This window comes from Flavihumibacter rivuli, from assembly GCF_018595685.2.
Taxonomy (GTDB): Bacteria; Bacteroidota; Bacteroidia; order Chitinophagales; family Chitinophagaceae; genus Flavihumibacter; species Flavihumibacter rivuli.
In genome coordinates this window covers 1,416,446-1,474,116 of the sequence record NZ_CP092334.1, presented here as the reverse complement: position 1 = coordinate 1,474,116, position 57,671 = coordinate 1,416,446, and the positions used below count along the sequence as shown (strand labels likewise).

The 57,671-nt window shown below is 48.4% G+C and carries 51 protein-coding genes (2 of these 51 running past the window's edge); 26 read left to right on the top strand and 25 right to left on the bottom strand.

Annotation, left to right across the window (positions count from 1 at the left end; genetic code table 11):
- Both KJS94_RS06505 and ftsY read left to right on the top strand, forming a co-directional pair.
- A protein-coding gene (locus KJS94_RS06505; RefSeq protein WP_214446501.1) for a DUF4295 family protein crosses the window boundary here: on the top strand, nt 1-29 show its end. Its footprint begins 145 nt before the window's first position; the window shows 29 of its 174 coding nt (coding positions 146-174); its start codon lies beyond the left edge, outside the window; it ends in the stop codon at nt 27-29.
- 126 nt (nt 30-155) lie between these two features.
- Nucleotides 156-1,121 (top strand): signal recognition particle-docking protein FtsY, encoded by a 966-nt coding sequence (ftsY, locus tag KJS94_RS06500; RefSeq protein ID WP_214446500.1) that lies wholly within the window; start codon nt 156-158, stop codon nt 1,119-1,121.
- A gap of 76 nt (nt 1,122-1,197) precedes the next feature.
- Here ftsY and KJS94_RS06495 read toward each other — a convergent pair whose 3' ends face one another.
- Nucleotides 1,198-1,683 (bottom strand): hypothetical protein, encoded by a 486-nt coding sequence (locus tag KJS94_RS06495; protein WP_214446499.1) that lies wholly within the window; start codon nt 1,681-1,683, stop codon nt 1,198-1,200.
- A 186-nt stretch (nt 1,684-1,869) separates the two neighbouring features.
- On the opposite strand from KJS94_RS06495, the gene rimO reads away from it, so the two are divergent.
- The 3 genes from rimO (at nt 1,870) to KJS94_RS06480 (ending at nt 6,778) form a co-directional block, all read left to right on the top strand.
- On the top strand, nt 1,870-3,186 hold the full coding sequence (gene rimO, locus KJS94_RS06490; protein ID WP_214446498.1) for a 30S ribosomal protein S12 methylthiotransferase RimO: 1,317 nt from the start codon (nt 1,870-1,872) through the stop codon (nt 3,184-3,186).
- 42 nt (nt 3,187-3,228) lie between these two features.
- On the top strand, nt 3,229-6,153 hold the full coding sequence (locus KJS94_RS06485) for an FAD-binding and (Fe-S)-binding domain-containing protein (protein WP_214446497.1): 2,925 nt from the start codon (nt 3,229-3,231) through the stop codon (nt 6,151-6,153).
- 205 nt (nt 6,154-6,358) lie between these two features.
- Nucleotides 6,359-6,778: a c-type cytochrome gene (locus KJS94_RS06480; RefSeq protein WP_214446496.1), complete on the top strand. Its 420-nt coding sequence runs from the start codon at nt 6,359-6,361 to the stop codon at nt 6,776-6,778.
- Between the two features lie 41 nt (nt 6,779-6,819).
- On the opposite strand, the gene KJS94_RS06475 is transcribed toward KJS94_RS06480, so the two are convergent.
- The 3 genes from KJS94_RS06475 to KJS94_RS06465 all read right to left on the bottom strand — a co-directional run bounded on the left by KJS94_RS06475 (nt 6,820) and on the right by KJS94_RS06465 (nt 10,262).
- The gene (locus tag KJS94_RS06475) at nt 6,820-8,997 is read right to left on the bottom strand and encodes a xanthine dehydrogenase family protein molybdopterin-binding subunit (protein WP_214446495.1); all 2,178 of its coding nucleotides are present in this window, start codon (nt 8,995-8,997) and stop codon (nt 6,820-6,822) included.
- A 13-nt stretch (nt 8,998-9,010) separates the two neighbouring features.
- On the bottom strand, nt 9,011-9,484 hold the full coding sequence (locus tag KJS94_RS06470; protein ID WP_214446494.1) for a (2Fe-2S)-binding protein: 474 nt from the start codon (nt 9,482-9,484) through the stop codon (nt 9,011-9,013).
- 94 nt (nt 9,485-9,578) lie between these two features.
- The gene (locus KJS94_RS06465) at nt 9,579-10,262 is read right to left on the bottom strand and encodes a DNA alkylation repair protein (protein WP_214446493.1); all 684 of its coding nucleotides are present in this window, start codon (nt 10,260-10,262) and stop codon (nt 9,579-9,581) included.
- Between the two features lie 97 nt (nt 10,263-10,359).
- Here KJS94_RS06465 and KJS94_RS06460 point away from each other — a divergent pair, with 97 nt between their 5' ends.
- On the top strand, nt 10,360-11,796 hold the full coding sequence (locus KJS94_RS06460) for a glycoside hydrolase family 140 protein (protein WP_214446492.1): 1,437 nt from the start codon (nt 10,360-10,362) through the stop codon (nt 11,794-11,796).
- Nucleotides 11,797-11,836: 40 nt separating this feature from the next.
- Here the strand turns inward: KJS94_RS06460 and KJS94_RS06455 are convergent, their stop codons facing one another.
- Nucleotides 11,837-13,108, bottom strand: coding sequence for a sterol desaturase family protein (locus tag KJS94_RS06455; protein ID WP_214446491.1), 1,272 nt, complete (start codon nt 13,106-13,108; stop codon nt 11,837-11,839).
- Between the two features lie 259 nt (nt 13,109-13,367).
- Between KJS94_RS06455 and KJS94_RS06450 the strand changes: the two genes are divergently transcribed.
- The gene (locus KJS94_RS06450) at nt 13,368-14,612 is read left to right on the top strand and encodes an NAD(P)/FAD-dependent oxidoreductase (protein ID WP_214446490.1); all 1,245 of its coding nucleotides are present in this window, start codon (nt 13,368-13,370) and stop codon (nt 14,610-14,612) included.
- Between the two features lie 137 nt (nt 14,613-14,749).
- Nucleotides 14,750-16,402 carry a bacillithiol biosynthesis cysteine-adding enzyme BshC gene (gene bshC, locus KJS94_RS06445; protein ID WP_239804314.1) on the top strand — a complete coding sequence of 551 codons (1,653 nt, stop codon included), beginning with the start codon at nt 14,750-14,752 and terminating at the stop codon, nt 16,400-16,402.
- 47 nt (nt 16,403-16,449) lie between these two features.
- On the opposite strand, the gene purE is transcribed toward bshC, so the two are convergent.
- From purE to KJS94_RS06420, 5 genes are all read right to left on the bottom strand, one after another.
- The gene (gene purE / locus KJS94_RS06440; RefSeq protein ID WP_214446489.1) at nt 16,450-16,995 is read right to left on the bottom strand and encodes a 5-(carboxyamino)imidazole ribonucleotide mutase; all 546 of its coding nucleotides are present in this window, start codon (nt 16,993-16,995) and stop codon (nt 16,450-16,452) included.
- Between the two features lie 135 nt (nt 16,996-17,130).
- Nucleotides 17,131-18,450 carry a TolC family protein gene (locus KJS94_RS06435; RefSeq protein WP_214446488.1) on the bottom strand — a complete coding sequence of 440 codons (1,320 nt, stop codon included), beginning with the start codon at nt 18,448-18,450 and terminating at the stop codon, nt 17,131-17,133.
- A gap of 10 nt (nt 18,451-18,460) precedes the next feature.
- Entirely contained in the window at nt 18,461-21,553 is a 3,093-nt protein-coding gene (locus tag KJS94_RS06430; RefSeq protein WP_214446487.1) for an efflux RND transporter permease subunit, read from the bottom strand.
- A gap of 7 nt (nt 21,554-21,560) precedes the next feature.
- Nucleotides 21,561-22,637: an efflux RND transporter periplasmic adaptor subunit gene (locus KJS94_RS06425; protein WP_239804313.1), complete on the bottom strand. Its 1,077-nt coding sequence runs from the start codon at nt 22,635-22,637 to the stop codon at nt 21,561-21,563.
- A 167-nt stretch (nt 22,638-22,804) separates the two neighbouring features.
- Entirely contained in the window at nt 22,805-23,926 is a 1,122-nt protein-coding gene (locus tag KJS94_RS06420; protein WP_214446486.1) for a 5-(carboxyamino)imidazole ribonucleotide synthase, read from the bottom strand.
- Nucleotides 23,927-24,251: 325 nt separating this feature from the next.
- Between KJS94_RS06420 and hppD the strand changes: the two genes are divergently transcribed.
- Nucleotides 24,252-25,382, top strand: a complete 1,131-nt coding sequence (gene hppD / locus KJS94_RS06415) for a 4-hydroxyphenylpyruvate dioxygenase (RefSeq protein ID WP_214446485.1) — start codon at nt 24,252-24,254, stop codon at nt 25,380-25,382.
- A gap of 261 nt (nt 25,383-25,643) precedes the next feature.
- On the top strand, nt 25,644-26,831 hold the full coding sequence (locus tag KJS94_RS06410) for a L,D-transpeptidase family protein (RefSeq protein ID WP_214446484.1): 1,188 nt from the start codon (nt 25,644-25,646) through the stop codon (nt 26,829-26,831).
- Here the strand turns inward: KJS94_RS06410 and KJS94_RS06405 are convergent.
- The gene (locus KJS94_RS06405; RefSeq protein WP_214446483.1) at nt 26,828-28,090 is read right to left on the bottom strand and encodes an aspartate kinase; all 1,263 of its coding nucleotides are present in this window, start codon (nt 28,088-28,090) and stop codon (nt 26,828-26,830) included. The two genes, KJS94_RS06410 and KJS94_RS06405, sit on opposite strands and share 4 nt — an antisense overlap.
- A gap of 165 nt (nt 28,091-28,255) precedes the next feature.
- Here KJS94_RS06405 and fbp point away from each other — a divergent pair, with 165 nt between their 5' ends.
- The 5 genes from fbp (at nt 28,256) to KJS94_RS06380 (ending at nt 31,868) form a co-directional block, all read left to right on the top strand.
- Nucleotides 28,256-29,263, top strand: coding sequence for a class 1 fructose-bisphosphatase (fbp, locus tag KJS94_RS06400; RefSeq protein WP_214446482.1), 1,008 nt, complete (start codon nt 28,256-28,258; stop codon nt 29,261-29,263).
- Nucleotides 29,264-29,310: 47 nt separating this feature from the next.
- Nucleotides 29,311-29,829, top strand: coding sequence for a CAP domain-containing protein (locus KJS94_RS06395; RefSeq protein ID WP_214446481.1), 519 nt, complete (start codon nt 29,311-29,313; stop codon nt 29,827-29,829).
- Between the two features lie 37 nt (nt 29,830-29,866).
- The gene (locus KJS94_RS06390) at nt 29,867-30,631 is read left to right on the top strand and encodes an ABC transporter ATP-binding protein (protein ID WP_214446480.1); all 765 of its coding nucleotides are present in this window, start codon (nt 29,867-29,869) and stop codon (nt 30,629-30,631) included.
- A gap of 116 nt (nt 30,632-30,747) precedes the next feature.
- Nucleotides 30,748-31,272: a YfiT family bacillithiol transferase gene (locus tag KJS94_RS06385; RefSeq protein ID WP_214446479.1), complete on the top strand. Its 525-nt coding sequence runs from the start codon at nt 30,748-30,750 to the stop codon at nt 31,270-31,272.
- Between the two features lie 44 nt (nt 31,273-31,316).
- Complete coding sequence (locus KJS94_RS06380) at nt 31,317-31,868, top strand: NUDIX hydrolase (protein ID WP_214446478.1); 552 nt, start codon at nt 31,317-31,319, stop codon at nt 31,866-31,868.
- 12 nt (nt 31,869-31,880) lie between these two features.
- Here the strand turns inward: KJS94_RS06380 and KJS94_RS06375 are convergent, their stop codons facing one another.
- The 8 genes from KJS94_RS06375 to KJS94_RS06340 all read right to left on the bottom strand — a co-directional run bounded on the left by KJS94_RS06375 (nt 31,881) and on the right by KJS94_RS06340 (nt 40,703).
- The gene (locus tag KJS94_RS06375; protein ID WP_214446477.1) at nt 31,881-33,170 is read right to left on the bottom strand and encodes a bifunctional folylpolyglutamate synthase/dihydrofolate synthase; all 1,290 of its coding nucleotides are present in this window, start codon (nt 33,168-33,170) and stop codon (nt 31,881-31,883) included.
- 109 nt (nt 33,171-33,279) lie between these two features.
- Nucleotides 33,280-34,158, bottom strand: coding sequence for a hypothetical protein (locus tag KJS94_RS06370; RefSeq protein WP_214446476.1), 879 nt, complete (start codon nt 34,156-34,158; stop codon nt 33,280-33,282).
- 117 nt (nt 34,159-34,275) lie between these two features.
- Nucleotides 34,276-35,196 carry a DMT family transporter gene (locus KJS94_RS06365; protein ID WP_214446475.1) on the bottom strand — a complete coding sequence of 307 codons (921 nt, stop codon included), beginning with the start codon at nt 35,194-35,196 and terminating at the stop codon, nt 34,276-34,278.
- A 28-nt stretch (nt 35,197-35,224) separates the two neighbouring features.
- On the bottom strand, nt 35,225-36,520 hold the full coding sequence (locus KJS94_RS06360) for a radical SAM family protein (RefSeq protein ID WP_214446474.1): 1,296 nt from the start codon (nt 36,518-36,520) through the stop codon (nt 35,225-35,227).
- 54 nt (nt 36,521-36,574) lie between these two features.
- Entirely contained in the window at nt 36,575-38,071 is a 1,497-nt protein-coding gene (locus tag KJS94_RS06355) for a Kelch repeat-containing protein (protein WP_214446473.1), read from the bottom strand.
- A gap of 197 nt (nt 38,072-38,268) precedes the next feature.
- On the bottom strand, nt 38,269-38,868 hold the full coding sequence (locus KJS94_RS06350; protein ID WP_214446472.1) for a hypothetical protein: 600 nt from the start codon (nt 38,866-38,868) through the stop codon (nt 38,269-38,271).
- 175 nt (nt 38,869-39,043) lie between these two features.
- The gene (locus tag KJS94_RS06345) at nt 39,044-39,658 is read right to left on the bottom strand and encodes a hypothetical protein (protein ID WP_214446471.1); all 615 of its coding nucleotides are present in this window, start codon (nt 39,656-39,658) and stop codon (nt 39,044-39,046) included.
- A 4-nt stretch (nt 39,659-39,662) separates the two neighbouring features.
- Nucleotides 39,663-40,703 (bottom strand): agmatinase family protein, encoded by a 1,041-nt coding sequence (locus tag KJS94_RS06340; RefSeq protein ID WP_214446470.1) that lies wholly within the window; start codon nt 40,701-40,703, stop codon nt 39,663-39,665.
- 146 nt (nt 40,704-40,849) lie between these two features.
- Here KJS94_RS06340 and KJS94_RS06335 point away from each other — a divergent pair, with 146 nt between their 5' ends.
- The 4 genes from KJS94_RS06335 (at nt 40,850) to KJS94_RS06320 (ending at nt 45,673) form a co-directional block, all read left to right on the top strand.
- Nucleotides 40,850-41,254 carry a cytochrome c maturation protein CcmE domain-containing protein gene (locus KJS94_RS06335; RefSeq protein ID WP_214446469.1) on the top strand — a complete coding sequence of 135 codons (405 nt, stop codon included), beginning with the start codon at nt 40,850-40,852 and terminating at the stop codon, nt 41,252-41,254.
- Nucleotides 41,255-41,265: 11 nt separating this feature from the next.
- Nucleotides 41,266-43,716 carry a cytochrome c biogenesis protein CcsA gene (ccsA, locus tag KJS94_RS06330; protein WP_214446468.1) on the top strand — a complete coding sequence of 817 codons (2,451 nt, stop codon included), beginning with the start codon at nt 41,266-41,268 and terminating at the stop codon, nt 43,714-43,716.
- A 93-nt stretch (nt 43,717-43,809) separates the two neighbouring features.
- Nucleotides 43,810-44,454, top strand: a complete 645-nt coding sequence (locus KJS94_RS06325) for a DUF4294 domain-containing protein (RefSeq protein WP_239804312.1) — start codon at nt 43,810-43,812, stop codon at nt 44,452-44,454.
- Between the two features lie 481 nt (nt 44,455-44,935).
- Nucleotides 44,936-45,673 (top strand): MBL fold metallo-hydrolase, encoded by a 738-nt coding sequence (locus tag KJS94_RS06320; RefSeq protein ID WP_214446467.1) that lies wholly within the window; start codon nt 44,936-44,938, stop codon nt 45,671-45,673.
- Between the two features lie 93 nt (nt 45,674-45,766).
- Here KJS94_RS06320 and rfaE2 read toward each other — a convergent pair whose 3' ends face one another.
- Genes rfaE2 through panC form a run of 4 tightly spaced genes read right to left on the bottom strand, consistent with a single transcriptional unit; the run spans nt 45,767 to nt 48,579 of the window.
- Nucleotides 45,767-46,222 (bottom strand): D-glycero-beta-D-manno-heptose 1-phosphate adenylyltransferase, encoded by a 456-nt coding sequence (rfaE2, locus tag KJS94_RS06315; protein ID WP_239804311.1) that lies wholly within the window; start codon nt 46,220-46,222, stop codon nt 45,767-45,769.
- 35 nt (nt 46,223-46,257) lie between these two features.
- A complete protein-coding gene (locus KJS94_RS06310; protein ID WP_214446465.1) occupies nt 46,258-47,280 on the bottom strand; it encodes a lysylphosphatidylglycerol synthase transmembrane domain-containing protein in 1,023 nt (340 codons plus the stop codon).
- 49 nt (nt 47,281-47,329) lie between these two features.
- Nucleotides 47,330-47,674 (bottom strand): aspartate 1-decarboxylase, encoded by a 345-nt coding sequence (gene panD, locus KJS94_RS06305; protein ID WP_214446464.1) that lies wholly within the window; start codon nt 47,672-47,674, stop codon nt 47,330-47,332.
- Between the two features lie 47 nt (nt 47,675-47,721).
- Nucleotides 47,722-48,579 carry a pantoate--beta-alanine ligase gene (panC, locus tag KJS94_RS06300; protein WP_214446463.1) on the bottom strand — a complete coding sequence of 286 codons (858 nt, stop codon included), beginning with the start codon at nt 48,577-48,579 and terminating at the stop codon, nt 47,722-47,724.
- A gap of 121 nt (nt 48,580-48,700) precedes the next feature.
- Between panC and KJS94_RS06295 the strand changes: the two genes are divergently transcribed.
- The 6 genes from KJS94_RS06295 (at nt 48,701) to KJS94_RS06270 (ending at nt 55,312) form a co-directional block, all read left to right on the top strand.
- Nucleotides 48,701-49,513, top strand: coding sequence for a glycogen/starch synthase (locus KJS94_RS06295; protein WP_214446462.1), 813 nt, complete (start codon nt 48,701-48,703; stop codon nt 49,511-49,513).
- Nucleotides 49,514-49,598: 85 nt separating this feature from the next.
- Nucleotides 49,599-51,023: a DUF4270 family protein gene (locus tag KJS94_RS06290; protein WP_214446461.1), complete on the top strand. Its 1,425-nt coding sequence runs from the start codon at nt 49,599-49,601 to the stop codon at nt 51,021-51,023.
- Nucleotides 51,024-51,094: 71 nt separating this feature from the next.
- Nucleotides 51,095-52,348, top strand: a complete 1,254-nt coding sequence (metK, locus tag KJS94_RS06285; protein WP_214446460.1) for a methionine adenosyltransferase — start codon at nt 51,095-51,097, stop codon at nt 52,346-52,348.
- Nucleotides 52,349-52,453: 105 nt separating this feature from the next.
- Complete coding sequence (gene rlmB / locus KJS94_RS06280) at nt 52,454-53,224, top strand: 23S rRNA (guanosine(2251)-2'-O)-methyltransferase RlmB (protein WP_214446459.1); 771 nt, start codon at nt 52,454-52,456, stop codon at nt 53,222-53,224.
- 235 nt (nt 53,225-53,459) lie between these two features.
- On the top strand, nt 53,460-54,317 hold the full coding sequence (locus KJS94_RS06275) for a hydroxymethylglutaryl-CoA lyase (RefSeq protein WP_214446458.1): 858 nt from the start codon (nt 53,460-53,462) through the stop codon (nt 54,315-54,317).
- An 11-nt stretch (nt 54,318-54,328) separates the two neighbouring features.
- Complete coding sequence (locus tag KJS94_RS06270) at nt 54,329-55,312, top strand: GSCFA domain-containing protein (RefSeq protein WP_214446457.1); 984 nt, start codon at nt 54,329-54,331, stop codon at nt 55,310-55,312.
- 13 nt (nt 55,313-55,325) lie between these two features.
- On the opposite strand, the gene KJS94_RS06265 is transcribed toward KJS94_RS06270, so the two are convergent.
- Both KJS94_RS06265 and KJS94_RS06260 read right to left on the bottom strand, forming a co-directional pair.
- Entirely contained in the window at nt 55,326-56,405 is a 1,080-nt protein-coding gene (locus KJS94_RS06265) for a phosphotransferase enzyme family protein (RefSeq protein WP_214446456.1), read from the bottom strand.
- Nucleotides 56,406-56,848: 443 nt separating this feature from the next.
- Entirely contained in the window at nt 56,849-57,463 is a 615-nt protein-coding gene (locus KJS94_RS06260; protein ID WP_214446455.1) for a MiaE family protein, read from the bottom strand.
- A gap of 54 nt (nt 57,464-57,517) precedes the next feature.
- Between KJS94_RS06260 and KJS94_RS06255 the strand changes: the two genes are divergently transcribed.
- On the top strand, nt 57,518-57,671 hold the start of the coding sequence (locus KJS94_RS06255; RefSeq protein WP_214446454.1) for an aminotransferase class I/II-fold pyridoxal phosphate-dependent enzyme. It continues 956 nt past the right edge of the window; the window shows 154 of its 1,110 coding nt (coding positions 1-154); its start codon is at nt 57,518-57,520; its stop codon lies off the right edge, out of view.

Genomic DNA, 57,671 nt, shown 5'->3' with positions numbered 1-57,671 from the left:
AGATCAAGGATTATTTGTCCGAAAAATAATTGGGTAATGGTAAGTACTCAGTAAGCTGTTCTGTGAATTCCGGAACAGCTTTTTGTATTTTTGGCCATTCGAACGGAGCGGATAGTTTTCCGTCATTGCATAACCTGTTAATCACCGGCTAATACATGGGTTTTTTCGACAAACTTTTTGGAAAGAAAGAAAAGGAATCACTTGACCAGGGTCTGCAAAAGACCAAGGAAAGTTTCCTGACCAAGATCACCAAGGCAGTTGCAGGAAAGAGCACTGTGGACGATGAATTATTGGATGACCTGGAAGAAGCTTTGGTCAGTGCGGATGTGGGTATTGAAACCACCGTACAGATCATTGAACGCATTGAAAAGCGGGTAGCCCGCGATAAATACCTTAGCTCAGGTGAACTGAACCGCCTGTTGCAGGAGGAGATCGAAGGGGTATTGGTGGATGCCCCTGAATCCAATACTTATGCCTTTACCAGCGAATTACCGGCCAAACCCTATGTGATCCTGGTAGTAGGCGTGAATGGTGTGGGTAAGACCACCACCATTGGCAAGCTGGCCTATAATTTCAAGAAGGCTGGTAAGGATGTTTTACTGGGTGCTGCCGATACCTTCAGGGCAGCGGCTGTTGACCAGCTGACCATCTGGAGCGAAAGGGTGGGCGTTCCCATTGTCAAGCAGGATATGGGATCAGACCCTGCAGCTGTTGCTTTTGATACCGTTCAAAGTGGTGTGGCAAGGGGCGCAGATGTGATCATCATCGATACTGCAGGTCGTTTGCACAACAAGGCGCACCTGATGGATGAACTCAGCAAGATCAGGAGGGTGGTTCAGAAGGTTATTCCCAATGCCCCCCATGAAGTGTTATTGGTGTTGGATGGCTCTACCGGCCAGAACGCATTGGAACAAGCGAAACACTTTACAGCGGCAACTGAGGTAAGTGCGCTGGCCATCACCAAGCTTGATGGTACGGCAAAGGGTGGCGTGGTATTGGCCATAGCCAACCAATTCAAGATCCCTGTGAAGTTCATTGGGGTAGGTGAGAAGATGGAAGACCTTTTGGTGTTCGATAAGCACGAATTTGTGGATAGTTTGTTCAGCCTCGAGAGCAAGTGAGGTTGCTTCAGGCAGGAAGATGCATAAAAAATAAAAGCGCCAAAACGGCGCTTTTATTTTTCCTTTCAGTTCAATATTAGAAAGTAAACCTGATGGCAAATCCGCCCCAGGCATCCATATAGGTCCCGTTGGCCAATTCCAGGTAGGGTTGTACGTCAAGGCTCAGGTTGAGCGGTGCTCCCTTGATCTTGTAATCCAAACCTAATACACCATCCAGTCCAAATGAAAAGTCACCATCCTCATAATAATGGTCGTTTCTATTCCAATCCTTGTTGTAAAAACCCATATGTGCACCAGGACCAACATACCATTTCAACCCGGGGGCACCGTTGATATCCCCATGGAATTCATAGAGACCTGTGAAACGGAAACCGTGGTTCCAGAAATAAGCAATTCCTTCCAGGGCTGCGTTGTCTTTGATGAAATGTTTAACTGTAATACCGCCGGGATAGAATTTCACACCAAGTGCAGTACGGTAATCAGATCCCAGGGATTGGGCTTTGGTTTCAAGGGTTAGCGCCACACTCAGGATCAGGGCCAGCGCCATCATCGATCTTTTCATACTATGAAGATTTTGCCTCCATCCCCTAAAAACTGTGCCAAACAGTTGATTTTCAGAATAATTCTTTCAAAATCACTGGGTTACAGGAAGCTTTGGGACAATTCAATATCCCGGGAATGGCGAAGGTGAGGAGGTTTCAGTTTCAGAGGGCAGAATGCCGTACCTTTGCACCCTCATTTTTAGGCCATGAAAGCAAGAACACTAAAGGAAAATAAGGTCAATATCATTACCCTGGGGTGCAGCAAGAATATGGTGGACAGTGAGGTCCTCAGTGGCCAGTTGCAAGCCAATGATATTGCGGTGGTACATGAGAATGCCAAACTCGATCACAATATTGTGGTGGTGAATACCTGTGGTTTTATCGATAAGGCCAAGGAAGAATCCATTAATACCATCCTTGACCAGGTTGCCCTGAAACAAAAAGGCAGGTTGGACAAGGTATATGTTACCGGCTGCCTGAGCCAGCGTTACCGAGATGATTTGGAGAAAGAGATCCCTGAAGTGGACGCATGGTTTGGTACCATGGAATTACCCCTGATCCTGAAGGAACTGCAGGCCGATTATAAAGCAGAGTTGCTGGGCGAAAGAATGCTGGCCACACCGAAGCATTATGCCTACATGAAGATATCGGAAGGCTGCAACCGTACCTGTTCTTTTTGCGCTATCCCCCTGATGCGTGGTGGACACGTGAGCAGGCCCATTGATGACCTGGTTCGTGAAGCAGAAGGACTGGTGCAGAAGGGCGTGAAGGAAGTGATGCTGATTGCCCAGGAGTTGACCTATTATGGACTTGACCTTTATAAGAAGCGCCAGTTGGCTGAACTGATGAACAGGTTGGCCGATGTGAAAGGCCTGGAATGGATCAGGTTGCATTATGCCTATCCTTCCAAATTCCCCCTCGATATCCTGGATGTGATGCGGGAAAGGCCTAATATCTGTAATTACCTCGACATGCCGCTCCAGCATGCTTCCAATAATATGCTGAAGGCCATGAAGCGCCAGATCACCAGGGAGGAAATGGAGGACCTGGTTGCAGCCGCGCGGGAGAAAGTGCCGGGTATTTGCCTGAGAACAACATTGATCGCTGGTTTCCCTGGTGAAACAAGGGATGATGTAGAAGAGCTGAAAGACTTCCTGCAGCGGATGCGCTTCGACAGGGTGGGTATCTTCTCCTATTCGCATGAAGAGAACACTTCTGCCTATGACCTGGAAGACAATATTCCCCAGGCGGAGAAGGAAGCAAGGGCCCAGGAGATCATGGAACTCCAGCAGGAGATCTCTTACGAAAAGAACCAGGAGAAGATCGGCAAGACCTTTAAGGTGATCGTAGATAAGAAAGAAGCAGGCCGTTACCTTGGCCGAACCGAATTCGATAGTGTTGAAGTGGACAACGAAGTCGTGATCAACACTGCAGATAAATTGAAAGTAGGAGAGTTTGTGAACGTTAAGATCACTAAGGCCTATGACTATGACCTGGAAGGCGAAGTGGTCAAAAACAGTTAATTTTACTGCTCACCGGATCATTAGACCATAACGTCCACCAACATGAAGGAACTGTTGCAGCAACTGGCCGATACCCTCGAGGGTGATTTATTTTTTGATACCACCATTAGGACCCTATATGCGACGGATGCCTCTGCATACAGGGAGATGCCACTGGCCGTTGCCATTCCCCGCACAACAGCAGATATTAAGAAGTTAATTGCCTTTGCACTTGAGCATAAAACCTCACTGATCCCCAGGACTGCGGGCACTTCGCTGGCAGGACAGGTGGTAGGGGATGGTATTGTAGTGGATGTGTCCAAGCACTTCACCGGGATACTCGAATTGAATACGGAGGAAAAATGGGTGAGGGTGCAGCCTGGTGTGATCCGTGACGAACTGAATATGTTCCTCAAGCCTCACGGGTTGTATTTCGGGCCTGAGACCTCCACAGCCAATCGCGCTATGATCGGCGGGATGGTGGGTAATAATTCCTGTGGGTCCAACTCTGTCGTGTACAGGAGTACAAGGGAGCACCTGCTCGAAGTGAAAGCTTTATTGAGTGATGGTTCTGAAGCCACCTTCGGAGCCGTTGACCTGGATAGTTTCCATGCCAAATGCGAAGGGGATACCCTCGAAGCCAATATTTACCGTACAGTCAGGAGCCTCCTGGGCAATTACGAAACCCAGGCAGAGATCAGGCGCGAGTTTCCCAAGCCCAGCATAGAAAGAAGGAATACTGGTTATGCAGTTGACCTGTTGATCGAGATGGCGCCATTCACAGCAGGTGGGCCAGATTTCAATTTCTGTTCACTGATCGCCGGTTCCGAAGGAACACTGGCCTTCATAACTGAGATCAAACTGAACGTAGTTCCCCTTCCTCCAAAGGAAGTGGGTTTGCTTTGCGTTCATTTCAATACCATCGACGAATCCCTGCGTGCCAACCTCATTGCGTTGAAGTATGGCCCCAGTGCAAGTGAACTGATCGACCACTATATCCTTGAATGTACCAAGGACAATATTGAACAACGGAAGAACCGCTTCTTTGTACAGGGCGATCCGGGTGCCATCCTGGTGGTGGAGTTTACCCGTGAAAGCAGGGAAGAGATCGAGTCGATCGCCAAAATGGTGGAGGCTGAAATGCGGGAGGAAGGCTTGGGTTATCATTTCCCCTTATTGTTTGGCCCAGATACCAAGAAGATATGGACCCTGAGAAAGGCCGGCCTGGGTTTGCTTGGCAACCTTCCCGGTGATGAAAAGGCCGTACCTGTTATTGAAGATACTGCAGTTGATGTGCGGGACCTGCCTGCCTATATCAGGGATTTCAATGAGATACTGCAGAAGCATGGATTGTACTCCGTACATTATGCCCATGCCGGCTCAGGAGAGTTACACCTCAGGCCCATCATCAACTTGAAGACAGAAGAAGGCAATCGCCTGTTCAGGGTGATAGCGGAAGAGATCGCCACCCTGGTCAAGAAATACCAGGGGTCTTTGAGTGGTGAGCATGGTGATGGCAGGCTGAGGGGTGAATTCATCAGGCAGATGGTGGGAGAGAAGAATTACCAGTTGCTGAAGCAGGTCAAGAATGCCTGGGACCCCCATCATATCTTCAACCCCAACAAGATCGTTGATACGCCGCCCATGAACACCATGTTGCGGTATACCCCTGGCCAGCAAACGCCAGCCTTCAAAACGGTCTTTCGTTTTCATAACCAGGATATCCTCCAGCATGCAGAGCAATGCAATGGATCGGGTGATTGCCGCAAAACACATTTGTCGGGGGGCACCATGTGTCCTTCATATATGGCTACCCGTAATGAAAAGGATACTACCCGTGCAAGGGCCAATATCCTTCGTGAGTTCCTGACACATTCCGACAAACTGAACCGTTTTGACCATAAGGAGATCTATGAAGTGATGGATCTCTGCCTGAGTTGTAAGGGTTGTAAGAGCGAATGCCCGAGTAATGTGGATATGGCCAAACTGAAGGCAGAGTTCCTGCAGCATTATTATGATGCCAATGGCGTTCCCATTAGATCCAGGCTGATCGCGGGTTTCAGCCGTTCGGCAAAATTGGGTGCCATCGCCCCGGGTATGTATAATTTTATGATGACCAACCCGGTGATCAGCAGGATGGTGAAAAAAACCGTTGGCTTTGCCCCGGAAAGGTCCATGCCAACCTTATCGCCCACAACCCTTGAAAAATGGTTTGCCAATTACAGGCGCAAGAATGCTGCACCCGGGAGTGGAAGGAAAGTATACCTGTTCTGCGATGAGTTCACCAACTTCAATGACGCGGAGATCGGCAGCAAAGCAGTGATGCTTTTGGAGAAACTGGGTTATGAGGTGGTGATCCCGAAGCATGAGGAAAGTGGTCGTGCCTGGCTGTCAAAGGGGTTGCTCAGGGATGCGCAGCAGATCGCCAATAAGAATATTGCACTGTTGAAGGATATCATTACAGATGAGTCACCCCTGTTAGGCGTTGAGCCTTCAGCTATCCTGACCTTCAGGGATGAATATGTTGACCTGGCCAGCGATGACCTTCTCGAAGCGGCTAGGCGGCTGGCAAAACGGTCTTTCATGGTAGATGAATTCCTGGCGAAGGAGATGGCTGAAGGGAAGATCAGTAAGGACCTCTTCACCAGGGAGAAGCGTTCCATCCAGTTGCATGGTCATTGCCAGCAGAAGGCCATGTCATCAGTAGCGCCATCGGTAACCCTGCTTTCCTTCCCTGAGAATTACAATGTGACAACCATCCCATCAGGGTGTTGCGGTATGGCCGGATCCTTTGGTTACGAAGCGGAACACTATGACCTGTCGATGAAGATCGGGGAGTTGGTGTTGTTCCCAACTGTACGCAGGCAGCCGGAAGAAGTGATCATTGCAGCGCCCGGAACCAGTTGCCGCCACCAGATCAAGGACGGTACAGGAAAGAAGGCCTTGCACCCGGTAGAGGTGTTGTACGAAGCGCTGGTCAATAAATAATGATTCTTCCTTGAAGGAATAGTTTAATTGAATATGCCTTCCCTTTTAGTCAGGGAGGGCATTTTTTTAATGTAGTTATGCCCAATCCTGGCGGAGCATGAATAGCAAGAACATACTTTTATAGGCGAATAGTCTATAGGGAAAGGGATGGCATGCCCTGGGAATGGTAAGCGATAATTTTGTAACTTACTGTAAAATACCTGACATGAAGATCATCCGGACACTATTTGTTGCTGTATTGGCCATAGCTGTTTGGACAGCACAATCCCAGGCCGATCCCAAGACCCAAAGCATCAAGCGGGGCAAGGAAGTCTATGCCAATAATTGCCAGAGCTGCCACCTTGAGAACGGTGAAGGGGTGGAAGGACTGAATCCGCCACTGGCCAAGTCAGATTACCTGATGAAGAATCCTAAAAAGGCAGTAGATATCATTCTGCGTGGACAGAATGAAGAGATTATGGTGAATGGGAAGAAATATAGTGTGATGATGCCGGAACAGTCCTATTTATCGGATACAGAGATCGCTGATGTAGTCAACTATATCTCCAATTCCTGGGGCAATAAATGGAAATCGGCCATCAAGCCGGAAGAAGTGAAGGAGAGAAGAAAACATACTGTTGAATAAAATTTTAAAACCCCTACCTGGCCAGGTAGGGGTTTTAAAATTTATACCTCATTCAGTTTGAAGGGAAGTTTTCGGATACGCTTCCCTGTTAGGTCGAAGATGGCATTGCAAAGTGCAGGTGCCACACCGGGTAATCCTGGTTCCCCAACACCACCGGGTTTCTCGTCGTTCTCCATGATATGGGTCTCCAAAACGGGCATCTCATTGATCCTGGGCATGCGGTACTGATGGAAGTTGGTCTCCACTGCCTGGCCATCCCTGAAAGTTGTTTCGTGGGTTACAGCTGCGCCAAGTCCCATGACAATAGCACCTTCTACCTGAGCCCTGATGATATCGGGGTTCACATACCAGCCACAATCGATCACGGTGATCACCTTGTCGATCTTTACCCCTCCATCTTCCCTCCTGGAAACCTTTACGGCCTGTGCTGTTAAACTTGCGAAGCAATCAGATACGGCCATACCCCAGCCTTCGTTCTTACCACGCTTATCCCAGCCTGTCTTTTCCTTAAGCGTATTCAGCAGGGTCTTTACCCGCTCTTCCTCCCAGGGCAAGTGTTCCATCCTGAACTGGATGGGGTCCTTGCCAACAGTTTGTGCCAGTTCATCCATAAAGCTTTCGAAAGCGAATACATTGGTAGAGGAATAAACCGACCTCCACCACATTACCGGAATAGGTGAGGTGGTAGGTATATCGGAAAAATGATAATGGGGAATGGTCTCCAGATATTTTTCTACAAGCCCTTCCGTTGTACTGCGGTTGTAATCTGTCTTATCAGGATTGGGAGAGTTCTGGAGGTCCATGTTCTGGCCTGCCAGCTTGATATTGAATCCCCTGATATGCCCACCCTTGTCCAGGCCTGCACTGCAGCCGTAAACGATTCCCGGGCGGAACGGCCCCTGGGTCATATCATCCTCCCTGGTCCATACCACCTGAACAGGCGCCTTTATCACCTTTGAAATGGCAACAGCTTCGTAGGTATAGTCTGTAAATGCCTTACGGCCAAAACCACCACCCAGGAAGGTCATATTCACCCTCACCTTCTCGGCCGGCATATTCAGCCTGGTCGACAGGTCAGACTGGATCCAGTCGGGAGCCTGGATGGGACCCCAAACCTCAACCTTATCATCCTGGAACCAGGCGGTACAGTTGAGCGGTTCCATGGCGCTATGTGATTCGTAGGGAGTTTCGTACACAGCTTCTACTTTCTTGTCTGCCTTCGCAATGGCTGCGGCAGCATTTCCCAGTGCGCGCTGGGCATTGCCTGGTTTGTTCAGGTCCTCCTTCATTCGGTTATACAAGGTCGTTGTATCAAGGTGTTCGAATGCTGAGTTGTCCCATTCTATTTTAAGGAGCTTTCTTGCCTGCATGGCAGCCCAGGTAGATTCTGCCACCACGGCAATGCCTTCACGGGTAAAGGAGAATACAGGCATTTCTACCTTGAATACATCCTTAACCCCTTTCACCGCACGTGCTGCCCTGTCATCAAAGCTTTTCACCTTGCCATGGAACTTGGGGCTGCGTTCTACCGAAGCGAAGAGCATGCCGGGAACCCGCTTGTCAATGCCAAATTCTGCCTTGCCGTTCACCTTAACTGGATTGTCCTGCCTGGCCAAAGCCTTGCCGATAACTTTATATTGCTTACGCTCCTTGAGCTTTACATTGGATGGTGGTGTAAGTTTGGCCGCATCTTCCACCAACTCACCATAGTTCAGTTTCTTTCCACTGGGGCGATGGATGACATGGCCGTCTTCTGCATAGCAATCTGCTGCACTGGCCTGCCATTTTGCTGCTGCAGCGGCAACCAGCATTTCCCTTGCTGTAGCCCCGGTTTTGAGCAGCATCTTGTAGCCATTACGGACAGAGGAACTACCGCCGGTGATCTGGCTGCCATATTTACCCTGGTCGCCGGGTGCGAATTCTATCCTTACCTTATTGAGGTCAACTTCCAGTTCTTCTGCGATCATCTGCGGCACCGCCTGGAAGGCACCCTGTCCCATTTCAGCACGATGGCTGAGCAGGGTCACCAGGCCTTTCTTGTCAATGGAAATCCATGCCGTTAATTCAATACCTTTCTCAAGGGCGCCATCTGCTGTAAGGATGGTGGCGGCATCTTTCGCAACAGCCGGAAAATAAAAACCGATGGTCAGTGATGCACCGGTAAGGCTGCTTAGCCTCAGGAAGTTCCTGCGGGATAACTGTTTGTTAGCTTTTTCCATTGATCCTTATTTTTTATTTGGTGTTTTCCGCCATCATTGCAGCAGCGGTTTTAATGGCTTTCCTGATCCTTGGGTAGGTTCCGCAACGGCAGATATGTCCCTGCATGGCAGCATCAATATCTGCATCGGTTGGATTGGGCTTTTTACTCAATAATGCAGTGGCTGCCATGATCTGCCCGCTCTGGCAATAGCCACATTGCGGCACCTGTTCTGCTATCCATGCCTGTTGCACCGGATGGGAGTTGTCGGAACTCAATCCTTCGATGGTGGTGATGGGCTTGTTGGCCACCGCAGAGACTGGTGTTGAGCAGGAGCGTATAGGGTTACCATTCAGGTGTACCGTGCAAGCTCCACATTGGGCAATACCGCAACCAAACTTTGTCCCGGTCAGTTGCACCAGGTCGCGGATCACCCATAATAATGGCATATTGGGTTCTGCTTCCACCTGGTATTTCTTGCCATTGATGGATAGTTGATAAGAAGGCATAGGCAAATGATTTCTAGACAGGGAATTTACGACAAAAACAGGGTAAATGGGTGGAACTTGATGGCTGGTCGATGTTCTTTGATGAAAGGTTGGATTACTGGCCAAATGCCATGTCGTGCTTCAATGCTTCCCTCTTTGCCAGAGGGGATAGTTCAACTGATTCCAGAAAGGTTTTCACAGTCCCCGGATCTGTCCTGTACAATTGCCGGAGGCTCCAGCCGACAGCCTTCTGGATAAAGAAATCCTTTTTATGCTTAACCTTAAGGATAGTAGTGAACAATGTTTTGGTATCTGTCTTCTCTTTATAGTTAAGTTGATAGAGCAGGGCGATCCTGTTCATCCAGATATCCTCACTTGCTGTCCATTGACGCACCAGTTTCTTACCAGGATGGCTATAAAGGTATTTTCCGATCAACCTGGATGCGATAGTGTCTATCGAATCCCACCACTGGTTTTTTCCAGCCAGGTAAAGGAAGCAATCGAAGAACTGCGTATCCCATTTTTTTCTGTTGGCTTCGAGCAAATCCATGGCGACATAATGGAACTCCCTTTCCGGCATGCCCCAAAGCGACCTGGCCAGTTCAATGACCTGCATTCCTTCCCATTCCCGGGAAGCCTTGATAAATGGTTTGGAAATTTCTTTCCTGGTCGGTTGCTTGATCCCAAGGAAGGGGAAATGATCCTTCATGTAAGCCGCCATTGCCTTTGCCTGCCCGGGATGGGCATGCGACCTCATCTCCTTGTTCAGTTCCGCCAATAGCTTTTTTGTTGCAGGCATGGTATTCCTTGAATGGGCAAATTAACCTTTTTGTATCTTCGGTGACTAGTGGGATTGTTTTAACTTTCCTGCAGAAACCCTGATAAATCCTATACTGATGAAACTAAACCGCTTCTTTCTCTATCTGGCAGTTGCCTTTACTGCCATCAACAGTCACGCACAATCCGGTCGATTATCCAGGATCAGGGTGGGAGCTGATGCCCATAGCCTGGTAAAAGAAAATGGCCAGCCTTTCTTCTGGTTAGGGGATACCGGTTGGGAACTGTTCCACCGCCTCACTTTTGAGGAGATAAAGGAATACATCAAGAACAGGCAGCAGAAAGGTTTTAACGTGATCCAGGCAGTAGTGCTTACGGAGCATGATGGCCTGCGAAAGATGAACCGATATTCAGTTGTTCCTTTCAAGGACCTCGATCCGGATAAACCCAATGAAAGGTATTTTGAACTCATTGATGCTACTGTCCAATACGCAGCAGAGAAGGAAATGTATATGGCCTTATTACCTACCTGGGGGGATAAAGTGACCCCCAATTGGGGACTCGGCCCGGTGGTATTCGACAAGAAGAAGGCCTATACGTACGGAAAATGGTTGGGAACCCGCTATCGCCACCATACCAATATCCTTTGGGTGTTAGGTGGCGACAGGCCCCCGATGAAGGATAATGAAGATTGGCGACCAATCTGGAGGGAAATGGCCAGGGGTATCCAGGAAGGATCGGGATACAATGCGTTCATTACCTACCATACCTGGGGAGGCGAAAAAAGCACTTCCCAGATGATCCATGAAGAAGCCTGGCTGAACATGAATTCCATACAAAGCGGTCATGGTGGCGGTCACGATGTGCCGGTTTGGGATTGGGTTCGCCGCGACTATAAAATGCCTTCTCCCAAGCCAACCATAGACCTGGAGCCTAACTACGAAGACCACCCGGTAAATCCATGGCCAAAATGGGATCCCAAGAATGGTTATTTCGATGATTATGATGTGCGCAAGCAAACCTATCGATCTGTCTTTGCAGGGGCTTGCGGGGTAACCTATGGCCATCATGCGGTTTGGCAATTCTATGATACCCGCCAGGTGCCTATTAACCATGTTGACAGGCCCTACCAGGAGGCCATGGATCGTCCTGGCGCCTTCCAGATGGGTTACCTGAGGAACCTGATCGAAAGCAGGCCTTTTGTGGGCAGGGTGTATGACCCCCTGATGATAGTGGAAGGGCAGGGAAGTGGTGGCAGGTTGATCACCCCCTTCCGTGGACAGGACAATAGCTATGCCATGATCTATATGCCGGTGGGCACCACCATTAAAGTGGATATGCGGTTCATGAAAAATTCCAATGTAATGGCCTGGTGGTACGATCCTAAGTCAGGAATGATGCGCAGTGCAAGGTCTAGTTATCGCAATGATACCATGACCTTCACACCGCCTGTTACCGGGGTCGGACAGGATTGGGTGCTGGTACTGGATGATCCGGATTTCCATTACCCGCCTCCCGGCCGGAAAAAGTTCATGGATTATGATGCAAAGGAGTAAGGTCCAAAAGAATACTCAATTATACGCTACACACCCATGATCATGCTTGCGCCAGGGATGCTTTGTCTTCCCTGGCGTTTTCCTTTACAAACCACAGCACTACGAGGGTAGAACCAATAAAGTACGCTACCAGCATTGGCTTAATGAAAGGAATGAGTGCAGAAGCCCCGAACCAGTCACCTTGTTGCATCAACAGGTAAAGGCCAAAACAATTCTTTAAGGTCTCCCAGACCCAGGCGTATGGACTACGGTCCATCAGTTCAGTATAAGCATATACCATCAGGAAAACATAAGCCCCGTAATAGAACATTAGGGGAGTGCCGATAGTGGCAATATTCCCGAAAAGATAGCTGATGAAAAGCAGGCAGAGGCCGATCTGTATCCAGCTCCAGGCTTGTAAGGCCGGGGAAGCCTTGGGATCGTATTTTTCAAAATGGTAAACATCATTGATCTTGAAAACAGGGTATTTTTCGGCAACATCTGCGGGCCGCCAACCAGTGGGCATCAACCAGATGCGGAACTTATCCTTAATATTCCTGGTGCGCCAGGCATCCCTGATCAATAACCAGAGATGTTGGAAATTGATCTTGATCGGGTTCCAGGTGGCGACTGGACGGGTAATTCCATAAACGGGCGGAACATCCGGAAGCTCTTCCTGGTAGGTGCCGAAGAGTTTATCCCAGAATATAAAGATCTGTGAATAGTTCTTGTCGAGATATTGTGGGTTAATGGCATGGTGTACCCGATGGTGCGATGGGGTTACGATGATCTTTTCCAGGAAACCCATCCTGTTGATGTGCCGGGTATGGTACCAGAATTGTGCGAACAAATGCAAGGGGGCCACAATGGCGATCACTTTTTCCGGCACACCCAATATAGCTGCCGGAACCAGGAAAACGGCAAAGATCTTGACGATCTGGGAAATGCTTTGCCTGAGCGCACAGGCCAGGTTGAACTCCTCACTGCTATGGTGGATGATATGGTTGTTCCAGAACAAATTGTATTCATGCGCGATGCGGTGTGTCCAGTAACCTGCAAAATCAAGTGCCAAGAAAGCAACGAAATAGGTTAGCGGGCCGGATGGCACCTGCATAATGGCCAAATGCTTCACCAGCCATCCATAACTGATGATGGCAATACTCAGGCCAAGTACATCCTTGGTAACATTGGTGATGCCCGAGCTAAGGCTGGAGATCATGTCCATGGTGCGGACAGTGTCGAATCCCTTTCTCCACCCATACCATTTTTCAAGCAGGACCAGTGCCAGGAAGGCTGGCATGGCAATCAACAGAATCTTACCGTAGGTTTCCATATGGCGTGCAACAATTGATGGTTAAATATACATTTTTAACCCACCGGACGGTAAATTGGAAGGGTTCTGAAACTATTCTTTGACCATGATCAAGGCAGTAGCAGGACTAGATGGTCTTGGGTTTTGACAGGTATTCGAATGATTCGATAAAGAATAAAATGGATGCTTCTTTATCCTGTTTCCATTTTGGTTTCCTGCCTGCCTTTTGGGCTAAGCCTTATTGAGTATATTGCGTCCACTCCAAAAATCAAAAGTATTCATGAAAGCGATCGTGATCGGCGGCGGGATTGTAGGCTTAAGTGCAGCCCTCTACCTCAGGCAAAGTGGCTGGGAGGTAGTGGTGGTGGATAAGGATGATATGCAGAACAACTGTAGTTATGGCAATGCCGGTTATGTTAGCCCTTCCCATTTTGTTCCCCTGGCCACACCCGGGATAGTGAAGCAGGGACTGAAATGGATGCTGAATCCAGAAAGCCCATTCTATGTTCAACCCCGTTTAAGCTGGCCTTTGATAGACTGGGGATTCAAGTTCATGAAAGCGGCTACCCCTGAGCGGGTTAAAGCTGCGGCTATCCCTCTCCGTGATTTCGGTTTACTGAGCCAGCAATGTTATGTTGACTGGAAATCACAGGGTATTGAAATGGCCTATGAACACAAAGGGATATTAGAGTATTTCCAGACTGCAGAGAAGGAAGACCATGCCCATCATTTTTGTGAGGATGCAGTGAAACTTGGACTGGAGGCCGAAATATTGACTGCAGGGCAAGTGCAGGCCATGGAACCCCATACCAGGGTCAATGTGAAAGGCGCTTTGTTCTTCAAGTGCGATGCCCATATGTATCCGGCACGGATGATGCACTCCTTGTTGTCAAAGCTAAGGTCCATGGGGGTAGAACTGTTGTCAAATGAAGCGGTAAAAGGTTTTGAACGGCAGGGGAGCAGGATCACCAGGGTGGTAACTGCAAAAGGTGGGCATCATGCAGATATCGTGGTGCTGGCCAGTGGCGCCTGGAGCAGGGAACTTGCCGCCTCATTGAATATTTCGTTACCATTGGTTGGTGGCAGGGGCTATTCGATCACGATGGAAGATACGGCCTACCGACTTAATCATCCAGCTATCCTGATGGAAGGAAGGGTAGCCATAACGCCAATGGACGGAAACAAGATAAGGTTTGGCGGGACCATGGAGATCACTTCCACCAAGGAACCCCCAAGGATCAACCGGGTAAAAGGGATATTGGATGCCGTAAAAAGGTACCTGCCGGAGTTCGATATACCCCTTCCTCCCATCGGCCAGGTTTGGTATGGGTACAGGCCCTGTTCTGCAGATGGGCTTCCCTATGTTGGCAGGAGCAGGAAGGTGGACAACCTTATTATGGCCACTGGTCACGCGATGATTGGCCTTAGCCTTGGTGCCGGTACCGGAAAACTGGTGGCGGAATTGGCCAATGAACAAGCCACATCCATTGACCTTCGGCCATTTGATCCCGAGAGATACAACTAAATCCCTGAACCGGTCTTCATTTTTAGGTTTTTGTAGGGAGGAGGGTTTCATAACTTTAAACCTGAATAATTGTTAAACAGGGTAGGGATAATAGACAGGTTTGGGAATCCCTGTATGTCGATTTAATCCAAGAAATTATGGCACAGGAAACAGCCGCAGCAAATACTAGTACTATGACCGGGGATGCGAAGGACCTTGAAACCCATTGTAGTTGCCTGACCTACGGGCAAACGAATTGTTTCAATACGATTGTGACCGATTATGTTGAAGCGTCTCCTGGCTTACAGGCATTCTATGAACACCCAGTTAACCTGGAAGGTGTTGCGTCGGCTATACATTCCCGTGAGCAGTTCCTGACAGATCGCGCTACCCTGGTAAGGGTATTGGAGGAACAATATACCCAGGTAGTAGCGGATCCTAAAGTTGCTGCCAATATCCGGGCCTTGCTCCTGCCCAATACATTCACTGTTGTAACCGCACATCAGCCTAATATCTTTACAGGGTATCTCTATTTCATTTATAAGGTCCTGCATGCGATTAAGCTGGCTGCTCATTTCAATTCAATATTCCCGGACAAGCAATTTGTCCCTTTGTACTATATGGGAAGCGAGGATGCCGATCTGGATGAACTGGGTAAGGTGTTCCTGAGTGGCGACAAACTGGTTTGGGAAACCAACCAGACCGGTGCTGTTGGCAGGATGGCAACCAAAGGACTGGAGAAACTCATCCACAGGATCGAAGGGGAATTGAGCGTGCAGCCATTTGGCAAGGAGCTGGTTACCCTACTGAAAGAGTCCTACCTGGAAAGTCCTGATATCCAGACGGCAACTTTTAAGCTATTACATAAGCTTTTCGCAAGGTTCGGGCTGGTTGTTTTGATAGCAGACCATCCGGCTTTAAAAGCACAGATGAAGCAGGTGTTCAGGGAAGACTTATTCAACCATACACCATCCAATGTAGTGGCTGGCACCATTGATAAATTAGCAGCCGGCTATAAGGTTCAGGCCAATCCAAGGGAGATCAACCTTTTCTATCTGGAGGATAATATCCGTAACCGGATCGAAAAGACAGAAACAGGTTTTGTAGTGGTAGATACCCCGATCCGGTTCAGTGAGGAAGAAATGATCAATGAATTGGAACAACATCCTGAACGTTTCAGTCCAAACGTGATCCTGAGGGGGCTATTCCAGGAAACCATCCTTCCCAATATTGCCTTTGTTGGCGGTGGGGGAGAACTGGCTTATTGGCTGGAGTTGAAAGACCTTTTTCTGCATTATGGGGTGCCTTACCCCTTGCAGGTCCTGCGAAATTCCTTCCTGGTGGTGGAACAGAAGTGGGTGGAGAAGATAACTAAGCTGGGCTTTGACCTGAAGGACTTCTTCCGTAATGAACAATCCCTGCTGGATGAAATGGTCAAGAGGGACAGTGCGGCGCAGGTCCACCTAACCAATGAAATAAGGGATACCAGGGCCTTCTATGATCATCTCCGTAAGGTCGCCGGAACCATTGATGCCACGCTTAATGCACATGTTGGTGCCATGGAATCGAAAATGGTTAAGCAGTTGGAAGGGTTGGAAAAGAAATTGCTCCGGGCAGAGAAAAGGAAGTTCACTGACCAATCTAGGCAGATCCTGACCATCAGGCAGGCGCTTTTCCCCAATGGCAACCTCCAGGAAAGGGTGGAGAATTTCATGCCCTATTATGCAAAATATGGCAATGCTTTCATCGATGCGGTTTACCAGCATTCCTTCTCACTGGAGCAGGAGTTCCAGGTGATGGTTATTGGGTAACCGTGATACAGCGAAAAGCAATACTATTCCTTTAACGGAAATTGACCTTAATCGAATTGGTTAGGCTGGCCTCCTATTTTCAGTTTGTCCACTTTTGCCAGGACTTCCTGTTCCAGTTTTTGTTTGTAATTGGCCACTGCATCACCAATGCTGCTATCGAATGCCCCGATTATGGAAGCAGCCAGGATGCCAGCATTTTTTGCAGCATTCAGGGCAACGGTGGCAACCGGGATTCCATTAGGCATTTGCAAGATGGAAAGCACAGAATCCCAGCCGTCTATGGAATTGGAGGACTTGACCGGAACGCCGATCACCGGTAATGGGGTCAGGGACGCCACCATGCCCGGCAAGTGGGCAGCCCCTCCGGCTCCGGCAATGATCACCTTCAGTCCCCTTTGCCTGGCCTTTGTAGCATATTCCACCATCCTTAGGGGCGTGCGGTGTGCAGAAACTACTGTGAGTTCATAGGCGATCCCGAATTCCTTCAGCATATCTGCTGCAGCCTGCATAATGGGAAGGTCTGAATCTGACCCCATAATGATCCCTACCAATGCCTGTCCGGAAGTTGCAGTATTGCCTGTTGCTGTACTCATGTAGTTTGCTTTTAAACTGGGAGATAGAATCCTGCAAAAAAACAGAATTTTTATGAATCCGTCCTTCTACATAAAAAACAAAGCACCGGTCGTGGACCGGTGCTGTCATGATGTGTGTGATATAGTGAATGAGTGTTATCGTACAATTTCTCCCTTCAGGCGCATGAGTTCAATTTCTGCCAGCTTGGAATTATAGCGTGCGGCGATCAGCCTGTTGGTTGCTTCGGCAAGGCTGAATTGGGCTTCCCGCAATTCAATGAAGGTAGACACACCTTGCTTGAACCTTTCCAGCGCGATCATTACGTTTTCCTGGGCCAGTTTTACATTCTCTTCTTCCAGCACCAGGTTGCGTTTCTGCAATTCATAATCCTTGAATGCATTGTTTACCTGCGTATTGATCTGGGTGCGTTGGTTGTCCAGTAATATTTGCTGGAACCTGATATCAAGTTCTGCCTGTTCCTGGAGGCGCTTGGCATTAAAGAAGTTCAGGATCGGTACGTTCAGGCTGAATCCGTAGTTGAAACCTAGGTTGCGGTTGAACAGGGGGGTGAAGTTGTTGATCACCGTATTGTTCACCAGTCTGTTGAAGTTATAGGCAGAGTTGAAATTGAGTACCGGCCACCTGTCGCCTTTACGCTCTTTGAGGGTAAGTTTGGCAATATCAATATTCTTGCGCGTAATGAGCAGGGTAGGGTTGGTCAGTTCAAGCTTATTCCTTACCTCATCAAGGGTAAGGTCCTGGTTGATGGGAATAGTATCCATCACCTCATAGGTGGCTTCCTTTTCAACACCCATCAACTGGTTAAGCTGTTCTTTCAATTGCGCGATCAGGGTATTTTGCTGGTATTGTGCAGCAATAAAGGCATTCAGGTCAACCTTCGCCTGCAACAGCTCTGGTTTGGCCCCTAATCCCACTGAAAGTTTTTTATCTGCAAGTTTTACCCTTTCCTCACTGATGCTCTTCTGTTCAACGATGGCCTTGAGTTGCTGTTTTTGGCGCACGATGCCATAATAGTTGGCAACTACCAGGGCAACAGTGTTGATCACCTGTTCCTTAACCCCCAGTCCACCTAAACGTTCCAATTCTGCCAGTTTATCCCTGGTGGCAAACATCCTCAAACCATCGAACAGGGTCCAGTTGAGGTTGATGGATGCCTGGATATTGTTGGACTTCAATCCTGATGTGTCACGCTTGGTTCCATTGGCGAGTTCCTGCTTCTGGGCGTTCACATTCCATACCTTGGTAACAGTGGCATTCAACCTGGGAAGGAATCCCGCATAGGCATAGCTGTTATCCAAAGCAAATGAAGCTGAGTCGTTCCTGCTCAGGCGGATATTATAGTTATTCTGTAAAGCTGTTCCAATGGCTTGTTCCAGGGTCAGCAGTTCCTGGGCTTTTGACACCTGTGCCAGGCTGACCAGGCTAATGATAATAATTCCTCTGATGGTTCTCATATTGATTGGTTTAAGCGGATACTGGTACTGTTACAGCTTCGTCCAGTTCGCTTTTGGCTTTCTTGCTTGTTGACAAATAAGAATACATGGCCGGGATGATGTAAAGGGTGAGCACCAATGAGAACATGATACCACCCACGATCACGATACCCAGCGGTATACGGCTGGTGGAAGCAGCACCCAGTGAAAGCGCCAATGGCAGGGCGCCCAGTGACATGGCCAGGCTGGTCATCAGGATAGGGCGCAGGCGCATCACAGCGGCATCAATGGCGGATGCTGATTTACCCATTCCTTCCATCCGTTTATGGTTGGCAAATTCCACGATCAGGATACCGTTCTTCGTTACCAGGCCGATAAGCATGATCATACCGATCTGTGAGAAGATATTAAGGGTTTGGTCGAAGGCCCAGAGCGACAGGATGGCGCCGGCAAGGGCCAGGGGCACCGTGATCATGATAATGAGCGGATCAATAAAGCTCTCGAACTGGGCTGCCAGGATCAGGAAGATAAGTCCTAATGCCAACAGGAAGGCAAAGCTGGTATTGCTGGAACTTTCCGCGAAGTCGCGGGAGTTTCCGGACAATGAAGTGGTAAAGGTATCATCCAGTAATTTGTCCGCGATCTTTTCCATCTCCTTGATACCATCGCCAATGGTCTTGCCCGGTGCAAGTCCTGCGGAAATGGTCGCTGACTTATATCGGTTAAAGTGGTAGATGGTAGGCGGGGTGGTTTCTTCTGTAAAAGTCACCAGGTTGTCCAGTGAAATGATCTCGCCGCGGTTGCTGCGAACATATACTGATTTGAGGTCAGTAGGTTCGTCGCGATCGCTCCTGGCCAACTGTCCAATTACCTGGTACTGCTTTCCATCCTTGGTAAAATAACCCAGCCTTCTGTTACTCAATGCCAGTTGGAGGGTAGAGGAGACATCTTCAATGCTCACGCCCAATTGGCTGGCCTTAAGACGGTCAACATTCACCCTTAATTCTGGCTTGTTGAACTTCAGGTCTGCATCAACCCCCTGGAAAACTGGATTCTTATTGGCCTCCTCCAGGAACTTGGGCAATACTTCACGGAGTTTATCAAAGTTTACGTTCTGGATGACGAATTGCACCGGTAAACCACCCCTTCGGTTAACCGAAATGGTCTGCTCCTGGATGGCGAATGCCCTTCCTTCATTGAACTTCGGCAGGTTCCGGTTCACCATGTCAACGATCTCCTGCTGGCTGCGTTGCCTCTCTTCGGGGTCAACCAACAACATACGCAGGAATCCCGTATTTACAGAACCCGAACCGGTGAAGCCAGGGGCTGTAACGGTGATCATTACTTTTTTCTCCGGAGTGGAATCCATTACCATCTTCCCGAGCCTGTCGATATAAGCATCCATGTAATCGAAGGATGTTCCTTCCGGAGCGGTGATCGAAAGCCTGAACTGGCTCCTGTCTTCCAGTGGCGCCAATTCGGATTGCAGCTGCCGCCCTATGAAAAAGATCACGGCAAAACACACTGCGATCAATACGAGGGCGATCCAACGTACACGCATAAACGCAGTTAACGAACTGCGGTAGCCGTTCTCCAAAGCACGGAAGAAGGGTTCGGTCTTATTGTAGAACCAGGAGTGTTTGTGCACCTTCCTGGTCAGCTTTACGTTCAGTACCGGGGTGAGGGTAAGGGATACAAAGGCCGAGATCAGTACCGCACCGGCCACAACAATTCCGAATTCACGGAAAAGGCGGCCTACGAAGCCTTGCAGGAACACAATGGGTAGGAATACCACCGCAAGGGTGATAGAGGTGGCGATTACCGCGAAGTAGATCTCTTTGGAGCCTTCCTTGGCAGCCTGCCACTTACCCATGCCCTGCTCCATTTTCTTGAAGATATTCTCTGTCACAACGATACCGTCATCCACCACCAGGCCCGTGGCCAAAACGATCGCCAGCAGGGTCAGTACGTTGATCGTAAAGCCGAACAGGTACATGATGAAGAAGGCGCCAATCAGGGAAACCGGGATATCTATTAATGGGCGGATCGCAATGATCCAGTCGCGGAAGAAGAGGTAAATGATCAGTACCACCAGGATGAAGGAAATGATCAATGTTTCTTCTACCTCGGTAATAGAACGCTTGATGAACTTGGTTTGGTCGAGTGCAATATCCAGGGAGATATCATCAGGTACTTCTTTCTTGATCTGCTCATAGCGCTTGTAAAACTCATCGCTGATGGCCACATAGTTGGAGCCGGGCTGCGGAATGATGGCCAGGGCGATCATCGGGATGCCACTTTCCTTGAGTATGGATTCTTCGTTCTCGGGTCCTAATACCGCCTCGCCCACATCCTTGAGCCTGATATCGGCTCCATTCACTGTTTTTACAATGATATTATTGAAGTCTTCCTCTGTATTCAGCAAACCGAAGGTCCGGACGGAGAGTTCGGTTGCATTACCGGAGATCTTTCCGGAGGGTAATTCCACATTCTGGGCCCGAAGGGCTGCCTGCACATCTGCAGGGGTAAGGCCATAGGCAGAGAGCTTGGCGGGATCGAACCATATGCGCATGGCATATTTCTTTTCCCCCCATATCTGGATGCTACTTACACCGGGGATGGTCTGCAAGCGTTCAAGCAGGTTATTGGTAGCATACTCCGTCATCTCCAACTGGTTGCGGGTATTGCTCTGAACGGTCATCGACAGGATAAAGTCCGAACTGGCATCTGCCTTGGATACCACCGGAGGGGCGTCCAGGTCAGAAGGCAGTGAACGAACAGCCTGCGATACCTTATCACGTACATCATTGGCAGCGGCTTCCAGGTCGATATTCAGGTCGAATTCAACTGTGATGCTGCTGTTTCCCTGGCTGCTCAGGGAACTGATATTCTTTACACCCGCAATACCATTGATCGATTTCTCCAACACCTCGGTGATCTGCGATTCAATGATATCGGCATTGGCACCGGGATAGGAGGTCCTTACGTTGACGATCGGGGGATCGATGGCAGGGTAATCGCGGACGCCCAGGAACTTGTAGCCGATCACACCGAACACTATGATGATAATGTTCATTACAATGGCTAATACCGGGCGCCTTAAACTCAGTTCAGATATGTTCATCTTCTGCTTAGTTCAGTTTGGTGATTTGCAATTTTGACTCGGGCTTAATGGAGAGCAGGCCGGTGGTCACAATAGTGTCGCCGGCGTTCAGGCCCGATGTGATCTGGACAAAGGTTGAATCCCGGATGCCAGTGGTAACGGTTTCAAATTGGGCAATGCCCCCACGGTATACTATTACCTTCTTGAACCTGGCCTGTGGAATCACTGCCTGGGTCGGGATCAGCAGGGCATTATTGTCCTGGCCGAAATCAACTTCCACTTTAGCAAATGCCCCCGGAATGAGTTGGGGGGACCTTCCTTGCACCACGGCCCTTACCTTAAGGCTCCTGGTTTCTTCCGTTACCGCTTCTTCCGTAGCGATCACTTTAGCGGACATCCTGTTCTTCAATCCTTCAAGGGTAAAGGAAACATTCTTTCCCGCAGCCATCTTGCTGCTGTACTTTTCCGGCACAGTGAATTCCAGTTTCAACTGGTCTTCCTGGCGGATATTGGTGATGAGCGTAGCAGGGGTAACATAGGCTCCCATGCTGATATTGCGAAGGCCAAGGCGACCGTTGAAGGGTGCCCTGATCTCTGTTTTTGCGATGGAAGTCTTGATCAATTCCATATCGGCCTTGATATTATTGACCTGCAATACGCTCAGGTCATACTCCTGTTTACTGATACCATCGATCTTAAGGAGTTCAGCCTGACGCTGGGCAGTCTTTTCATAGATCTCCAATTGCACTTTCAGCTTTTGTAATTGGGCCTGGAGGTCACCATCATACAGTTTTACCAAAAGGGCACCTTTTGCAACAGACTGGCCTTCCCTGATATTGATCTGCGTTACCCTGCCGGACACTTCCGGCCTGAGTTCAGTAGCTTCAAATGCGATGATGCTTCCTGGGACCTCTAATTTTTCACTAACGGTGCGGGGTTGTACCAGGAAACCTTCAACCCTGATGGGCATATTATTGCCTTTACCTGGGCCTCCAGCTCCTGAAGGCGGGGCAATCTTCTTTTCTTCTTTCGACTTGCAGGATACCAGGCCAATGGTCCCACAGAGCATAAATAAAAATGTACGGGTTATAATAGTTGATCGCATGTGAATGCTGCTTGTTTAAGGTTGGAACAATGGTAAAATTAACAGATTTAAACCAGCTATGTTTTTCAGGATTATGGTAAAAACCTATGAATATGCGGAAACGCCTGATTAACTAGATGAATGGCTAACCTGGCGTATGAATGGAGGGGATCGGTGATGAAAATCAATTATGCAATAACCTTCAGGGTCCTCTTTACCAGATGGGCTTTGCGGACCAGGTCATGACGGTCTTTTCCAATAATGGTCACATGTCCCATTTTTCTACCCGGTTTGGTTTGTTTTTTACCATACAAGTGGACATAAGTGTCTTCCATGGCCAATACTTCATCGAGTCCCTGGTATACCACCTCGCCACTAAAATCTTTTTCGCCGATCAGGTTGACCAGTGAGGATGGAAGGATGGCTGCAGTATTGCCGAGTGGATAGCCCAGCAAAAGCCTCCAAAGCATGTCGTATTGAGAGGAATAATGTGCTTCAATGGTATGGTGGCCGCTGTTGTGAACCCTGGGTGCCGTTTCATTCACCAATACTTCCCCTTTCTTGTCGATGAATAATTCTACCGCAAACAGACCGGGTGAATTCAGGGCCTTGGCCAGGGTACGGGCAATGGCTTCGATCCGCCATAGGGTCTTTTCCTGCAAATCAGCAGGGGCGATCTGGTAATCGAGCAGGTTGAGGTAGGGGTCGAACACCATCTCTACAGGAGGGTAGAGCGCTGTTTCGCCTTTATCATTTACGGCAACGATCACTGCCACTTCCTTGTCAATATCCACTTTTTTCTCCAATACGGAAGGCGCATCGAAGGCCAGCGCCAATTCGTCTGGCCCATGAAGCAATTGAACACCTTTACCATCATAACCACCTTCGCCCAGTTTCTGGGCTGCCGGCAGGAACTGAAGATAGGACTCGATCTCTTGTTTGTTCTGTACGATGGCAAAATCCGCTGTCGGGATATTGTTCTCTTTGTAAAAAGCTTTCTGCCTGATCTTATTTTTAATGATGCGCAGTGATGCCGGGCTGGGGATCACTTTTACACCTTCCGCCTCCAGCTTTTCGAGGGCATCAACATTCACTGCTTCGATTTCAATGGTAATGGCATCAAGGCCCTTGCCGAACTGGTATACGGCATCGAAGTCCTTGATATCCCCCTTCACAAAATGATGGCACAAATGTGCAGCCGAGCATTCCGGGTCGTTTTCCATGATCCATGTCTCAACCGGGTAATTTGCTGCTTCCTGTAATAACATGCGGCCCAACTGCCCGCCACCTAAGATGCCAACTTTTTTCATGCACTGGGATTGAGCGGCAAAAATAGGCAGGGAAAAGGAAATTGACAGCCGTAAATCCCAACCGGGCATTCTACCGCCCCTTCCTAATTCCACCAATCCTGCTATCTTTGTGGCATGGTTCCCGATTATCCCCATAAACTTTTTGCAGACAGGCGTCTTAACTACGCCCTGCTGATGGAATCACTCGCCATGGATGCGGGACATTAATGCATTCTTTCCCGGGTCCCCCAGGTCCCGATCCTCCCATTTTTATTGTAATTGTTAAGACCCTATAGACAACCGTCATGGGGATTTGCAACATATTTTAACCATTCATTTTTTGACCATGTCAACGATCATTGCCAACGAACTGAAAAAGCATGCTGCCACAGATTTCCTTCCACTAGAAGGAACCGATTATGTGGAGTTCTATGTAGGCAACGCCAAGCAGGCCGCCCATTTCTATAAAACAGCATTTGGATTCCAGAGCCTGGCCTATGCGGGCCCCGAAACCGGGGTAAAGGACCGTGCCAGCTATGCTGTACGGCAGAACAAACTGACCTTTGTGTTCACTACCCCTTTGAGGGCGAATAACCCGATAGCAGACCATATCTACAAACATGGTGACGGGGTGAAGGTTTTGGCCCTTAGGGTGGATGATGCTAGGAAGGCCTGGCAGGAAACCACTTCCCGTGGAGGGCATTCCTATATGGAACCTACCAGGTACTCCGATAACCATGGAGAGCTGGTGATGAGCGGGATCCATACCTATGGTGATACCGTTCACCTGTTCATTGAAAGGAAGAACTATACCGGGGCCTTCCTTCCCGGTTACCAGCCATGGGTGAGCCATTATAACCCTACCCCAACCGGATTGCTGTATGTAGACCATTGTGTGGGTAATGTAGGATGGAACCAGATGAACAAATGGGTCGACTTCTACCAGGAAGTGATGGGATTCAGGAATATCCTGAGCTTCGATGACAAGGATATCTCTACCGAATACTCCGCCCTGATGAGCAAGGTGATGAGTAACGGTAATGGTTATGTGAAGTTCCCGATCAATGAGCCAGCCGAAGGAAAGAAGAAGAGCCAGGTGGAAGAATACCTCGAATTCTATGATGGGGAAGGTTGCCAGCACGTGGCACTGGCTACCAATAATATTGTTGAAACCGTTACAGCACTTCGCGACAGGGGAGTGGAATTCCTGAAAGTTCCCACCACCTACTATGACGACCTGTTGGACAGGGTAGGAAAGATCGATGAGGATATTGAACCGCTGAAGGAACTGGGAATCCTGGTGGACCGTGATGAGGAAGGATACCTGCTGCAGATCTTCACCAAGCCGGTTGAAGACAGGCCAACCCTTTTCTTCGAGATCATCCAGCGTAAGGGAGCCAAGAGTTTTGGAAAGGGAAATTTCAAAGCCTTGTTTGAAGCTATAGAAAGGGAACAGGAAGTTCGCGGTAACTTGTAATGGATAGTTCCTTATTACCAAAAGGCTTTCCTGTTTTGTAAGGTAGTTGGTGGAAGATGGGCATTAATAGCCGGTTCCACCAACTTTTTTTAGGAGGGTAAGGCTTACTTGCTTCATTTTCAATCAGCATTTTTGTTAAATCGGGATTAACAGCCAACCATGGGGACAATTCTTTCTTCTTACCAAAGCTTTGTATTATTTTTATAGTGAACTAACCCATGATCGTGCTGCGTTACCAGTAGCTGCGGTACCTGAGAAACTATGAAGAAGAGTATTCTTTTAGCATGCCTCCTCGTAACGGTTTTGACCTACGGCCAGAACGCGTACAAGCCTAATTTTATCGATTACCAAAAGAGCTTCCCCAGGACCAGCGAAGCCTTGCGCAAGAAAGAAGATACGCTAATGAAGCAATTCATAGCGAAAGGCTTGGAATGGCCAGCAAGGTATCTCTACATCCGTTCATTCAAATATGATAGCCAACTGGAAGTATGGGTAAAGAATGAAAGGAATGCCCCATACAAACTTTTCAAAACCTATAAGGTCTGTGCGATGGCGGGTACCCTTGGTCCCAAGCGCATGCAGGGCGATTACCAGGTTCCGGAAGGATTCTACTATATCAATGAATTCAACCCGAAGAGTACCTATCATTTATCATTGGGGTTGAACTATCCCAATGCATCCGATCGTTACCTGAGTGATTTGGAGCAGCCGGGTGGGGATATTTACATCCACGGCAGTTGTGTGACCACGGGCTGTATCCCCATTACTGATGTCCAGATTGAGGAGTTATACGTGCTGGCGGCTTATGCCAAGGCACAAGGGCAGGATTTTATCCCTGTACATATCTTCCCCGTTAATTTCAACAACCAGCGCAGTGTAGATTACCTGTCCAAATACCTTCGTGATTTTGCGGACTATGGCCCCCTGGCCAAACGATTGAAAGAAGTATTCTATTACTTCGAACAGAACAAGCAGTTACCAGTGATCATGGTGAATACCAAGGGGAATTATGTTGTGGATGAGGACGTGGCCAAGGCAGTTCCCAACAAGGTGGAAAAACTGGTTGCCCCTGCAGAACCTGTTGTAAAAAAGGAAAGGGTAAAAGTTCCTTTCAATGAAAATGAGATACCCACAACAGTTACCAGGTTGCCTGAATTCCCCGGAGGCAGTAATGCTTTCAAAACCTACCTGAATGGGCTGAATAAGGATTTGTCCTGTTACCTCAGCGAAGACCAGCATACCGCCTACGTATTGGTAGAGTTCATCGTGGACAAAGCGGGTAATATCATTAACCCGCGTATCCTGAAAGGGGGTAATGACCGCCTGAACGAACACCTGCTGGATGCGTTGGAAACAATGCCCAAGTGGAATCCTGCCGTAAAGCAGCAGCAGGCTGTTCCAATGAAACTCAAGCAAACCATCCTTATTGAATCAAGGCCTGCGGCTTAACGCAGCAATACTTGTACGGTGTCCGGTGTCTGTTGTTGCAGTACCAGGGTGCGGCCTGCCGTCATCTTTTGTAACAAGTCAGGGGTATAATGCCTGATGGTCAAAAGGCTCAAGCCTTTCTCCACATTTACATCAAGGAATCCCGATGCAGACAGGGCCAGTTGTTCGATCTTATCTGCCTTATCATCCAGTGCACAAAGGAAACTGATGGCGCCATTCTGGGTGAGGTTTGGCTTGATATTCAGGTTCTCAAACAGGTGGTAAAGTTGCCCAACAGCCTTTTCGCCCACAAAAGAGAAATCCCTTGAGCTGAGTTCCAATAAAGCCTGTTGTTCCTTTACTACGATGATGGGGGGAAGGCCCTTGATGGGGTTGTTATGGATGGTGGTTCCAGGCAGGGAGGGTTCCAGGAAACATTTTACCAGCAGGGGAATGCCCTTGTTCTGCAGGGGCTTGATGGTCTTGGGGTGGATCACCTGGGCACCGTAATAGGCCATTTCGATCACTTCGCTGTAGTTGAGTTCCGGCATCAGGGTGGCTTCCGGGAATTTCTTGGGGTCTGCGCTCATTACCCCTTCCACATCTTTCCAGATGGTCTGGCTTTCAGCATCCAGCATATTGGCGAAGACCGCAGCAGTATAATCACTTCCTTCCCGTCCAAGGGTAGTGCTTTCATTTTCATCAGTGGCACCAATGAAGCCCTGGGTGATCACCCTGTTGGTGGAAGAGAATAATGGCTTTACCTGTTCATTCACTTGCTTCCGGGTAAAATCCCAGTCAATATTGGCATCCCTGAAAGTCTCATCCGTTCGGAAGATATCCCTAACATCGATCCATTTGTTCGCAACACCGGATTCATTCAGGTAGGCGCTTACAATGGTGGTGGATAGCAATTCACCGATACAAACGATCTGGTCGTAGTAATAGTCATAGTCCCGAACTGGCTCATCGTGGAGCAGCCATTCCACTTCGGTAAAGAAGTTGACCAGTTCCTGTTCGCAGGCAAGGTAGTGCTGAACCAATAGGTATTTGGCAGTGGTCAGGTGTTGCTGCTTTACCTGTTCGAATAACTGCAGTGATTCCTCTTTCTTTCCCGCAAAAAAAGCTTCGGCAACTTTTTCCAGGGCATTGGTGGTCTTGCCCATGGCCGAGATCACGATCAGCATTTTTTCACCTTCATACAACCGGAGGATATTGGCTACCTGCTGGATCCTTTCTATGCTATTAACGCTGGCGCCGCCGAACTTGAATACTTTCATGCGAAGAATTTGGAGCTGTAAAATTGGGGATTTTTGCGATTGAACCTTATTGTTGGACGGCCTGAATTTTGAATTTCCCCGTTTTAACGTGTCCGGACTACACAATCATTATGAGCTCCGTAGTTTTCCTTCTACATTTGCCGCACTCCATAAAACGATCGCAATATGAGTTTAATCAACAGAAAAGTCCTTACCCTGGATGAATTCACGATCCAGCAGTTGCGCATGTTTCCCCATGCCACCGGTGAATTGAGTAGCCTGCTAAGGGATATTGGCCTGGCCTCCAAACGAATCAATGTAGAAGTTAACAAGGCCGGGTTGGTTGATATCCTGGGTGATGCGGGTAGTGTGAATGTGCAGGGGGAAGAAGTTAAGAAGCTGGATGTGTTTGCCAACAACCAGATGGTAGGGGTGCTCCGTCATGGTATCAGTTGTGCCGGTATTGGCAGTGAGGAACTGGATGATATAGTGATCTTCGATGATGAGGTAAGTAACCAATCCAAGTATGTGGTCATGTTCGACCCGTTGGATGGTAGCGGAAATATTGACGTGAATGTGTCGATCGGTACGATCTTCAGCGTGTACAGGAGGGTATCTGAACTCGGGAAGCCTTGTACCAGGGAGGATTTCCTGCAGCCCGGGCATCGCCAGGTGGCAGCAGGATACGTGATTTATGGCAGCAGTACCATGCTGGTGTATGCCACCAGGAGGGGAGTTAACGGCTTCACCCTTGACCCTTCCATTGGTGAGTTCTGCCTGAGCCATCCCGATATCAAATGTCCCGAGTTCGGCAAGATCTATTCGGTGAACCATGGCAATTTCTTCCAGTATGATGAAGGGGTGAGGAAGTATATCAATAATTGCCAGCAAAAAACAAAGGATAACTGTGGACCCTATACGCAGCGCTATATTGGTTCAATGGTAAGCGATGTGCATCGTAACCTGATCAAAGGGGGCATTTTCATGTATCCCGGCACTATTGATAAGCCCAAGGGTAAATTGAGGTTGTTATATGAATGCAACCCGTTTGCCTTTATTGTTGAAGTAGCCGGAGGTAAGGCCACCAATGGCCAGCAAAGGATCCTGGACATCCAGCCGCATGACCTGCACCAGCGTACCCCGCTCTTTATTGGCAGCAAGGGTATGATGGAAGAACTGGAATCCTGCCTCTGATAACTTTTATGGTATAGATATTGCAAGGCCATAGGGAATATAACCCTATGGCTTTTTTTATGGTCCGTAAATATTGCATCCTTATTCTTTCCCTGTTCATTTTCCTGGCGGCATGTACCACCAAACCGGCAGCCAAATCTGGTTCCAGCCCGGTTAAAAAGTCATCTGGCTCTTCCATTGCCTATTCGACGCTGGAGACAGATATCCTGGAGGAAGTTAACCGATACCGCAGGTCAAAAGGCAAACCAACCCTGAGGTCCAATAGTGTGATGGATACTGAAGCTGCGGTACATAGCCAACGGATGGCCAGCGGCAAGACCCCTTTTGGCCACAATGGTTTTGACGGCAGGATCGCCAGGGTAGAGAAGCGGATCGGTTACCTGAAACAATCCGCCGAAAATGTGGCGTATGGAAAATTTTCCGCCAGGCAGGTGGTGCAGGAATGGCTGCAGAGCCCCGGCCATAAGCGCAATATTGAAGGCAATTTCAACCTCGCAGGGATTGGGGTTTCAAGGAATGGCAAGGGGATCATTTACTATACCATGATCTTTTCATTGAAACCATGACCCTGCTGTTGGCCATGATTCAGTAACTTGCCTGCCTATGGAATCCAGGACCATCATTTCAGTTACTGACCTGCGAAAGCAGTACGGCAATTTTGAAGCAGTAAAAGGCATCAGCTTCGATGTGAAGGAGGGTGAGATCTTCGGGCTATTGGGACCCAATGGAGCCGGCAAGTCCACCACCCTTGAAATCATCGAAACCCTGCGTACAAAATCCGGCGGAAAGGTAGTGGTGGATGGACATGACCTTGACAAGTCACCTGAGGCCATTAAAAAGATCATTGGCGTACAGCTCCAGGCTGCAGGCTATTATCCCGGACTGAACCTTACAGAATTGATAGAACTCTTTGCCGGGCTCTACAACCGGGAGGTAAAGCCAATGGATCTATTGGCAAAAGTTAACCTGCAGGACAAGGCAAAGGCAAAGTATAAGGACCTGAGTGGCGGTCAGAAACAACGTTTTTCCATTGCCACTACCCTGATCAACCACCCCAGGATCATTTTCCTTGATGAGCCTACTACCGGCCTGGACCCGCAAGCCAGAAGGAATTTGTGGGAACTGATCGCCGATATCAGGAAGCAGGGGACAACGGTCATCATCACCACCCATTATATGGACGAGGCAGAGTTCCTGTGCGACCGTGTGGCCATCATTGATTCCGGAAGGATCATAGCAGTGGATTCCCCTGCTAAGTTGATCGATGACCTGATCGCTACCGGTTTTGAGCGGAAGACTGCAGTGAAGAAGGCCAACCTGGAAGATGTATTCATTGAAATGACCGGTCATGAGCTAAGGGAAGGATAGGATAGTATAGGATAGGGCCAGTCGCAATCATTGGTGGCCTGGTGCTGATTGATGAAATAAAATCCTTTCATTTGGATGACAGAAACTATTAATAAATCATTCATTTAACCAATAATATGGATCCCCGTTATCCCATCGGAAAGTACGAGCCACAGCCATTTTCAGCTACCCTCCTGGAAGAGCGCCTGATCGATATCAAGTTCCTGCCCCAATTGCTGGAGAATGCCATCCTTAACCTTGATGAAGCACAACTCAATACTCCCTATAGGGAAGGGGGCTGGACACTCAAACAAGTAGTGCACCATGTTGCCGATAGCCATATGAACGCCTATACCAGGTTTAAATTGGGGCTTACAGAGGATAACCCGACCATCAAGCCCTATGATGAGGAGGCCTGGGCTGAATTGCCTGATGTGGAGGTCGTTCCCATCAATGTGTCCCTTACCCTGCTGCATGCTATGCACAACCGCCTTTACCATACCCTGAAAGCCCTTACCGAAGAACAATGGCTGGAAAGGACGATCTACCATCCTGCCAGTAAGCTTACTATCACCTTGTGGGACTTGTTGGGTATGTATGTATGGCATGGCAAACACCATGTGGCCCATATCACCACCCTCAGGGAAAACAGGAACTGGTAAAACGGCCTGCTAACGATAATCCATAAACGAAATTGTTACCATCCATGCATTGGAAGACCCTGGAATCAACCTATATCAGCGACCATATCTATTTTACTGCGAGAAGGGACAAGTGTCAGAGGGAAGACGGGGCCATTATCGATCCCTACTTCGTGGTAGAACTGCCGACATCGGCTACCGCCCTGGCTTTGACCGAGGACAATAAGGTATTGATGGTAAAGCAGTACCGCCACCCGATCGGGGAGGTGATACTGGAAACCCCGGGTGGGTTTATTGATCCGGGGGAGGATTTTGCCACTGGTATGAAGCGTGAACTATTGGAAGAGACCGGGTATTCCTTCCAGGAGATTGAATACCTGGGAAGGGTAGCAGCCAATCCTGGCGTCCTGAATAACTATACTGAACTCTACCTGGCAAAAGGAGGGGTGAAGGCACAGGAACAGGCGCTGGATCACAATGAAGAGATCGAGATCGTGGCCATTTCGATCCAGGAGTTAAAGGAAATGCTCGTGAATAACGAGATCAAGCAATCCCTTCATGCCAATTGTGTGTTCTATGCCTTATTGAAAATGGGTATGCTGGAGTGGAGAAGCTGATCTTCGCTTAAGCTATACCGTTGCTTCCCCTACTACGAATACACTTCCACAAACCAAAATCATGTCCTCGCCGGAAGCTGCTTCCCTTGCGGCCTTCACTGCATCCATGACCTTTGGGTAGGCCTGTCCTTCGAGACCGGCCAAACGGGCTTTCTCCTGTAGGTCACTGGCGGGTAAAGCCCTCGGAATGGAAGCCTGGGTGAAATAATAATGTGCCCTTTTGGGTAGCAGTGACAATACTTTATCAATCTCCTTATCCTTCACCATCCCGATTACGATATGCAACCGGGTATAGGTACAAAGTTCCAACTGGTTAAGGATAGCACGGACGCCATCTTCATTATGGCCTACATCAAGAACCATGGTGGGATGATGCCCCACCACTTCCCAACGACCATGTAAACCGGTTATCTTCCTTGCTGAAGCCAGTCCCTGGTGAATGGCTTTTTCCGGGATGTTCCAGCCTTTTTCCTGCAGTATATGGATGGCCTGTAATACCCCGCGGATATTCCTGGCCTGGTAGGCTCCGGGCAGGTCCAGCTGGTAGGTCTGGGCATCCTGGTGATGGCCCGACCTTACCTGTACGAAAAGTTTATGGTCACGATATTCCCAATTAAGGAGCTGTTGTGTTTCCTGGGCCAGGTAAAGGGGGGCTTCCCGATCATGAGCCGCTTTTTTGAAAACAGGCAGGGTTTCCGGCAGGACCTCGCTGATCACAACGGGGATGCCTTTCTTAATGATCCCGGCCTTTTCGAAGGCGATCTGGTCCAGGGTATTACCCAATAGGTTCATATGGTCCCAGCCAATGTTAGTGACCAGCGAAAGCTCAGGATTAATGATATTGGTGCTGTCGAGCCTTCCGCCCAGTCCGGTCTCAATAACGGCTATATCTACCCGATTTTCTGCAAACCAGGAAAAGGCCATGGCGACGGTGATCTCGAAGAAGGAAGGCTGGATGCTGGCAATAAGGGGTTTTACTTTTTCGGTGAATGCCACTACAAAAGATTCCTCCACCATTCTCCCATTTATCTTGATTCGTTCCCGGAAATCCTGCAGGTGAGGAGAAGTGTATAAACCGGTTGAATACCCGGCAGACTGTAGTACCGCTGCCAGCATATGGCTGCTGGAACCCTTGCCATTGGTCCCGGCAATATGGATGGACTTGAACTGTTGGTGCGGATTGCCCAATGCCTCACAAAGGGCAATGGTATTGTGCAGGTCTTTCTTGATGGCCAATGCCCCCTGCTTGCTGAACATGGGCAGTTGGCTATAGAGATAATCGATCGTCTCCTGGTAGGTCATTGGACAAAGCTACAAAAGGAGGTCATAAGATTTTCCTTTGTATAATACCCAGGAAGAAATCAAAGGTTGAATCATTGATTGCTGAAGTGATGGATGACAAGAAAGGCGGCTAGTTTTTCAACCTGAAGTTGAAGAGGATGGTGCCGATCTGTTCTTCGCCTGTAGCATTGAACTTTACCTGCATTGCCTTCCGGATGGCAATGGCTTTCATATTGGAGTTGGAAGTGGTAGATCCCCTGGGTTGGTATACAGCAGAGATCACTTTGCCATTTCCATCGACCCGGATATCCACTGCAACTTTTGCATTTTCATTGAAGTCATCTTCAAAACTGGGCAGCCCTACCAATTTCCTTCCGGTAAGCCCCCGTGCGATAGAAACCCCTGACTTACCTGATCCTCCATTGCCTTCATAGTTGGTGGAATTGGGGTCGCCTCCAGGCTTTCCCTGGTCGCCATAACCTCCAGCAATACCCTGGTTGCCTCCCTTCTTGTAGGAATCAGCCTCATTACCCCCTGTTCCATTACCTGAAACACCCTTGAACACCGCTTTAGGCTTGGGTGGGGTAGGTGTTGGATTGGTAACCGGTGTATTGGTGGAAGTGGTTTTGGGTTTGTTGGCCACCTCCTTTTCCGGGATCCTGGTGGCGTTGGGTTTGGACAGGTCCGGCTTTTTTACCACGGGTGCGTCCTCTTCACTATCATCGGTCTCCACATCCCTTGCATCATTTGCTGCTATGGCTTGTGTTTGTGGCGGGGTGTATTGCGGCTGTTCTGCAGGGGCGGGGCTTTCGGGTGACATGGGCTGGTCATCGCCCAGGCCCTGGTCGCTATTACCCAGGTTGACTTCAATTCCATCTTCCAATAATGGCTCAGGGACAGTTGGCAGGGACCATTTCACCATGAAGAAAATGATCAATAGGGTGGCCACCACTGCAGCGGTATACCCGCCGGCCTGGATATTCTTCTTTACCTCGAATTCGTTGGTCATAGTGTTCAATACCGGATTGATCTATGTAAATGTACAATTGTTTGGATAGAAAGGGGTAATTAGGCCCTTATTAGTCTTTGGTGAAAATGTTAAATATGGCAGCAGGTATAGGCTCATCTAACCAGAAGCCCTGGACCGGGCAGGGAGGTTGGCGATCAGGAGTCCGCTCATGACCAGGACACCACTTAGGATATGCATGAACGTTATTTTCTCCTTAAGTAACCACAGGGCTTCTACAGCGCTGAAGACCGGTATCAGGTTGCCGAACAAGGCTGTTCTTGCGGCACCCAGCCTGGCAATGGCGGCATTCCAGCAAAGAAAGGAAATTACAGAAGCGCCCAGGCCCAGGTAAAGGATTACACCCAACAGGTAGCCATTCCATTGAATGGGGGCGGCTGACCTGGTTTCTAAAAGATAGGCGGGAAGCAGTAAGATGGTCCCCAAAGAAAAGATGATAAAAAGGAAACTGACCGGGCTTATGGCAGCTGGTTTTCTCCTTACCAGGATGGTGTAAATAGAAAAGGCAAGTGCTCCCAATAAGATCAATGCATCCCCTTTTCCAAAATGAAGGGCCAGCAGGTTTTCCCAATTGCCGCGCGCTAACAGGTAGAGTATTCCCATTACGCAAAGGGATAAGCCCAGTATCCTTTGCCAGGTCAATGCTTCCTTAAGGAAAATCCTTGCCATGATGATGGCCATGATAGGGGAGGAAGTGGTCCCGATCAGCGCCATGTTGATGGCCGGTGAGTAATGGCCGGCGATGTAAACAAAAGTGTTGAAAAGGCTAACGCCTGTAAGGGCTGTCAGCAGGAAATATTTCCATTCCTTTCGAGCCAGCGGCCAATCCTGACGGAAGGAAGTCCATGCAATGGGTACCATCAGGATGGATGCAGTCAGCCAGCGATAGAAGGCCAGGGCAATCGGTGGGATATCCCGGATCACCCCCCTTGCCACAATGAAATTTCCGCTCCAGATAATGGTAGCTATTACCGCTAATCCGGCTCCAACCAGTAGATGTTGCTTGGTTTGGGTGGACATATCCCTGAATGGCTGTTGCCAGCCTGGTTTAATGTGCGAAATCCAGTTCGTAGTTGCCTTTGATCCTTTCTATCGGTGGATTATAATAACCGAATTTCAGCTTGGGGAATTCTTCCTTCAGCAGTTCCATCATTTGTTTCACACCCATGCATTCACCGGTTTCGGCAACACCGATCTTACCCAGGTACCAGTCCGGATCGATATTGAAATTGCGCCATTGGATCATGCAGAGGTCGGTGTCAATGATTAGTTTGCGCAGTGCTTCATACTCTTCTACACTATCGGTCATCCCAGGGAACACAAAATAATTGATAGAGGTCCAGCCACCATAACTGCGCATCACCTTGAGGCTTTCGATGATGTCATTGAAATCGTAGTTGTTGGGGCGGTAATAGGGCATGTAAACCTCCCTCCGGGCACTGTTGGTGCTAACCCTGATGCTGTTGAGTCCCGCTTCGCAGAGCGCTTTCACGGCATCCGGCCTGGAGCCATTGGTATTGATATTGATACTTCCCTTGGGGGTATGCTTGCGGATCTCGATAATGGCATCGCGGATGGTTTCCCACATCAGCAGGGGTTCTCCCTCACAACCCTGGCCGAAGCTGATCAACGGATAGGGAGCGGATTCCAGGTGTGGAACAGTGAACTCCACGATCTCCTCAGCAGTGGGTTTGAAGTTCAGGCGGTCCTGGGTGGAAACGATCGGTTCCTCGTCAGGCTGTAGGGATATACAGCCCACGCAATTGGCATTACAGGCGGGGGAAGAAGGCACAGGGCATTCCCACCTTCCCATAAAGTAATTGCGCGCCGCGGGGCAATGGTAGGTATTGCAGCAATTGTCCGCAAGGTGCTTCACCAGGCGGTTATGGGGAAATGCCTGCAGGAATTGCTTAACACCGGTTTGGATCACTTTGTCGTCATAGCCTTCACATTCCTGGCGGATATCCTGTTCGATCCTGACAGCAGGTACATAGAATTTTCCATCGAGCCAGCCAACAGCCGTATAGCAAAACAGTGGAAGGGTAGGAGCATCAGGCATGGTCTCATAGGCTGCCAGGAATAAACCTGTATGGGCTGGCGGGATGAATGCCGCTACTGCCCAGCCTTTTTCACACAAACGCATTTCACCGGTTTCCACATCAATCCCGATCCCTTTCCTTCCGGGAAGTTCATAAAGGTTGCCACCACTGGGCAATTCTATCCAGTCCTCCACTTCGATAGGGTACACATCCCAGCCGGCACGGCCAGGGGTGTATAAACTGGTATCCTCAAAAATATTTCCTTGCCCGTCTGAATACAGGATATAGGGAGATTGCTTGATCATCCTGCAAAGGTAAGCAATCGGGAGTCGAATATCAGCCCCTGTTGACCCATTGGCCTAAAAGCTGTATTCCACTAGTTTAAAGGGGGTCAACCAGGAGTTAAACTGCCTGCTCTTGTCTTCAATAATCCCATACATTTTACTGTTTGGGCCACCCGTACTGAATAGGGTATAAACAAGATCCGTGCTATTGTTACCGAGTTTCCAATGACCATTGGCAGGATCAAAGAGTATCATGTTACGGAATCGCTCGGTTGTTGAAAACGGTACCATCAGCAGTTTATCCCGGTAATTTTGGAGATGCAGGATAGGGACTTCTATACAAAGCCTTCTCAGATCCTGAGAATTCAGGTCCAATACTTCAACAAAATAATTTGAAGTATAGTAGCCTTCCATATCAAAGGTTTTAGTATAGGCAGATAGGTAAAGCTTTCCATGGATGGCCACGGCTGATTGGTAGTCTTTCTCACCTTTAAGATCAACATGACTCCAGGACCGGTTTTCAAGATCATAAATGTCAACAGTTGCTTTTGAAGCCTCGGTGGCCTGATCGGTTCCACCAAGGATAATTACCTTACTGCCATCGTGAACGATTATTGGCCGAAACCTTTTTTGGGTCATTTTTGCTATGGTCCATTTCATGGTCTTGAGGTCAAGTATCTCTACAGTATCCGTTTTAATACCGTATGAGTATTCATCCCTCATTCCCCCTGTAACCAATACCTGGTTAGCTGCAGCAAAAGATGTAGCCCCATACTGCCTTCTTTCCATTTTGCTTTCTTTCCATGTCTTGCTATTCAGGTCATATATGTTAATGCTATTGGTTACCGCTTTGTTTGATAGGATGCCTCCGGCCAGGATCAACTGACCATCAGTTTGGCTGAGGCTCATGCCGAACCTGGGTTCGGGAGTGGCAATACTATTCGTATCTCCAGAAAGGGGATTGATCCTCGTAATACTTCCCGGAAAATCATATTCACCATCAATTCCATACATCTCATCCAATAGAAAAAATTCATTGTTATACTGCACAAGCTGCATGTTAGATGCAAGCCTATGGAAAAATATATTCCTTTCTGAAAAGGATAATTGCCTGTCTGTTGGAAGTGCAGTAGCGTTTATCATTACCTTCACGGTATCTATATCCATCCTATTGAAATTGTCTACTACCTTCAGGATAAATGTGTATTCTCCGGGGTCTTTGAAATAGACCTCAGTGTAACTCTTTCTCATTTCCGCGATATAGGGGTAACTATTGCCGTCGGGTTTAGCAATAATGTTCCATTCATACGAAAGAATTGTGCCATCGGGATCACTTGAAGCATTTCCATCCAGTATGGCTACCATGGGTTGGTACTGGCATTGGTCATTGGAGGAATTAATAAAGATTTCAACCGGTCCCATCACTAGTGATGTATCCTTGCCTGCATCAGCGATGGGGGCCTTGTTTTGGGGAGTGGGGAATTCCCTTTCATCGTCTTCCTTGTTGCAACTGAAGATAAGTGTCGTGCTGACCAATAGCACTGCCAGAATCGGCTTGATAGAGGTGCCCATAACATAAGGTTTAATGGTTTGAAAAAGGGGCTATTGTACCAAATTCAACGCAGCAATCACCTTATGAATTTACTTCATATTTATGGAATTGAGGTGGTAGGAAAACGACTTTTTTGCCTGTCATAGGAAGCCTGTTGCGGATTTTTCGGTCAGGATAACACGGGTATAACGGAGAAGGTACAGCCATGCACATGGACTTATTGCTTCAGGTAGTAATGGTTGAAATTGGCTACCTGTTCCTTTTCAGCTTCCTCTACAACCCTGCTTAAACTGAACCGCAACAGTTTCCCTTCAGTTGTTGCAATGCTTATTTGCGTGTCATCCAACTCCAGCGCATTGACTTCGCTCCATTTCAGGAATCGGCTTTCGGGCAGGCCGGATATGGTAATGCCGGTGTGGTGGATGGCAATGTATTCGGGCTCACTGGCCTTTCCCTCGCAGAAGAACTGGTAGGAGAATAGAAGGGTAAAGAGGAAGAATCCTGTTGCTGTCAACCAGTTCTGGTGGAAGGCAAGGATTAAGGCAGTGGCCAGGAACATGATGATCTCGATGAGTCGGAGGAGGCGGTTGGTGCGGGGTTGCTCCTTGACCAGCTCCTTATTGAGGGCAATGACCACCAGGATATCTATGCCCAGGAATATCTGGCACCAGGAGTAGAGCTTTTCGGTATCCGGCGAATGGTAATTAGACAAAGCATGGGTGAGGATCAGGGTTGCCGCCAATAAATGCAACCAGCGACCTGCCTGTTTTACCTTTTCAAAATCCGGGTGGGTGATGTAAATGGCTAGTCCGTTCATAGCAGCCGTTTTTGTTCTACATGAGTGTTTACGGCAACCAGTTCACCATTGGCCATTGATCAATTTTCCTCATCACTTTCCAGGCAAACACCATAAGGGATGTAAAGTATTCCCGGCTGAAAGGTTGCTGTTGCCTACCTTTAAGATGCAGGGTAAAGGAAATTGCATAAGAAGGTCAGGAAATTTTTACGGGATACTTCCGGAGTTGTTCCTCGCAATAGTGGTTGAATTCGTCTTCATCAGCATCGCCTTCTTCATCTACAGTTTCCCTTTGGAAGAGGCGGTTATTGGTAAAGTCGAGGGTGAGGAGGTTACCCCTCAGTACTACATTGTTCAGGTCGCTCCATTGGTAGGTTTTACGGGGAAGGGTATTGAAAACGATCCTGTCATCCGCAAACCCGATCTCAAGGTCCTTTTTAGCCTGTGTTTCCACCAACCCAAGCAGGATGAACAAAACGCTTATCCAGGGATAATAAGGCATGGAGACCCAGGTCAGGCCAATCAAGAGGAAGATGTATTTGTATTGAACCTTTTTCCCATTCCTGTACTGGTTAAAAAGGTTGATGGCAATAAGGACTGCACTGATCAAGCCCCCGGCCAACTGGATGTATTGGCGTTCAGTTGAGGTAAGATAGGCATACAGGAAGAAGATGACCGATATCCCGGAAAGCAGGAAACTAAAACGGTCGATCAGTCTGGCTCCCCTGTTTTGAATGGTAACCACATACTGGTAGATCATTTCCCCTGACCGCGGCTGTTGGGTGGCTTGCCCTATAGCAGGATTTTCCATATGCCTAAAGGTTGTTGGCAGTGAACAGGTTACAGAGGTTATAAAGAACCCTTGCGCCTACGTTGGCATCCCATTCTGAATCGCCCACGCCAACCTCGTTGAGGTCGAAGCCGATGATCTTCCTGCCGGATTCATGTACTTTCCGGAACAGGTAATTCACAGCTTCTGCCTCAAATCCTCCCTGTACGGGGGTTCCGGTATTGGGGCAGAGTTTGGGGTCCAGTCCATCTATATCATAGCTAATGTAAACCAATTCAGGAAGTTCTGCAATGATCCTGTCTACCTGCTGCTTCCAAATGGAACCTTCGTATTGTTCTTCTTTCAGGCGCTGGTCGAAGAAGGTAACCACCCGTCCATTGGAATCATTGATGTAATCCACTTCCTCATCACAATAGTCGCGGATGCCAACCTGAACCAGTTTGGAAACCTGGGGTATTTCGTTCAGGACATTATACATGATACTGGCATGGGAATAGGTGAATCCTTCATAGGCCTTGCGCAAGTCGCAATGGGCATCGATCTGCAGGATCCCGAAAGATGCATATTTCTCGGCCAAAGCCTTGATGAAGCCAAATGGTGTACTATGGTCGCCCCCCAGCAGCGCCACCAACTTTCCCTTGCCCAGGAGCTCAGAAGCCTGCAGGTAAACCCAATTGTTCAGGAACTTGCTTCCTTCATTGATCTCACGAAGCGATTTACACATGAAGTTATTCTTCTCCAGGATCTCCCCGTTAGAAATGTAGTCGATGTATAGCTCGGCCTCTTTGCGCAGGTAATCACTTTTTAACAAAATCTTTTTATCAACCTCCTGAAGGTAATAACCCTGCTTCCAAACATTGTGGTAGTCGGCGTCGTAGAGGTCAACCTGCATGCTGGCCTTCATGATATTATCGGCAGCGCGGGCAGTTCCTGCACTATAGCTAACCGTTACTTCCCAGGGTACCGGAATGATTACCAGACGGGCATTTTCCTCTGTGGATGGCAGTCCGAAAATATTGTTATTGGGGTTACCCACACCGTTCGGGTCATATTGTGAGAGGTCCATAGTAGAAGATTATAACTGAAGAATAAAACGGCCGCAAGTTAGTGCACCCTTCCCTAGATGCAAAATATTTGGTGGGGGTTGCAGGTTTAAACATTTGGAAGGTGGATGCTATTTTGACCTAACTTTGCGCCGGAAGCATTTAAATCATGAAAAAGACCCACATTATCATCTTGATTTTCATTGCGATAGCGATTGCAGTCCTCATCAGTTTCATGGGTGACCTGACCACCTATGATACGGTGGCCTCGGCTCGTGAGAAGGAAGGCAAGTTCGTCCACCTGATCGCCAAATTGGATAAGAGCCAGCCGGTGGAGTACGATGCAGTGAAGAATCCCAACTATATGCGCTTCGTTGCTGTGGATACCCTTGGTAATTCCACGCCTGTCATTTACCATAACGCAAAGCCCACTGATTTCGAAAAAAGTGAGCGCCTGGTATTGAAGGGCACCATGAAAGACGGCACCTTCGAATGCAAGGAAATGCTGATGAAATGTCCTAGTAAATACAAGGATGACCCTAACGCCAACAGGAATAATCTGAGTGCTAATTAATCGCCCCTGACATGAATTATATCGGTGAACATTTGTTGCCCGGGCAACTGGGCCATTTTTTTGTGGTGCTGGCTTTAGTAGCGTCGCTTGTTGCCACGGTAGCATTTATAAAATCAGCCAATGCCGTAGATCCCAATGAGGAACAAAGCTGGAAGAAGATCGCCCGCATTGCTTTTGGGTTAGATTTCCTTTCTGTTTTCATGGTATTTGGCATCCTCTATTACATTATCTCTTCCCATCTTTTTGAATATTACTATGCCTGGAACCACAGCAGCAAATCGCTGAATGTAAAATACCTGCTCAGTTGTATCTGGGAAGGCCAGGAAGGTAGCTTCCTGCTTTGGACCCTCTGGCACGCCGTGCTGGGTATGATCTTCATCCGCAAGGGTGGTAAATGGGAGGCCCCTGTTATGAGCGTGGTGAGCTTTGCCCAGTTCTGCCTGGCCACGATGATCCTTGGTGTGTACGTTGGCGGGGCCAAGATCGGCAGTAACCCATTTTTGCTGGTGAGGGAAATGTTCCAGGATGCGCCCGTTTTTAGCCGTGCCGATTACCTCAGTCTCCCTCAAATGCAGGATGGCCAGGGGCTTAACCAGTTGTTGCAGAACTACTGGATGGTGATCCATCCTCCCGTTCTCTTTCTTGGCTTTGCTTCTTCTATCATCCCTTTTGCCTACGCCATCGCAGGGTTATGGAAAAAGGATTTTGGCGGATGGACCAAGCCCGCATTACCCTGGAGCCTGTTCTCAGCCGGGATACTTGGGCTGGGGATCATGATGGGGGCAGCTTGGGCATATGAATCACTCACATTCGGCGGCTATTGGGCCTGGGACCCGGTAGAGAATGCTTCCCTTGTACCCTGGTTGGTTTTGGTAGCCGGTATTCATACCCAGGTGATCTTTAATGCCACCGGGCATTCACTCAGGGCAACCTTCGTATTCTTCATCCTCGGGTTTGTTTTGGTGTTGTATTCCACATTCCTGACCAGGAGTGGTGTGTTGGGCGATAGCTCCGTACATTCCTTTACCGACCTGGGTATGAACACCCAACTGTTGCTCTTCCTGTTGATCTTCTTTATACCTGCCTTTGTACTTTTCTTTGCGAGGTATAAGTCCATACCTCATATCGCAAAAGAGGAAGAGACCTCATCAAGGGAATTCTGGATGTTCATTGGCTCCCTCGTATTGTTCCTTAGTGCAGCAGTGATCACCTGGCAAACCTCTTTCAACCCGATCTTCAACAAGATTACCGGTAAATCCACCGCAGCACCCGAAGACGTTGAATTCTCCTATAATAAGATCCAGATCTTTGTAGCCATTGTCATTGCATTGCTGACAGCCTTTACACAATATTTGAAGTATAAGCGCAGCACCCGTGATGGCGTCGTGAAGAAGATCCTTTGGCCAACCATCCTGACAGCGGGAGTGACCATCGCCTTTTTCGTTCTGAGTGGATTGGATTACGATAAGAAAGGTCCGGGTTTCCTTGCCGCTATTTATTTGGCTTTCTTTGCCAGCGTTTATTCCGTTATCGCCAATGCAGGCTATATCTGGGCTGGACTGAATGGTAAACTCAAGGCTGCCGGTGCATCAGTAGCGCATGTAGGTTTTGGCCTGATGCTGGCAGGTATCCTGATCTCCTCTTCCAACAAGAAAGTTCTTTCCTATAATACGACAGGTATAAATCTCCAGTTCGATCCCCGTTCCAAGGAAAAGCCACTGGAAAACCTTACCCTGATCAAGGGCGTACCGACAGATATGGGTGATTACTGGGCTGTTTACCGCGATAATGACAGCGCTTCCAATGGTGGCAGTATCATGCATTACCGCATTGAGATGACCCGTAAGGACAGCAGTGAAGCCTTTACCCTGTTCCCCAACCTGATCCGCAATACGAAAGGGCAGGAGGGTTTTTCCAATAACCCGGATTCCCGCCATTACTGGAACAAGGATATCTTCAGCTACATTACCTATGCTGATAACATGGACCGTTCTGAGGATACTGCACAGTTCCGTTCACTCACCATGAAAGTGAAGGATACGGCTTATTATTCGAACGGCTTCTTTATCCTGAACGAGGTAGTACCTAACCCCGTCAATGAAAAATACCAGTTCACTGCCAATGACACAGCCCTGATGGCTGATATCACGGTATTCTCAAAAGAAGGTACCAGCTATAAGGCCAGGCCGGTATTCTATGTGAAGGGGAATGAAGCCCGCTTTGCAGTCGATACCGTGTTTGCACAGAACATGGCCATTGGTTTCAGCAAGGTAATGGAGAACCAGCAGATAGAATTGCAGGTAAAGGAAAGTAACCGTATGGTGCCATTCGTAGCCCTGAAGGTTTACGAGTTCCCCCATATCAATATCCTTTGGCTGGGTACCATCCTGATGATCATTGGGTTTGGTATGAGTATGGTCTATCGTAGTCGCCAGGGCAGGCTGAAGGCAGTTGGCCATTAATTCCAGCTTCCTTTGAAATTTAGCAAAGTACTAACAGCTATTTGGGTGACTTTCATGTCTTAGAAGGCATTAAGTTAACAAGCAGGCATTGCCATGAAGGCGACAAGAAATTCCACCATATTGGGTTTGGTATTGTTGTTCATGTCCATCCTTACGGGATCGGGCCTGTTGGCGCAAACGCCTGCACCACCGCCACCACCGGGCCAGGTGTATGGTCCCAACGATACCCTCATCGTCCCGGCCTTCGTTTACAACGGGGAGACCTTGCCGGCAAGGACTTTGGAATATGTGTACGTGACAGCCCCTATGCCGGAAGCCATGAGGAAGCGTTACGCCAAATGGACCCGGTTGAGGAACGCCGTTTATGTTACTTATCCTTATGCTAGAAGGGCAGGAGCCATTATCAATGAGATTAACGCCAGGTTAGCAACGCTTCCTAATGAGCGTGCCAGGAAACAATACCTGTTGAGCCGGGAGAAGGAATTGAAAAAGGAATTCACCGAACCCCTCACCAAGTTGTCCGTTTACCAGGGCAGGGTCCTCATGAAACTGATCAATCGCCAGACCGGTAACAATTGTTATGAACTGGTAAAGGAATACAAGGGAGGCTTTACTGCCCGCTTCTGGCAGACCGTAGCATTCTTCTTTGGCAGCAGCCTCAAACAACCTTATGATGTGCATAATGAAGACCGTGAGATCGAGCTGATCGTACTGGAAGTGGAGAAGATGTATAGGTAGGGGATGTGGAAATGTGAAAATGTGGAAATGTGGACATGTGATTCTTCAGCAACCAGTGGGTAGGTAATCAGAAATTGTAAAAGGATGGGCTGTTACTGAAAATCCTCAAAGGTGTTAAATATTAGAAGGAATTCTATTGACAATGCCAATGCTTTGCGTTCTTTGCGTATTCTTTGTGGACTTTGCGTTACTTTCTCAATAAAAGGGGATGCCTTCTCCTTAACTCAGTTTACTTCTTATGATCAGCAGGTGGTTATAACCTCGAATGGGTGCTAATTGATACCACTATCATCTGAAATAATTACATCAAAGTCCCTCCGGGAGTCCCCTATGGGGCATACAATGCATTTATTTTTACTGGTTGGCGAAAGCGTTCCAACTCCATGCCTCTCCCGCCGCAGCTTTTGCACAGGCTGGGTTTCCACATGATTTATTATACCACCGGTTTCAACAATTTCCCCAATTCCGCTACTATTGCATCATGAATACCATTCATATTTTGTCAATCCCCTTCCAGAATGCAGGGAAGGAGGATAGGCTTTACCCGGTGATCCTGGTTGCGGGTGAGGATAGGATACTGTTGGACTGCGGTTATGAAGGCTTTCTTCCTTTACTGGAGGAAGCGTTGGGCGGCCATGGATTGTCATTGAAAGACCTGACGGGTGTTTTTATCACCCATCATGATATTGACCATATGGGAGCATTGTTTGAGTTGAAATCAATTTTCCCCTCCATTAAAGTGTTCGCTCCTGAAAAGGAAGTTTCCTATATCAGTGGTAAGGCTAAATCCCTGCGGCTGCAACAGGCGGAAGAGTTGTTTGAACAGATGCCGCCAGAGCATCGGGAATGGGCACTTGGATTCCAGGAGATGCTAAAGTCCATGAAGACCTGTGAGGTAGATGTTGTTGTTCAACCGGGTGAAGACATCCTTCCCGGCTTTAAAGTGTTGGCCACACCAGGTCACATGCCCGGTCATGTTTCCCTTTACCATGAAGCTTCGGGGACCATTATTGCAGCAGATGCAGTAGTACTGGAGGATGGTATGCCTGAAATTGCCAATCCAGCCTTTACCCTTGACCTGCCTGAAGCGGTTAGGTCCGTCAGGCAATTGGCTGCCCTACCTTCCCAAAAGATCATTTGTTACCATGGCGGATCACTGGAAGGAAATATTCCCGGGGCATTGCTGCAATTGGTGGAGAGGTATGAAAAGAATTCCTAAGCAAGTTTGGAATTGAAGTATTGATCATGATCGGTCATGGGAAGGGGTCAATCTGTGCCTAATGATTGCGCAAAAGGAATGACACCGAAGTCATTAACCTTCCCGCATTTTTTTTACGATGCCTGTTGTGGAGAATCCTTCTACAATGGGATTGATAACAACCTTCCCACCATTAGCGATCACTTCTTTCGCGCCTGCAACCTGGTCAACGGTATAGTCCCCACCTTTTACGATAACATCCGGGAGGATGGCCTTGATCAATTCCAATGGCGTGTCTTCTTCGAAAATGACCACAGCATCTACCATCACCATGGAGGCCAATACCAACGCACGGCTGTCCTGGTCATTGATAGGACGTTCAGGGCCTTTATTCAGCCGCTTCACTGATGCGTCCGCATTCACCCCAACAATCAGCACATCGCCTTCCTGGGCAGCTTGCGAAAGGGAAAAAATATGTCCCCGGTGGATGATATCAAAAACGCCATTGGTAAAGGCGATTTTTTTACCCAGGAATTTCCAGCGGGTCACTTCCCTTTGTAGTTCTGGCAAAGTATAGATTTTGGTTGCTATGAATGCGGCGTTTTTCATGATTGAGGGGTAGTTCCTTTTACAGTTTTGCGGTTAATGATGGGAAGCAACAGTAGAGCGGCACCTCCGGCGATCATGACAAGGAAGAACTGGACCAGCCAGAGCAGCCAGCCAAATGCCTTACCGATATTCTCATTCAGTCCATACAGCAGCATGGTTTCCTGCACGAGGATGGGATAGGCGCCGATACCTCCCTGGGTTACGATCATCCCCACACTGCCAAGGGCCAGCACGGAAAAGGAAGGCAGCCATCCGTAACCACTGGTGGGTTCCATGGCATAAAACCCTATCCTGATACTGGCAAGGTAAAGGAACCATATCAATAGGGTATGGAAGAAGAACCAGCCCTTTTTCTTAACATACCGGACGCTGGTCAGGCCTTCAAGAATACCACGGAATATGGCCTTTAGCTTTTGGATGAATCCAATATGGGATAATCTTTTGAGTAGGTAACGGGCAATAAAAAACAATGCTGCAATGGTCAACAAGAAGATCCCGATCCTCATTGGCTGGAATTGACCCTTCGAGCCACCCAGTAGTTTTTCCAGTATTTCACCTGCGAACTGGCCAATGATATCGATCTGGGAAAATATGGTGATGAAGAATACAATAACAAGGCAGATCAGGTCGAATGCGCGTTCCGCTACGATCGTTCCCACCAGTTTATCCGCCGGCACCTTCTCATAACGGGCAAGTATAGTGCATTTCAATACTTCGCCTAAACGAGGTACGGCGAGGTTGGCCATATAACCGATCAGTACGGCGAAATAGGTGTTGAGGGTGGATGGGCGATATCCCATTGGCTCCATCAGGATCTTCCAGCGGATGGCCCTGCTGTAGTGGCTCACCAGCAAGGCCAGTGCAACTGGCAGTACCAGCCAATAGCGGGCATTGCGCAGTGCGTCTTTCATCTCATTCCAGTCCTTTGCCTCGATCTTGCCAATGCTCCACCATACCAAAAAAATACCCAGCCCCAGGAAAAAAACATATTGCAAAAGACTGCTTAGCTTTTTGTTCATGGTGGGTGGGTTTACCCTATAAAGATAATCAGGAGAGGATTATACCGTATTACAACTTGTTCCCTTCTTTAGGGAATACGATGGAAGGTTTGAAGGTCTTGGCTTCCTCAAAATCCATGGTGGCATAGGAAATGATGATGACAACATCCCCAACAGCACCCTGGCGTGCGGCAGGCCCATTCAGGCAGCATACACCGGAACCCCTCTTGCCTTTGATCAGGTAGGTTTCGATGCGGGAACCATTGTTTACATTCACTACCTGGATCTTTTCATGTTCGATCATATTGGCGGCATCCATCAGGTCCTCATCGAGGGTGAGGCTTCCAACATAATGTAGGTTGGCTTCAGTGATCACTGCGCGGTGCACCTTCGATTTTAATATTTCAATTTGCATGGATCGGAATTCTGAATGTTTATAAACGGGCCGCAAGGTAGGAATTATCATTCATTACGCAACGGCACCAGCATATTGTCAATTAACCTTACTTCATTGAGGAAGGCAGCTGCCAGCGTTACCAAAGGCTCCTTGCCGTCCCAGTTATCCACAAGCCTGAGGTCCAGGGCTGAGGCGATGGCTACATAATCCACCTTAAAACCTTTCCGTGATAGTTCTTGTTCGGCCCATAAGGAAAGTTTAACAAGGTCCCCGGGAATAACCTCCTTGCCTATGGCAGCTAATGTCCTGGATATTTCCACCGCCCTTTGCCTTTCCTCCGGATGTAGGCGCATATTCCTGCTGCTCATCGCAAGGCCATCCGGTTCCCGCAGGGTGGGACAGGTGTGCAGTTCTATGGGTAGTCCAGTTAACTCCAGTAACCTTTTTACCACCATGCATTGCTGGTAGTCCTTCTGGCCCATGTACAGGTTGTTGGGTTGAACTATCTCCAGCAGCCGGTGAACCACCTGGCAAACCCCCTGGAAGTGCCCGGGCCTGTACTTGCCTTCAAGGATGGTTTCCAGGTAGCCCAGGTCATAATGCCCCAGGTCCTTCAACCCGTTGGGGTAGATTTCTTCCACATAAGGATAAAAAAGTATATCTACCCCCTGTTCCTCCAGTAAGGCAATGTCCTTGTCCATCGTTACCGGGTACTTTTCATAGTCTTTCGGGTCATTAAACTGGGTAGGATTGACAAAAATGCTGCAAACGGTGAGCCCGTTTTCCTTTTGTGAGGCCTCGATCAGGGACAGGTGGCCTTCATGCAATGCTCCCATGGTAGGGACAAATCCCACATTGCCAGCCTGTTTTCTTCCGGAAGCGATGTGCTTGTGAAGGTCTGATGCCCGTTTGATTAAGATCATGAAAGGGGGATTTAGGCTGTTGACAGCTTGGTTAGAACCTGATTTTACGCTAAAATATATTACCTTTGCACACTTATTGACCGAAAAATCAGTACACTATTCACTAATTGTAACCGATAAAATGTCAACAAAGAAAAGAATTTTATTCATTGCCAACGAAATGTCGCCTTACCTGGAGCTGACAGAGTTTTCTGAGATCGTGAACCGGCTGGCGATCAAGTCGAATGACAATGGTTTCGAGGTGCGCTGTATCATGCCTCGTTTCGGAACCATCAATGAACGCAGGCACCGTTTGCATGAAGTTGTACGTTTATCAGGTATCAATGTATCTGTAGATAATGATGATTTCCCCCTGCAGATCAAGGTTGCTTCCCTCCCTAATGCCCGTTTGCAGGTGTATTTCCTGGATAATGAAGACCTTTTCAAGCGCAAGTTCGTTTTCCATGATGACAAGGAAGAATGGTTTGAGGACAATGGCCTGCGCACTGTGTTCTTCTGTAAGGGAGCCCTTGAAACAGTGAAGAAGTTCGGTTGGCCTCCTGATATCATCCACTGCAGTGGATGGATGACCAGCCTGGTGCCCCTTTACCTGAAGACCGCTTACAAGAAAGAGCCGGTATTCAGCCATAGCAAAGTGGTATATACCATTGGCCAGAACACCTTCAAGGAGAAGCTGGGCGATGATTTCATGAAACAGGCCGCTATCCATGCCAATATCAAGGATAAGGACCTGGAAGTATTGAAAGAAGGTTCCAATACTGCATTGCTCCGTGGAGGCGCATCTTACTCAGATGCCATTACCTTCGGCGCCGAGAAAGTGGACAAGAAGCTGGCAGAAGAATTCGCCAAGGTGAAGGGCAAGAAGGTCCTGCCTTTTAACGCGGAATCCGATTTAACAGACTATTTACAACTGTATCACGACCTTGCCAAATAATGGAAGCCCCCGGGCTTTTCATTGTCTGGCGGGAAAAGGCACTTGAGCTTTAGCCAACTATTTAACACCATTAACCGGTTTGTTTGTGAAGAAACTTCTGTATAGCCTTTCAGTTGTTGCAGCTATCCTATTCTATTCCTCATCCTGTACCAAGATCACCACAACGGAGCTCGGAAGCGAGCTGATACCTGCTGTGGATAATGTAACCGTTTTTGATACCACCCTGGAAGTAGTAACGGAGATCTATCCCCTTGCTGACTCCACTCGTATGTTCCGCTCCTATGACCATGTGTTTGGGATAATGGAAGATCCTTCCTTTGGTACAACCTCCGGTGAATTGTATGTTCAGCTAAAGCCTGCCTTTTTTGGGGCCTATCCTTTCGGCTCCTCAAAAGATAGTATCATTGGCGTAGATTCAGTGGTGCTCTCACTGAAGTACAAAAGCCTTTACGGGGACTCCAATGCCATCCAAAACATTAAAGTGTACGAGGTGGCTCAGGAATCAGGATTCAAGGATTCCTTATTGGGGTACAATATCAACCGCGAATCTTTTCCCGTTACCAATTTGCTGGGAGAGAAGAATAACCTGGATTTCAGGACCCTTAATGATTCCCTTCAGTATGTGTTGAAGAAGGATACCACCAGGACGGTAAATGAGTTGAGGATACCATTGGACATTGCATTTGCGCAGCGCCTGGTGAATTACGACACCACCATTTACAAAACAGATTCAGCATTTACTGCCAATTTCAGGGGTTTTGCCATCAAGGCAGACGCATCTTCCCCCATCAGGAAGGCACTGGCTGCCGTTAACCTGGCAGATGGGGTTACCAGGCTTTCGGTATATTTCCGGTATAAGAAGAATGGCCAGCCCGACACTACCCTGACCACATTCGTTTTCCGCCAGGATAGCTATGCCAATGCCAACTTCATCAAACGTGACCCTGCTGGCAGTGATTACGCCAACAACCTTGCGACCGGAGCCAATAATAAGCAGGAACTCTTTATCCAAACCTCACCGGGTTCTTATGCATTGGTGAAGATCCCTGCATTACAGAACCTTTCCAACAGGCTGGTCTACAAAGCCTCCCTGATCATCGAGAAACTGGATGGGCAACAGGATAATTTTTTCGTGCCGCCCAGCCTCTTGTTCCTGGATGCGGTGGACAGTGCGAATAACCGTTTCCTGACCATTCCCAAATCTTTTACACCGGTCAATACGTCGGCTTTGGGGTATAACCCTGCGATATTTGGGGGCTTCCTCAAGAACGGCCGTTATGAGTTTGACCTGGGCAGGTATGTGCAGGGGATCGTTACCAATAAGGATAAATCCTACGCCCTTCGCTTGTATGCACCATTCATCACCAAACCCAGTATAGTAGTTGGATCCACCGTAGCCCCCTATGAAATGACCATCAACAGCCCTGTGACAAGGGGAAGGTCGGTGCTTGCCGGTGGTGCCCATCCCACAAAAAAGATGAGGTTATATATTGTGTACTCCAAAATTTAATGCGGGAACATATATTTGCTCCCAATATTTAATTCTGTTTCCATAACTGCGCTAACCCAAAAAATTGAAGCATGCCTTACTTGTTTACATCTGAAAGTGTTTCTGAAGGACATCCTGATAAAATAGCGGACCAGATCTCCGACGCATTGATCGATAACTTCCTGGCTTTTGACCCCAATTCCAAAGTGGCTTGTGAAACCCTGGTAACAACTGGCCAGGTGGTGTTGGCTGGTGAGGTTAAGTCCAAAGCCTACCTGGATGTTCAGGAAATTGCCCGCGGTGTGATCAAGAAGATCGGTTACACTAAGAGCGAATACATGTTTGAGGCAAACTCCTGCGGTGTGCTGTCTGCCATCCATGAGCAGTCTGCCGATATCAACCAGGGCGTTGACAGGAAGAAGAAAGAAGAGCAGGGAGCAGGTGACCAGGGTATGATGTTCGGTTATGCTACCAACGAAACAGAAGACTATATGCCGCTGGCGCTCGACCTGGCCCATAAGCTATTACAGGAACTGGCAGCCCTGCGCCGTGAGAATAAGCAGATCAAGTACCTGCGCCCGGATGCCAAAAGCCAGGTAACATTAGAATACGATGATAACAATAAGCCCATCCGTATTGATGCCATCGTTATCTCTACCCAGCATGATGATTTTGATACAGAAGCCAAGATGGCAGCCAAGATCAGGGAAGATATCATCAAGATCCTGATCCCCCGCGTGAAGGCCAAGTACAAGAAATACGCAAAACTCTTCAACGATAAGATCAAGTACCATATCAACCCTACCGGTAAGTTTGTGATTGGTGGACCGCACGGTGATACCGGACTAACTGGTCGTAAGATCATTGTAGATACCTATGGCGGCAAGGGTGCACATGGTGGTGGAGCTTTCAGTGGCAAGGACCCCTCAAAAGTTGACCGTTCAGCGGCCTATGCCACGCGTCATATCGCCAAGAACCTGGTAGCAGCCGGAGTGTGCGATGAAGTACTGGTGCAGGTTTCCTATGCTATCGGTGTTGCACAGCCGATGGGACTTTATGTAAATACCTACGGAACTTCCAAAGTGAACATGACCGATGGTGAGATCGCAAAGATCGTTGGCGGCATTTTTGACATGCGTCCCTATTTCATCGAGCAGCGACTGAAGCTTCGCAATCCAATCTACTCTGAGACTGCTGCCTATGGACATATGGGCCGCAAGGCGGAAGTGGTGGAGAAGAGTTTCAAAAGCCCCGAAGGTAAAGTGGTGAAGAAGAAAGTAGAACTGTTTACCTGGGAGAAATTGGATTATGTTCCGAAAGTAAAGAAGGCTTTCGGCCTGAAATAATAACCTGCAGCCCGCAGGTGTACGAGGCACGAAGGAATACAAAGACGTTTACCCGCTTTGTGTACCTTTGTGCCTTCGTGTTTTATTGGCACAAAAAATTATTTGGTGAAAAATTTCCGTCAACAACAACATCGCCCGAAGAAGAGCAGCCTGGTGATCGGGCGCCAGCAGGTGATCAAGGCTTTGCAGGAAGGCAAACAGCTGGAACGTATTTATTTGCAGCAAACCGTGCATGGACCTGATATTGACCAGGTAAAACAATTGGCTGCACAGCACCAGGTACCCATCAATAAAGTACCGGTTGAAAAGCTCAATGGGTTCAATATTACCGGTCATGAAGGCTGCGTTGGGGTGATTGCAAAAGTGCAATACCAGGACTTGCAGGACGTGCTTTCCTTCATTGTGGAGAAGGGAGAATCCCCATTTTTGTTGATACTGGATGGAGTAACCGACATCAGGAATATTGGGGCTATAGCCAGGACCGCCTATTGCTGCGGGGTACAGGCCATCATTATCCCGGATAAGGGAGTGGGAGCCCTCAATGAAGATGCTATCCTTACTTCCGCCGGTGCTTTGGAGAAGATCGCCATCTGCCGGGTGAACAGCCTGATGAAGGCCGTTGACACGCTGCACCTTAATGGTATCAGGGTCTTAGCGTCTGAAATGACCGCTGAGCAGAGCATTTTCGATTGTGATTTCAAGGAGCCTGCGGCGATCATTGTAGGAAGTGAGGAAAAGGGAATTTTCCCGGCACTGATGAAGATCGCGGATGTGCAGTTCAAAATACCCATGGCCGGAAATTTTGAATCCCTTAATGTTTCGGTTGCTACAGGAATGATCCTGTATGAAGCCATGAAGCAAAGGATGGGGGGATGAGACCCACCTGCGCTTAAGTTCTGGCGGGCAAGGTGTGGAAATGTGGACACACCCTTCATTGCGCTTAAAGGGTGTGGTATGGAAATGTGAGTGATGACCGTATACCTTAAACCTCAGCGGGGTCTCTCGTAGAGGACCCCGATGAACCATAAATCCGTCTATTCATCGGATGCTAATCATAGTCCCAGAAACAATTTGAATATTATTAGACATCATCAATAATTAGCTTGCTGCCATGAAATTACCCGTTCAGCTGATTGAATGTCCACGTGATGCCATGCAAGGCTGGAGCCACCCGATTGCTACATCGGATAAGGTGGCCTATATCAACCAGTTGCTGAAAGTTGGCTTCCACACGATCGATTTTGGCAGTTTTGTTTCGCCCAAGGCTATTCCCCAGATGGCTGATACCGCTGATGTGATAAGGCAGCTGGAATATGATTCCAACAGGCATAATCTTTTAGCCATTGTAGCCAACCTTCGCGGTGCTGAGGCTGCCATGTCCTTTCCTAATATCGATTACCTGGGCTTCCCCTTTTCTGTATCCCCGACCTTCCAGCGCAGGAATACCAATAGCACCATTGAGGAGTCACTGGATACCGTCAAGGCGATCCAGCAATTATGTACAGCGCATAACAAACAACTGGTGGTATACCTGTCCATGGGTTTTGGCAATCCCTATGGTGATGCTTGGTCACCGCAGGTGGTATTTGACTGGGCTAACCAATTGGCCTCGCTTGGAATTGGCACCTTATCATTGGCAGATACGGTTGGCGTTGCAAGTCCAGACCAGGTCCACGACCTGACGGCCTACCTTGTACAACAAATGCCCGGCACCACCATTGGTGTGCATCTGCATGCTACGGCCCAAAACTGGCGGGAAAAGATGAAGGCCGCTTATACTGCTGGTTGCAGGCGCTACGATGGGGCATTGAAAGGCTTTGGAGGGTGCCCCATGGCCGGTAATGACCTGGTTGGGAATATGGATACGCTTTGGCTGATCGAATACCTGGAAGAAAGCGGTGAAGACCTGGGGCTGGATAAGGAAGCACTGGATAAGGCCGTCTCCATGGCCGGACAGATTTTTGTGTAAAGTAATTTGAAATGAAACTGTTGACAGACATCTCGATCAAGAGTCCCGATACCAGGGTAAAGTATACCGATCCGGTAATGCTGGTAGGTTCTTGTTTTACAGAGCATATCGGGGACAGGATGGAGGAGTTGAAGTTTGAGGTGCTGCAGAATCCGCATGGCATCTTGTTTGACCCCATTAGCGTATGTAATAGCCTTGTCAGTTATATAGAGAACAAACAATACCAGGCGACTGACCTGTTCTTTCATAACGAACTCTGGCAATCCTGGGCACACCATTCCAGGTTCTCGGGCATTGACCAGGACGCGGTACTTGCCAATATCAATAGTTCGCAGGACAAGGCCCATCATTTCCTGAAGAGGGCCGGTTGGTTGGTCATCACCCTGGGGTCCTCCTTTTCCTATCGCCTGGTGGACCAGCAAGACCTTCCGGTAGCCAACTGCCATCGTGCGCCCGGACAATGGTTCAGGAAGCATCTCTGCCCGATCGATGAAACTGTTACCTCCCTGGATAATACCCTTTACCGGCTCTTTCATTATAACCCGGATATCAGGGTCATCTTTACGATCAGCCCGGTCAGGCATTTGCGTGATGGGGTAGTGGAGAATAACCGCAGCAAGGCAAGGCTGATAGAATCCGTACACCACCTGGTAAATAAGTTCAACAGGCTATATTATTTCCCCGCTTATGAATTGGTGATCGATGTATTGAGGGATTACCGGTTCTATGATATCGACCTCGCCCATCCCAATTATGCAGCAACCCAGTTTGTGTTGGAGAAATTCAGGGAGTATTTTATTGATCCTGCAGCCTATGAGCCCATGGACCTGGTACAACAGGTGCTGACTGCAAGGAGACATAAGGCCTTCCAGCCAAAGACCAATGCACACCGGCAGTTCATGCAAAGTTTCCATAACAAGGCATTGGCGCTAAAGGAGAAATATCCATTCCTCGACCTTGGGGAGGAGATCAATTATTTCGCATCCGGCTATTAAAAAAGGTGCTGCCTCAAAGTACAGGCATTAATGCTTCCCGTTCGAGAAAGGCCTCGAGCCTTTCCAGCAAGACCAATTGGTTCAGGGCCCTGTTGAGGTTTTGTTCAGGGTAATTGGTCTTATAGTAGATATCGTTGTTGAGGTAATCGGTCACATAGCGCAGGCTTTGCATATAACAGACAAGTATACCCGAAATATGCAATTGTCTGGTCTCTGCAGCAGTAAGCTGAGCACCCAGTCCATCCAGGTAACCATTGACGATGGCATGATAATATGAAGGGATGATATCGATATGTTCCCAATCCTTACTGTTCTCGTCCCTGCTACAGGCCATGCTCCTGATCATATCACCCAGGTCGGAAAAGAACTTGCCCGGCATGATGGTATCGAGGTCAACAGGGAAGATAGGCTGGCCATCCTTTTTGCTGAATAGGATATTGCTGAATTTGCAATCGTGGTGCATCACCCGTAATGGATAATCCTGCTCATTGTCCCTGATGGATCTAAACCAATCCACATACCTGGTTCTTTCCCTAAGGCTGGCGATGACATGTGTTGCCCTTAACAGTCGGAACATTTCCCCATTGTGGATCGCTGTTTCAAATTGGAAGTAACGGGAATCGAGGTCGTGGAAATGGGGTATGGTGATATGGAGGGAATCTAAAGACAAGCCTTCCAGCAGGCTGGTCAGGCGGGCAAAACTCCTGGCAGCGATGCCTGCCTCGGCAGCATTGGCAGCAGCATCAGGGGAGTAGGAGTCGGGAATGAATTGCAGTGCCCGCCAGCATCGTTCCTCTTCATCCGTGATCCCTTCTTCCCACCAGCAGAATTTTCCCTCACGGTCAGGTACAAGCGCAGGCATGGGACAATCGGGGCATTTGGCCATGATATGGTCGTAGATCCTGCGGTAATTCAGGACAATATTCTCAGGTAACGGGAAGGCCTTGATGTTCATGCACTGCAAAACAATATCCTGCGACCCGCTATAGTCAACCCTATAGGTTTGGTGGATCAATCCAGACCCCAATAGGGAAATCCTGATATCCCCTTTACCAAACCTTGCAGCAGCTTTTTCAATGACAGCCTTTTCCATGGGATGAAAGTAGGGAATTAATTGAATTCTGCCGGAGAGCCTGTTCCTCTCCGCTTCGCTACGAGGGAAGGCGGTTAGGGGAGAGATATGTGGACACCCCCTTCGCTGCGCTACGAGGGCACGGTGTGGACATGTGAAAATGTGACTTTTGCACCAACCAATGTATTCCTACAACCCAAAAAGAAAACCAGTTCAATCAGCAAAGGTTATGTAACTACTACAATTAGATTGCCCTTAGCTGGGCAAAGCGCAGGGACCCTATTTTTGTTTATTCAGGTTAGTGTTCAATTCCCTTTGGTCCTCCCATACCCCAATGGTAAGCGCAAAATTCGACTCCTTCCAATGGTTAGCGTAAAGACCACATGTACACACCTCACCCGCCGGAGCTTTAGCGCAGGCGGGTTTCCACATCCCTACCTGGTTGGCGTAAAACTCTCTCGTTTTCAATGAATCCTATCCCCGCGGACTTCCAGTGATTGTACCATGTCTGCTTCGAATTCCAGCCATTCCTTCCAGCGTTTGCGGACCTTTTCCTTAGCGATATAGTGTTCCGAGAGTTCAATGAAAAGCTTGTAATGGCCGGCTTCGCTTTCCATGAAGCGGCGGTAGAACTTGCGCAGGTATTCATCTTCTAGTCCCTCGCTCAGGCGCTTGAACCGTTCACAGCTCCTGGCCTCGATCATGGCCATGGTGAGCAATTGGTCCAGCAGCCTGTCTTCGGGATGCCCATCCTTTTTCTGGAAGGACAAGAGCTTGTTGACATATTCATCCTTGCGCTGTTTTCCCAGCTGCAACCCACGTTTATGGAGCTCCTGCAGCACCAGCCTGAAATGTCCCCACTCTTCCGTAACGATCGGGGCCAATTCCTTTACCAGCAGTTCTTTGTCTGAATACTTCTGGATGATAGAAATGCAGGTAGTGGCAGCCTTCTGTTCACAAAATGCATGATCGGTCAGGATCTCTTCCATGGAGAGGGTGGCCAGGTCAACCCAGCGCGGATCGGTTGGCAACTGTAGTCCCAGGATATTTTTTACTTCATTACTTTCTGTCCATTCCATAAGTGCTTAGTAATTTGCTCCCGCACCTTGTACATTCAGGCGCGGCACAAAATTATGAAAGAAGGCTTTCTGGAAAGAAAACTATCCGAGCGCAGGCAGCAGGATGCATTCCGTCAGTTAAGGGTAACGGAAGGGATGGTGGATTTTTGCTCCAATGATTACCTGGGTATTGCCCATGGCCATAAGCTGGCGCCTTATATGGATCATT

Bases quoted from the DNA above. Each gene is read 5' to 3' on its own strand.
- ftsY (WP_214446500.1), top strand. From the start codon at position 156: ATGGGTTTTTTCGACAAACTTTTTGGAAAGAAAGAAAAGGAATCACTT.
- KJS94_RS06495 (WP_214446499.1), bottom strand. From the start codon at position 1,683: ATGAAAAGATCGATGATGGCGCTGGCCCTGATCCTGAGTGTGGCGCTA.
- rimO (WP_214446498.1), top strand. From the start codon at position 1,870: ATGAAAGCAAGAACACTAAAGGAAAATAAGGTCAATATCATTACCCTG.
- KJS94_RS06485 (WP_214446497.1), top strand. From the start codon at position 3,229: ATGAAGGAACTGTTGCAGCAACTGGCCGATACCCTCGAGGGTGATTTA.
- KJS94_RS06480 (WP_214446496.1), top strand. From the start codon at position 6,359: ATGAAGATCATCCGGACACTATTTGTTGCTGTATTGGCCATAGCTGTT.
- KJS94_RS06475 (WP_214446495.1), bottom strand. From the start codon at position 8,997: ATGGAAAAAGCTAACAAACAGTTATCCCGCAGGAACTTCCTGAGGCTA.
- KJS94_RS06470 (WP_214446494.1), bottom strand. From the start codon at position 9,484: ATGCCTTCTTATCAACTATCCATCAATGGCAAGAAATACCAGGTGGAA.
- KJS94_RS06465 (WP_214446493.1), bottom strand. From the start codon at position 10,262: ATGCCTGCAACAAAAAAGCTATTGGCGGAACTGAACAAGGAGATGAGG.
- KJS94_RS06460 (WP_214446492.1), top strand. From the start codon at position 10,360: ATGAAACTAAACCGCTTCTTTCTCTATCTGGCAGTTGCCTTTACTGCC.
- KJS94_RS06455 (WP_214446491.1), bottom strand. From the start codon at position 13,108: ATGGAAACCTACGGTAAGATTCTGTTGATTGCCATGCCAGCCTTCCTG.
- KJS94_RS06450 (WP_214446490.1), top strand. From the start codon at position 13,368: ATGAAAGCGATCGTGATCGGCGGCGGGATTGTAGGCTTAAGTGCAGCC.
- bshC (WP_239804314.1), top strand. From the start codon at position 14,750: ATGGCACAGGAAACAGCCGCAGCAAATACTAGTACTATGACCGGGGAT.
- purE (WP_214446489.1), bottom strand. From the start codon at position 16,995: ATGAGTACAGCAACAGGCAATACTGCAACTTCCGGACAGGCATTGGTA.
- KJS94_RS06435 (WP_214446488.1), bottom strand. From the start codon at position 18,450: ATGAGAACCATCAGAGGAATTATTATCATTAGCCTGGTCAGCCTGGCA.
- KJS94_RS06430 (WP_214446487.1), bottom strand. From the start codon at position 21,553: ATGAACATATCTGAACTGAGTTTAAGGCGCCCGGTATTAGCCATTGTA.
- KJS94_RS06425 (WP_239804313.1), bottom strand. From the start codon at position 22,637: ATGCGATCAACTATTATAACCCGTACATTTTTATTTATGCTCTGTGGG.
- KJS94_RS06420 (WP_214446486.1), bottom strand. From the start codon at position 23,926: ATGAAAAAAGTTGGCATCTTAGGTGGCGGGCAGTTGGGCCGCATGTTA.
- hppD (WP_214446485.1), top strand. From the start codon at position 24,252: ATGTCAACGATCATTGCCAACGAACTGAAAAAGCATGCTGCCACAGAT.
- KJS94_RS06410 (WP_214446484.1), top strand. From the start codon at position 25,644: ATGAAGAAGAGTATTCTTTTAGCATGCCTCCTCGTAACGGTTTTGACC.
- KJS94_RS06405 (WP_214446483.1), bottom strand. From the start codon at position 28,090: ATGAAAGTATTCAAGTTCGGCGGCGCCAGCGTTAATAGCATAGAAAGG.
- fbp (WP_214446482.1), top strand. From the start codon at position 28,256: ATGAGTTTAATCAACAGAAAAGTCCTTACCCTGGATGAATTCACGATC.
- KJS94_RS06395 (WP_214446481.1), top strand. From the start codon at position 29,311: ATGGCTTTTTTTATGGTCCGTAAATATTGCATCCTTATTCTTTCCCTG.
- KJS94_RS06390 (WP_214446480.1), top strand. From the start codon at position 29,867: ATGGAATCCAGGACCATCATTTCAGTTACTGACCTGCGAAAGCAGTAC.
- KJS94_RS06385 (WP_214446479.1), top strand. From the start codon at position 30,748: ATGGATCCCCGTTATCCCATCGGAAAGTACGAGCCACAGCCATTTTCA.
- KJS94_RS06380 (WP_214446478.1), top strand. From the start codon at position 31,317: ATGCATTGGAAGACCCTGGAATCAACCTATATCAGCGACCATATCTAT.
- KJS94_RS06375 (WP_214446477.1), bottom strand. From the start codon at position 33,170: ATGACCTACCAGGAGACGATCGATTATCTCTATAGCCAACTGCCCATG.
- KJS94_RS06370 (WP_214446476.1), bottom strand. From the start codon at position 34,158: ATGACCAACGAATTCGAGGTAAAGAAGAATATCCAGGCCGGCGGGTAT.
- KJS94_RS06365 (WP_214446475.1), bottom strand. From the start codon at position 35,196: ATGTCCACCCAAACCAAGCAACATCTACTGGTTGGAGCCGGATTAGCG.
- KJS94_RS06360 (WP_214446474.1), bottom strand. From the start codon at position 36,520: ATGATCAAGCAATCTCCCTATATCCTGTATTCAGACGGGCAAGGAAAT.
- KJS94_RS06355 (WP_214446473.1), bottom strand. From the start codon at position 38,071: ATGGGCACCTCTATCAAGCCGATTCTGGCAGTGCTATTGGTCAGCACG.
- KJS94_RS06350 (WP_214446472.1), bottom strand. From the start codon at position 38,868: ATGAACGGACTAGCCATTTACATCACCCACCCGGATTTTGAAAAGGTA.
- KJS94_RS06345 (WP_214446471.1), bottom strand. From the start codon at position 39,658: ATGGAAAATCCTGCTATAGGGCAAGCCACCCAACAGCCGCGGTCAGGG.
- KJS94_RS06340 (WP_214446470.1), bottom strand. From the start codon at position 40,703: ATGGACCTCTCACAATATGACCCGAACGGTGTGGGTAACCCCAATAAC.
- KJS94_RS06335 (WP_214446469.1), top strand. From the start codon at position 40,850: ATGAAAAAGACCCACATTATCATCTTGATTTTCATTGCGATAGCGATT.
- ccsA (WP_214446468.1), top strand. From the start codon at position 41,266: ATGAATTATATCGGTGAACATTTGTTGCCCGGGCAACTGGGCCATTTT.
- KJS94_RS06325 (WP_239804312.1), top strand. From the start codon at position 43,810: ATGAAGGCGACAAGAAATTCCACCATATTGGGTTTGGTATTGTTGTTC.
- KJS94_RS06320 (WP_214446467.1), top strand. From the start codon at position 44,936: ATGAATACCATTCATATTTTGTCAATCCCCTTCCAGAATGCAGGGAAG.
- KJS94_RS06310 (WP_214446465.1), bottom strand. From the start codon at position 47,280: ATGAACAAAAAGCTAAGCAGTCTTTTGCAATATGTTTTTTTCCTGGGG.
- panD (WP_214446464.1), bottom strand. From the start codon at position 47,674: ATGCAAATTGAAATATTAAAATCGAAGGTGCACCGCGCAGTGATCACT.
- panC (WP_214446463.1), bottom strand. From the start codon at position 48,579: ATGATCTTAATCAAACGGGCATCAGACCTTCACAAGCACATCGCTTCC.
- KJS94_RS06295 (WP_214446462.1), top strand. From the start codon at position 48,701: ATGTCAACAAAGAAAAGAATTTTATTCATTGCCAACGAAATGTCGCCT.
- metK (WP_214446460.1), top strand. From the start codon at position 51,095: ATGCCTTACTTGTTTACATCTGAAAGTGTTTCTGAAGGACATCCTGAT.
- KJS94_RS06275 (WP_214446458.1), top strand. From the start codon at position 53,460: ATGAAATTACCCGTTCAGCTGATTGAATGTCCACGTGATGCCATGCAA.
- KJS94_RS06270 (WP_214446457.1), top strand. From the start codon at position 54,329: ATGAAACTGTTGACAGACATCTCGATCAAGAGTCCCGATACCAGGGTA.
- KJS94_RS06265 (WP_214446456.1), bottom strand. From the start codon at position 56,405: ATGGAAAAGGCTGTCATTGAAAAAGCTGCTGCAAGGTTTGGTAAAGGG.
- KJS94_RS06260 (WP_214446455.1), bottom strand. From the start codon at position 57,463: ATGGAATGGACAGAAAGTAATGAAGTAAAAAATATCCTGGGACTACAG.